Raw genomic sequence first — 55,954 nt, forward strand, 5'->3', positions numbered from 1 at the left:
ACCAGGTCAATCGACCTTGTAGCCCGCATGATCGCCAACGATATGCGGAAGCTCGTGGCCCCGGATATCGCTTCGCTCATCCGGGCTACGCCCCACCGTGCCTCCGTGGCCCTTGAACTTGCCCTCAGCACGGCGCAAAGCGTGTCTGGCGCTACCGTTCGTCTCTATGGAATCTCGTTCAATGACACCAGTCGCTTTCCGCAAGGCTCAATCCGCCGACCTTCCGGCGATCATCGCCCTCCTCGCCAACGACGTCCTGGGGCAGCAGCGCGAGGATGCGAGCTCGCCGCCGAACCCACGCTATGTCGATGCATTCGAAGCCATCCTCGCCGATCCCCACCAATTGTTGGTCGTGGCAACCCTGGACGACGAGGTGATTGGGACCCTTCAACTCAGCTTCATTCCCGGAATCGCACGGCTGGGCGCCTGGCGGGGGCAGATCGAGGCGGTCCGAATTGCCGAGACGCACCGCAGCTCCGGCGTCGGGCAACAGATGTTCGAATGGGTGATCGCGCAATGCAAAGCGAGAGGCTGCGATCTCGTGCAGCTCACCACCGACAAGGCGCGCCCCGACGCACACCGCTTCTATGAGCGACTGGGATTCGTCGGCAGCCATCTCGGCTACAAGCTGATGCTCTAACCCTTCGCCGGCCGGTCAGAGTACGCCTTCTGACCTTCGGCCAGCAAAGCGCACGAACCATCATCAGGCCGTTCGGGGAGCCCTGTTAAGTCGACTGCCATAGGCCAAATAGAGTTTTGAGGTGATTGACGCGAGCACGGCCACGATCAGCACCACTTCGGCCGCCTGCAAGATAACGCCGATGGCCTGAGAAGCTGAAGGTAGCCCGGGCGACGAACCGGCGCCCTTGGGAGCGAGGATCACCCCGTCGACCCCGGCGAATGGAAGAGTTGGGAGCAAGCCAAGGGCGACGGCACAGAATATTTGGTAGGTATGTCCCCTGCTGTCGTCTCGGCGTTGCGCCACTCGGCACCGGGCGCATCTACAGCCAAGGCCGGAAACAGAATGACGATACCCAATATCGCGGTCCCTACAATAAAGCCGGTCACGAGAACCGCAATGAAGCCTCCGACAAGTGCCCAGAATGCCGGACCTTCGTTGCCCGGCGAAATCGGTTGCCCCGGGACCAGCGGCGCACCAAAGATGAAATGCCCGAGCACGAACCAAATCGCGATCGAGAGCCACAGAACCTGGATCGCAACGGCCAGGATGAAGTATCGCCGGACGCGTTGATCGGTCGGGTTGAGCGCATAGCGCGGTGTCACTTCGCCAAGCAAGACGTAACTGTGAACGGCAATCGCAAGCGGAGCCAGCATCAGGCTTTGCGATATGTAAAGACCTTCGGACACCGCAAGGTCAGCCGCGAATGAATAGCCCAGCAACAGTTGGCCCAGTGCCTCGGATACAAGGGTCAGGAGGAACGCCGGTCCAACCACAGGCACCATTTGCGCAATGGCATTCAACGCATCCCGCCAACCGGTCATTGCGATCTTAATAGCGGATGATTGCACGTAAGGTGCCCTACCGGGTCATGTTGCCTCGACGAACGGCTTATTGAAACTGGTCGCAAGCAGATTGTCGAGCCACATCAAGGCAGCGCCCCGGCATACCCACAGCAGCATGCATGCGCGCAGGGACGCGCCCGGTGAGTGGCGCGATCACAACACCTCGATGCGGCGCGGCCGGGCGTTGAGATGCGGCGCGGACTTTGGCAGTCTCGATGAAGATCAGGACGACGCGGGAGCCGACAGGATGTGGCGCTTCATTCTTCCGACACCCTTGCTGGCCGTCATCTGGCTGCTGCTGCCGCTTCCGGCCCAATCGGCGCCCTGCCTGCTCGTCACCTTGACCGGCACCATGAGCGGCCCCGCCCTGCGCAATGGCGTCGCGGGCGCCGGCACACTCGTGCGCTACGGAGACGACAGTGCCGATTGCGGAACGCTGAAGCTGCAGTTCGACGCAGGCCGCGGCACCGAACTGCGGCTGTCGCAACTGGACATCGAACCCGGCCAGATCGACGCCGTCTTCCTCACGCATATGCACTCGGATCACACCGAGGGCCTCGTCGACCTCCTGCTCGCGCGCTGGAACTGGAATTCGGGCGGGGACAAGCTCGATGTCGTCTGCAGCAGCGATGCGCCCTCGCCGCTCGGCTTCACCCTGAGCTGCGGCAAGTTTGTCGCGCATATCGGCGACGCCTTCATTCAGTCCGGCGAAATCGCGCAGCGGGTTTCGGAGGACAAGAGACGGTTGGCTGGCGGACCTACTGAGCTTGTGCATCTCGTCACATTCGAGCCAAAGGACGAGCCACAGGTTATCTGGTCAAAGGGCGAGGTCCGGGTGAGCGCGATCCGCTCGACCCACATCGCGGGCCATGCCTCCTATCGCGTCGACACGCCGGTCGGCAGCGTCGTGATCGGAGGCGATGCCAGCAATGACAGCGCCGCTCCGCCGCGCCCGACTTCGACGTCGGCGCAAGTCGAGAAGCTGGCACAAGGCGCCGACGTGATCGTGCACTCGACCATGCATCCCATCATGGGTCCGGAGCGCGACAGCGGCATGCCGCCGCCCGTGTTCTACCGCCAAAGCCTGGCGCCCGACCTTGGCGCCATGGCACAACGCGTGGGCGCCAAATATCTGATGCTGACCCACCTCGCGCCGCAGGTCGGGGCAACGCATCACGGCCCCTACAAGGTCCCCGGTGGCGCGCTCACCGAAGCGGACTATCGCGCCGCCGCCGAAGCCGGCGGATTTACCGGCACGACGATTGTCGGCTCGGATCTCACCACCTTGCGCCTTCCTCCCAAATAGACCGACGCAGCGCGACAACGAATGAATGTCACGCCCTCGCGCGTCAGTCACGGGTGTTGGCGCAGAGCCGCGTCTACCTGTTGCGGTCACCACCAAGAAGATTCTTGTAGACCTTTCCATCCTTCATGATGACCAGGAAGTTCTTTGCCGGATCTTCGATCAGTTTGATGTTCTCGATCGGATTGCCATCGACCAGCAGAAGGTCGGCCAGCGCGCCTTCCTCCACCACGCCAAGCCTGCCTGGATATGGATTTCGAAGCCCGGACAGACTGAGCAACTCGGCATTCGTCGATGTCGCCATCGCAAGCGCTTCAGCCGGCGTATACCATCGCGTGAGCGTCGTCAGCATGGCGCCTTGCTTGTCAGCGAGCGCCTTCGAGAACAGGACATCCGTGCCGAATGCCGTCTTCAACTTGTACTTCTTCGCGAAGCCGTACACCCTGTCGGTGCCGGCAACGACCTGGCGCATCTTCTCCTGCTCGGCCGGTCCAAGGGCACTGGCGCCCGACAGATCGAGAAAGGGCTGCGTGCTCAGCCAAACTCCCTTGTCCGCCATCAGGCGGGCCGACGCGTCGTCCATCAGGTGACCGTGCTCGATAACCTTGACGCCCGCTGCGATCGATCGCTGGACTGCAACCGACGTATAGGCGTGTACGGCAACGTAAGTGCCCCAGTTCTCGGCGGCCTCGACCGCCGCGCGCAGCTCCGGTTCAGTGAACGTTGACACATCGAGCGGACTGAACGGTGACGCCACCCCGCCGCCCGCCGTGAGCTTGACCTGAGATGCTCCCTGCATGAGCTGCTCGCGCGCGCGGACGCGAACTTCATCCGGGCTGTCCGCGACCATGGCGCCACCTATTCTCTCCATGCGGCTGAGCATGCCGCCGATCGTTCTGGGCAGATCGGACAGCTGCCGGAAATCGCCATGGCCGCCGGTGATGGTGATCATGGCACCGGATGGGTAGATGCGCGGGCCGACGACGAGACCCTCGTCGATCGCCCGCTTGAGGGAAAAGGCCGGTCCGCCCATGTCGCGCACGGTGGTGAAGCCGCGCATGAGCGTGGCCGTTGCCTCCGCGGCCGCAAGGAGATTTGTGTAGCCGACGTCGCCAGCTATCGCGGCCGCCGGCGTCGGGCGCACCAGCATCGCATGCCAATGCGCGTCGATCAGCCCGGGCATCAGCACCCGCCCGTCGCCGGCGATCAGCTGGGCATCGGCCGTGATCGCCGCAGTCGAGATCTTCTCGATCTTGTTGTTCCGGACCAGCACATTGGACGGCCCGGAGAGCGCGCCATTCTTGCCATCAAAAATGCGGACGTTCTGGAACAGCACGCCGGCATCCTGCTGCGCGCGCGCCGGCGGCGAGCCAATCAGGCCCATCACAATCAACGCGACCAGCGCGGAAACGCAGAGGCTTTTGCTCAAACCTGACATGTCCACTCTCCGCCGATAGGGCATCGTTCGAGATCGTCATTGACCTGGCTGTGCGCGGGACCTGATGAAGGCTGATTGCAGGTCCTCGACGGCCTATTGAGCCGCTCTGGCGGCAGGCTGCAAAGCATAGGTCAGCCATCCCACGCCATGAGACAGCAGATCGATCCCCAGCAGCAGACCGAGTACCCACAGCCCGGTTGCCGGAAACCCGGTCAGAATGACGAGGCCTGCCAGGATGCCAAACACTCCGGATGCCAGCATGATCCAGCCGGACTGCTGCCAATGGCCGATGCCGACCAGCACGCGCACGATCCCGGAGACCAAAAGCAGGAGACCGAGGGCATAGGTCAGGAGCAGCGCGCTCGCCACCGGCTGGCTCAGCAGGACGATGCCGCATGCAAGGTAGAGCACCCCGAGCAGAAGCTGCCACACGAATCCGCCCCAGCCCTTGGTCCAGAACGCGTGCAGGATTTCGAACGCGCCGGCGACGATCGCCGTCCAGCCGATGAAGATGGCGCTGATCACGGTGAAAAGCACCACATCTCCCAAGACCAGAAGGCCCGCGGCGATCATCACGAAACCGAGCAGAACGCACACCCAGAGTGGCGGACCAGGCAGGCCGCGCAGCATTGTGGAGCTGTTCTCGTAGGTCGCCATGTCATCCTCCCTGATCCCAAGGCCCGGCGGGGCCCAACGCCCAACATCCAGTCAGGCCGATTGCTCGCCCTCGCTTGTCGCTCCGTCGTCCGGTATTTCTCCCGGCCGGTAATTCGGTAGCCGACCCGCGGGAATGATCGCAAGCAAAGCGAGGCCGGCCATGATCAGCAATCCGATCTTCAACGCCCGCAGGCGCGCATCGGTGTTGACCCGAACGGCTTCCTCGACCTGCTGCGGCGTACCGCTGGTGGCCTCGAGCACGCTGCGCAGCCGGTCATTGCTGACGAAGGTGATGTTGCTCAGATCGACCTGGCTCTGAAGTTCCTTGGTCAGCACCGGACTGGCCGCGATCCTGCCGAGCGCGATCGTGCTCAAGAGACCGACGAGAAGAGCCCCGGCCACCGCGGTGCCAACCGCAGCCGCCAGATTCTGTGCGGTCCCGCGCAAGGACCCGACATCCCCGGCCAATTGCTTGGGCGAGGCAGTCACGAGAACGTTGAACAGCAGCGTCACCAGCGAGCCCTGGCCGATGCCGAACAGCACGAGACCAAACAGAACGGGAATCTCGCTCCAGTCGTTGCGCACGACGAACGCGAGCCATAGCAACGCGACGGTGCAGAGACCAAAGCCGAAGCGTCCGATCTGGCGAGGCGTCAGTTTGTCGTACAGATTGACGATCAGCATCGCCGAGACAAAAACCGTCAGATTGAAGGGCATCATCGCGATCGCCGTCGCGATCGGAGAACGTCCCTGCACGATCTGAATGTAGAGCGGCACCGTAAAGTTCAGGGCAGCCTCGAGCGCCACGACCGCGAATAGCGCGTAGACGGCACACCTCTCCTGCGGCGAGTCGATCACCTCCAACGCCAGCAGCGGCGTCTTCCCTGCGGCTTGCTGCCGATGCGTCCACATCAGGAATGCCTGCCCGAGTACAAAGCCGAGCACGATCAGGATCGGTGCCGGCGACACGCCCAGCAAGTCGAACGGCGCGTTAGCGGCCGCCAGGATCACTCCCCAGCCGTTCAAATTATTGAATCCGAAGCTGATGAAAATGATTGCGCTCGCGGCAAGGGCGACGCCGATCAGATCGATCCGAACATCCGGGCGCCCGCGGTCCGGCCGCAGGCGGAAACTCAGCGCGAAAGCGACCGCCGAGGCCGCGATGAGAATTGCAAACGCGGGGCGCCAGCCGATGTAGGTGCCAAGCAACCCACCGATGACAAATGCCAGCACGCCGGCGGCAGCCCGCGCCGAGCCAAGCGCACCAAGGGCCGTCGCCTGCTGGCGTCCGGCATAATTCTCGGCAATCAGCGCGACCAGCGAGGGCACGATCACCGCGCCCGCAACGCCGCAAAGCGCCTGAGCGGAAATCATGACGGAAGCCGTAGGGCTGAACGTCATCGCGATCTGCGATATCAGGAAAAGCACGACGGCACCGCGAAAGACCTGCACCGCCCCGAACCTTTGGGCGAGCTTCGCGCCAAGCATCACGAACCCGGCCACCAGCATCGAGTAGGCCACGATTCCGGTCGCGACCGTGGTCGGCGGCACTCCGAAGCTCGCCACCATTCCCCCCATCGCAACCGGCAACGACGCGACGTTGAACGACATGATCATCTGACCGAACGCGATCGCGATCATGGGCACCCATGATGCACGCTCTTCCTGCCGAATATCGCCGATCGAGATCGCTTGCGCTGCCATCGTGTCCTCCAACCTGCCCGGCGTTGCGATCGATCGAGCTACAGTTCCACCGATCCTCAGAGCATCTTGTTTCACTCGTCCGGTTGGGACACGAACAGATCCATGCCCAGTCTTTGCGACAGGAACTTCGCGGCGAGCTGCCCTCGCACGCTGTTGCCGGCCGCATCCAGTGGCGGCCCGAAGGTGCCGAAGCCACCTTTTCCCGGAGACACCGCGACGATGCCGCCACCGATGCCGCTCTTGCCGGGCAGACCGATGTCGTACAGCCAGTCACCTGACGTTTCATACAATCCGGCAGTGACCATGACAGCCAGCGCATAGTGGCAGACCGCCGCATCGACCACCCGCTTCCGAGTGACCGGATTGACTCCACCATCAGCCAGCGTCGCGCCCATCACAGCCAGATCCCTGGCGCTCACATTCAGGGAACACTGCCTGGTGTAGAGATCGGTCGCTTGCCTGGCGTCGCAGTAGATCCGGTCGTAGCTCTCCAGCAACCGGGCGATGCTTCGATTGCGAAAATTGGTCTTCGATGCCGAGGCGTAGACCTCCTCGTTGAGCGAGAGCTTGCGGCCCGCGAAACGCGAGAGGCCGTCATGAATGAAGCGCCATTGCTCCTCCGTGCTCGGACCCGGCACGAGGCTTGTGGTCGCGATCGCACCCGCGTTCACCATCGGGTTGGTGCGCCCGGCTCCGTGCTCGATCGCCGCCAGCGAATTGAACGGCAGCCCGGTCGCATTGGCACCCAATTTTGCGCGAGCCTCTTCGGGGCCGATCGCCTCGCACACCAGCGCGAACACGAATGGCTTCGACACACTCATGATCGAGAATTCGTAATCGATATCGCCGGCACCGTAGACGCGTCCGCTGGCACCGGCCACGCAGACGCCGAACAGCTCACTCGGCACTCTGGCCAGCGCCGGGTAGACCTGCGAATTGTTTCCTTCGTTGTTCGACTTGAAGCGCAGATGAGCTTGAGACACGAGCTCCTGCACCATCTCGGGATCGGGCAAGTGCCCCGTCGAGATGAAAGGCCGCTCCGCTTGTTCCGCGATCGAAGGTCGCCACATTGGCTCTCCTTCCGGATTTCGACCCTCATGTTTCAGGTCGTTTGGTCGGCAACCTAAAATAGGCACCAAAAAAACACGGAGTCAACGATCCGCCCCTACAGCATTTGCAATGCTTGTGTTGGTCTAGCGCACTTTACGACAAATGAGCTGAACGCGTTGCGCGTCGCAGAAATACAGCGCTATGCAGGATGTGCCACTTCATCGACCCCTGCGACGTTCCAACACAGCTAAGTCAACAGGGCTGCCCAATCGCCAGTGGCGCAATTGAATCAAAAGAGAAATCGTCTTGCCAGCAACGAGCGATTTGCATCATTGGTGCTCGGGAGTACGATCGTCGCGTGCGGATGTGAGCCTGCCGTTTGTCCGAGCAACACCGGCACGTGGCGATGGTGGAATGACCGCATCACTTGCAGAGTGAGGTTGATCATGGTGGCGCGCGCAAGCGACGGACAGTTTCTGCTGGTAAAGAAGCTTGGTGGGCTGGTTGCTATCGTTCTTGGCTGCTTGTTGACGGCAGTGGGTGTGACGTTCGAATCCACGAGCACAACCGTTGTTGGCGTCCTGTTTCTTGTGCTCGGGGCGGTCCTGCTCACACTCAAGATCATGCGACGAAATCAAGGCGGTCCGTTTGGATAGCCAATCAGATTCGGACATTCGATTGCTTTGAACGGGATCGCTGCGGGTCAACGCTGCGTTTGATTTGCGCGTTCCCGGCCGGCTGTCAGGGCTTCTGATAGATCACGTGACCTGCACGGATGGTCATGCTCACCTTCGCAAGATTGGCGACGTCGCTGAGCGGATCACCGTCGAGCACCACGAGATCGGCGTCTAAACCCTGCTCCACCCTGCCCTTCTTCGCGGCCTTGAAGAACCGTGCCGGATTGGTGGTCAGTGAGGCCAGCACTTGGCGTTCCGACAGCGCGCGGTGCATCAGCTGGAATTCCTGCGTGGTGTCGTACAGCTTGGTGAAGCCGACATCGGTGCCGAACAGCACCGTGCCGCCGTTCTCCGAGAACTGCTTGAGCTGATTGACGGTCGCGGCCACCAGACGGTTGGTGACGTTGGGGTCGAGAACCACCGTCGTGAACAGCGAAAGCGTCGGGATCAGCGCCGTCCCCTGCGCCTTGAACCGCGCCAGCTGGTCATCGGTGTAGCTCCGCTCGCTGGGCGTGGTGTGCGCGAGCACGTCGACGTCGGCTGCGATCACCGTTTCGACGCCGAACTTGTTCTGCGGGTGCGCGAACACCGGCCTGCCCTGCGCATGCGCGACATCGACGGCCGCCTTGGCGATCGCCGGGTCCATGTTGATGACGGGCTTGTCGCCCATGAACGCGCCGGTGAACAGTTTGATGCCGTCCTCGCCCATCGCGAGCCAGTCGCGCGCCCACTTCGCCGCCTCCTCCGGCGTCGCGGCTTCAGGAAGCTGGATTTCGGGCGGCAGGTAGACCGGATGCCCGCCCTTGGGAAACACGTTGCCGGCGAGCAGGATGGTGGGGCCGGCGACCTCACCCGCCGCGATGCGCTTGCGCAGCGGCAGCGTGTTCCGAGGATCGGAGCCGAGATCCCAGACGGTGGTGAAACCCCATCGGGTCAGCATCTCCTGCATGTGCTGCGTCAGCGGTGCGGCCGGTGTCTCGCCGGCGTTGTGCCAGACATGTTCCGTGAAATGCACGTGGCTGTTCCAGAACCCGGCAACGATGGTTTTGCCGCTGCAATCGATCAGGCGCGCATCCGACGGCTGCTTGACGTCACCGGACTTGCCGACTGCGCTGATCACGCCGTCCGTGATCACGATCGCCGCATCCGGCAACGCAGCCGCATCGGCCGATGCGTAAAGCGTGCCGCCGCGCAGCACCACGGTCTCGGCATGTGCCGCCGCAGCGGCGACAGCCGAGCCAATCAGGAAAAGCGCGACGCGTAACCAGATCCCGGTCATGGACAGCCTCTTTGACGGTTGCATGCCGGCAGTGCCCGGCGCGCGGCAACATAGCCGCGGCGCGATGAGCCGCTTTGATCGTTCTTGCTGTCCGCGGCGGATATCGGGAGGCGGCGTCCGCCGTCACTCCTCGGGGGCGTTCTCGATTGGATCGAACCGATCGGCCTCGAGCCCGAGCAGATTCCAGGATTGCAGCATATGCGGCGGCAGCGGCGCTGTTGCATCGATCACACCGCCGCGCGGATGCGGAATCACGATGCGGCGGGCGAGCAGATGCAGCCGGTTCTGCAGGCCGCCCGGCAGCTGCCAGTTCTCCTTGTTGAAATACTTGGGATCGCCGACGATGGCGTGATCGATATGCGCCATGTGGGCGCGCAATTGATGGGTGCGGCCGGTCACCGGCTTGAGCGACACCCAGGCGAGCTTCGTCGCCGAGGTCTCGACCACGGCGTAGTAGGTCACGGCGTGGCTGGCGCCCTCGTCGCCATGCGCCGCGATCCGCATGATGCTGTCCTCCTCGCTCTCCTCCTTGGCGAGATAGGTCGAGATCCGGCCCTGCTTCGGCTTCGGCACGCCGGCGACCAGCGCCCAGTAGATCTTGCGCGCCGAACGATGCCGGAAAGAGCCGGTCAGAGCGGTCGCGGCAAAGCGCGTCTTGGCGATCAGCAGGCAGCCCGAGGTCTCGCGGTCGAGCCGATGCACCAGCCGGGGCTTCTGGCCCTTGGCGTCGCGCATCACCTCCAGCATGTCGTCGACATTGCGCGTGATGCCGGAGCCGCCCTGAACCGCCAGGCCTGCGGGCTTGTTCAGCACCATCACGTCGGCGTCCTCGAACAGGGTCATATCCTTGAGGTCCTGGAGGGTCTTCTTCGCCGCTTCGGACAGGCTGGCGGCCGCCTTCGGCGTATCGAGCCGCAGCGGCGGTATGCGGACGCTCTGCCCTTCTTCCAGCCGGTCCTTGCTGTCCGCACGCTTGCCGTTGACGCGCAACTCGCCCTTCCGAACAATGCGCTGGATATGGGAAAACGACAGGCCGGGGAAACGCGCCTCGAGAAAGCGGTCGACGCGCATGTTGTCCTCGTCCGCCGTCACCACCACGGTCTGCACCTTGGTCGGCAGCGGCGGCGGTTCGGCGACGCTCTTTTCGGGCTCGGGCGACACGAATGGCTTGGGCGCCCGCTGCTTGTCGCCAAGGCGCACCGCTGCCGACTTGCCGCCCGCACGATGCGCCGGCCCCCGCTCGGCCGCCGGGCCGCGATGGGGACGCGCGCCTTTGGCGCGCTCGCTCGCTGGGCGGAGAGGTCTCTTGACGCGGCGGCTCATGGGGTTGCAACTCCGAAGTTAAGCCCGTGGGTAGCGCAAATGCCGCGAATCGTCACGGCGAAATCGGTGTGAATCCGGCGCAACATCGGCCAAGTTCGGCCGCCTGCGGCAATCGAGGGGCCTTGGAATGAGATTGGCACTATCGGCTTTGGCGGCGGCCCTGATGCTGTCAGGGCCGGCGCTCGCCCAAGAGAGCCCTATGCCGGAAGATCTGGCCTGGAAGCTCCTGGAACTCGGCCGCGTCGTCGAGATGCCCAAGACGGCCGCGCTCTACGCACCGATGCAACAGAAGGAGCCCTATCAGGGCGTCAAGGTCGAGCGCGACGTCAAGTACGGTCCCGCCGACCGCCATCTGCTCGACGTGTTCGCGCCCGACCCAGCGGCGGCGGCGCCCCGGCCGGTGCTGATCTACATCCATGGCGGTGGCTTCATTGCCGGTAGCAAGCGCAACCCCGGCAGCCCGTTCTACGACAACGTCATGCTGTGGGCCGCCAAGAGCGGCTTTGTCGGCGTCAATGCCACCTATCGCCTGGCGCCGGCCTTTCCGTGGCCGGCAGGCGCCGAAGACATGGGCGCGATCGTGCAGTGGGTCGCGGAGAACATCGCGAGCCGCGGCGGCGACCCCAGGCGCATCTTCCTGATGGGCCAGTCGGCCGGCGCGATCCATGTCGCGAGCTATGTGTCACACGGCGAATTCCACAAGGTGAAGGGCGGCGGCGTTGCCGGCGCGATCATGGTGTCGGGCATCTACGATCTGACGGCTTCGCCGGCCGGCGATGCCGAGCTCGCCTATTACGGCTCCGATCCCTCGCGCTACGCCGAACGCTCCTCGCTGCAAGGGCTGCTCGCGAGCCCGATCCCGTTCCTGATCACCGCGGCCGAGCTCGATCCGCCGCGCTTCGTCGAGCAGTTCGAACTGTTGAGACAGGCCAGCTGCAAGCGGCCGAGCGGCTGCGCCCGCAGCTTCATGCTGCCGCAGCACAGCCATACGTCGGAGGTCTATGCGATCAACACGCCGGACACGCGGCTGACGGATGAGATTTTGGAGTTCGTGAAGAGCGTGAAGTGACGCGCTAGCGCAATATGAAGTTATGGGCCGTCGCAGCGGGCGCTGCCAAAATATCGAAAACAACCCCATGCAAAGTAGCCGGCGGCGCGCGGCGTTCGACCAAGCAACTTGACACGTCGGGCAACTCAGGGATATATTTCTAATATTCCGAAGTTACAAAAATTGCATATGGCATTTGCGGGCTTCTGCAACTGACGTTCGCACGCCGCAGGCGGAAACGGGAACGCGCGTTATTCGCGGCCGCAGCCTAATCTCGTCTTGCTTTAGCTCCCGCCGCGCTCCTTGCGCAGCCGCTGCCAATAATCCAGCCGCTTGCGGATCTCGCGCTCGAAGCCGCGGTCGGGCGGATCGTAGAAGGTCTGGCGTCCCAGCGCTTCCGGGAAATAGTCCTGGCCGGAGAACGCGTCGGGCGCGTCGTGATCGTATTGATAGCCGGAGCCGTAGCCTTCCGACTTCATCAGCTTGGTCGGCGAATTCAGGATGTGCTTCGGCGGCAGCAGCGAGCCGCCCTGCTTGGCGCTCTGCATCGCGGCGCCGAATGCCGTGTACACCGCGTTCGATTTCGGCGCGGTCGCGAGATAGACCACGGCCTGCGCGATCGCGAGCTCGCCCTCCGGCGAGCCCAGGAAATCATAGGCATCCTTGGCGGCGTTGCAGACCGCCAGCGCCTGCGGATCGGCGAGACCAATGTCCTCGACCGCCATCCGCACCACGCGCCGCGCCAGGAACAGCGGATCCTCGCCGGCATCGAGCATGCGCGCGAGATAATACAATGCCGCATCCGGATCGGAGCCGCGCACCGACTTGTGCAGCGCCGAGATCAGATTGTAGTGACCGTCGGCCGATTTGTCGTAGATCGGCGCGCGGCGTTGCAGGATGGCTTGCAACTGCTCGGCGTTGAACACCTCGCCCTTGCGTGCGGCGCGCCAGACCTCTTCGGCCAATGTCAGCGAGGCGCGGCCGTCACCGTCGGCCATGCGCACCAGCACGGCGCGCGCTTCCGCATCGAGCGGCAGGGCCTTGCCCTCGATCTTCTCGGCATTGGCAAACAGCCGCTCGATCGCAGCGGTATCGAGCGAGTGAAACACCAGCACGCGAGCCCGCGACAGAAGCGCCGCGTTGAGCTCGAACGACGGGTTCTCGGTGGTGGCGCCGACCAGCACCACGGTGCCGTCCTCCATCACCGGCAGGAAGGAGTCCTGCTGCGCGCGGTTGAATCTATGCACCTCGTCGACGAACAGCAGCGTCCCCTTGCCGGTCTCGCGCCGGGCGCGCGCGGCATCGAACGCCTTCTTCAAGTCAGCGACGCCGGAGAACACCGCGGAGATCTGCTCGAAATGCAACTCGGTGGCATCGGCCAGCAGCCGCGCCACGGTGGTCTTGCCGGTGCCGGGCGGTCCCCAGAACACCAGCGAGCCCAGCGTGCGCGTCTCCAGCATGCGGGTCAGCGCGCCGTCGGGGCCGAGGATATGATCCTGGCCGACGACGTCGGCCAGCGTGCGCGGGCGCAACCGGTCCGGCAGCGGGTGTGGCGCGTCCTGCTCCATTCCCGCCGCGGCGAACAGGTTGTTGGCCTCACGCGGTTGCTTCGGGCTCACTTACAGCTCACCTTGGGGCTCATCCGCCGAGCGTCACATTGATCTGCTGGCCGCCGCGCACCAGCGTGATGCGCCAGATCCGCGACCCCGCCTTCGATACCTTGTCGAGGTCGCTGGTGCGCACGATCTTCTCGTTGTTGACGGCAAGAATGATGTCACCCTTCTGGAAGCCCACATTGGCGGCCGTGCCGTCATCGGCGAGCTCGGTGACGACGACGCCCTCCGCGCCGGCGTCGAGATGCAGCTCATCGGCCAGCGCCGGTGAGATGTTGGCGACCTTGGCGCCCTGGAATGGCGAACGCGCGGTCAGCACGATCTCGTCGCGGTTGGTGTCGGGCGCGGTCTCCAGCGGCACGGTGAGCTTCACCGGCTTGCCGGCGCGCTGCACCTCGATCTCCGCGTTGCCGCCGAGCGGACGGGTGGCGAAGCGGTAGTCGAACGCGTTGGGATCGTCGATCGGCGTGCCGTCGATCCCGACGATCAGATCGGACAGTTTGAGCCCGGCCTTCGCCGCCGGGCTGTTCGGCGCGACATTGGCGACCAGCGCGCCGGTCGGCAGCTTCAGCCCGAGCGTCTCCGCGATCTCCGGCGTGACCGCCTGCAGCCGCGCACCGAGCCAGGGCCGCTTGACGGCCTTGCCGCCGCTCTTGGCAGATGCCACCACCACCCGCACCATGTTGGCGGGGATCGCGAAGCCGATGCCCTGCGAGCCACCGGAGCGCGAGAAGATCGCGGTGTTGATGCCGGCGAGCCGGCCGGTCATGTCGACCAGCGCGCCACCCGAATTGCCGGGATTGATCGCCGCATCGGTCTGTATGAAGAATTGATAATCCGTGATCCCGACTTGAGTGCGCGCCAGCGCCGAGATGATGCCGTGCGTCACGGTCTGGCCGACGCCGAACGGATTGCCGATCGCCAGCACGACGTCGCCGACCTGCAGCTGGTCCGAATTGGCGAAGTCGAGCGTCGCGAACTTCTCCTTGTTGGTGCCCTTCAGCCGCAGCACCGCGAGGTCGGTGCGGCTGTCCTTCAGCACGATCTCGGCCTCGTATTCGCGCTTGTCGGCGAGCGAAACCTTCACCTGGTCGGCGCCCTCGATCACGTGATTGTTTGTGACCACAAGGCCGGAGCCGTCGACCATCACGCCGGAGCCGAGCGCGCGCTGCATCTGCTCGGGCTGCTGCCCCGGGACGCCGAAGAAGCGGCGGAAGACCGGATCGTCCAGAAACGGATTGCGGTTCTGCACCGTCTTGGCGGCGTAGACGTTGACCACCGCCGGCTGCACCCGCTGCACGATTGGCGCATAGGACAATTGAAGCTCGGCCTGCGAGGACGGCACGCGACGGTCCTGGGCCGCGGCCGGGGACAGATTCCCCATGAAAGCCAATGTGCACAGAGCGGATATGGCAGCGAAGCGGACAGGTCGGAGCATTCTCACCTCTCGTGGAAACGCCGGAATATAGGCGTGTTCGCCGGGCAATTGAAGGGCGCCCGGCGGGATAACTGGCCCCCGCCGGACCGGTGCAAAACCGCCGGTAGCCGCGTTGAAGCGCGCCGCCAAACTTCTATGATGATTGTCATCTCACTGCGCCGCTCCGCTTGTTGCCCGCGGACAACAAGCGGAACTGCGATGCCAGGCGGCGCTGTCGTGTGTCAGTCACGATCAACTCCTAGGACGTTTCAGTGAGTGAGTGGGGAATTCAAACACAACAGGGGTGCACAATGGGTGCGACAAAAGTTGGTGCAATCGCCATCGGGCTTGCAGGGGCGCTCGCCGCCTCTCCGGCCTATTCGCAATCGGCCGGAGGCGGCAGCGACGCGGAGATCGCGCTGCTGAAGCAGCAGCTGAAGATGCTCGAGCAGAAGCTCGACAAGCTACAGAAGCAGACCAATGCCAATACCGCGACCGCTGCCAGCGCAAACGCCAACGCGAAGGCGGCCGATGCCAAGGCCGCGCGGGTCGCAAGCGCCAACGCAGCGATCCCGGTCAAGGGCCCGGTCGCGCCGTCCGGCGTCGTGGTGACGATGCCGAACAACCGGCCGACGATCTGCACTGCGGATGAACAGAACTGCGTCGCGATCACGAGCCGCGTGCACTGGGATGTCGGCGGCTACGACTATCGTCCGAACACCGCAGGCACCTCGCCGCAGAAGCTCGACAGCGGCGAGAACCTGCGCCGCGCCCGCATCGGCATCATCGGCAAATTCTTCGGCGACTGGAATTACGCGCTGGTCTACGACTTCGGCGGCTCGTCCGACGGCTTCGGCGGTGCGGCACCGGGATCGCTGCCGGGCGGCGGCACCTCCGGCGTCGAGAATGCGTATCTGAGCTACACCGGCTTGAAGCCGTTCGGCGGCAAGATGGCGATCGAAGGCGGCATCATGGACCTGCTCTGGACCATGGACGAGTCGACCAGTTCCAACGACATCCTGTTCATGGAGCGCGCCTCGGCCGGCATCATCGCGCAGAACGTCGCGGCCGGCGACTTCCGTTCCGCCATCGGCACCCGCTGGTGGAACGACCAGCTCTGGCTCGGCGGCTATGCCACCGGACCGACCACCGGCCAGATTCACTCGGCCTCCAGCGTTACCCCGGCGGGATCATCGGAGCAGTATGGCGCGGTGGTCCGCGTCGCCGGCAATCCGATCAGCGGCAAGGACTATTCGGTGCATATCGGCGCCGATGCGGAATGGCTGGTGCAGCCGCCGCGCAATCAGCTGACGCAGGCGCGGACGCTCACGCTGAACGACCGGCCCGAGCTGCGCATCGACCCCACGACGCTGATCTCGACCGGCGCGATCGCCAACGTCTCGGGCGCGCAGGTCTACGGCGTCGAGGCGGCCGCGACCTACGGCCCGTTCATCGCGCAGGGCGAGTACTATTGGTTCAATGTCGACCGCTCTGCGAATACCGGGCTGCCGCCGTTCGGCGCGCCGAGCCTGAAATTCGACGGCGGTTACGCGCAGGTCGGCTACGTGCTGACCGGCGAGAACCACGCCTACAACCCGGCCACGGCTTCCTATGGCGGCATCAAGCCGCACGATCCGTTCTCGCTTGCCGGTGGCGGCATCGGCGCGTGGGAAATCGCGGGCCGTGTCAGCACGATGAACCTCAACGACCAGGTCGGCCAGGCCGTCGGCATCGCGGGCGGACGGCAGACCGTCTACACCGCCGCGCTGAACTGGTACGTCAACAACAATGTCCGCTTCATGCTGAACTACCTGCACGGCGACGTCGCCAAGCAGGCTTCGGCGACCTCGCCTGCGGATGCCGGTTCGAAGTTCGACGCGGTCGCACTGCGTACCCAGGTTGCGTTCTGACGCGACCTGATCAGTCGTCAACAACGGAAGGCCGTGAGCGACATCGCTCCCGGCCCTCTTCATTACAAATTGTCAGGCCGCGCGCTTCTTCTTCACAACGACTTCCGGCGCCGGCGCGCAGGACAACCGTTCCTGATGGCCCTCGCCCCAGGCTTTCAAAATATCGATCACCGGACGCAGGCTCTCGCCGAGTTCGGAGAGCGTGTATTCGACCCGCGGCGGCACCTCGGCGTAGACCTTGCGGGTCACGAGGCCGTCGTCCTCGAGCGCCCGCAGCTGTTTGGTCAGCATGCGCTGGGTGATGCCGGGCATCCGCCGCCGCAGCTCGCCGAAGCGCTGGGTGCCGGCCTGCAGGTGATACAGGATCACGCCCTTCCATTTGCCGTCGATCAGGTCGAGCGCCGCCTCGACCGCGCAGCCCGGCCGACGCGCAAAATTCTTCCGTTTCATCGGTAATTTCCCAATAGTATACAAACAGGGACTAGTTCCCTGATTTTACAGTACTTGCCAAAAGGACGCTAGCGCGACAGTTAGACGGCAGGCAATCGCCCACCACGGAGACCAGGCATGAAGGCCGTCGGATACCAAAAATCGCTGCCGATCGAGGCGGCGGATTCGCTCGTCGATTTCGAGATCGCCAAGCCCGAACCGAAGGGGCGCGACATCCGTGTCGCGGTGAAGGCCATCTCGGCCAACCCGGTCGACTACAAGGTGCGCAAGCGCGCGGCGCCGACCGACGGCAGCTACAAGATCCTCGGCTTCGATGCGGCCGGCGTGATCGACGCGGTCGGGCCCGACGTCTCGCTCTTCAAGCCCGGCGATGAGGTGTTCTACGCGGGCTCGATCCAGCGCCAGGGCACCAATTCGGAATTTCATCTGGTCGACGAGCGCATCGTCGGCAACAAACCTGCATCGTTGTCATTCGCGCAGGCCGCCGCCCTGCCCCTGACCTCGATCACCGCATGGGAGCTGTTGTTCGACCGGCTCGGCGCGGTGCCGGGCAAGAGCCTCGATCCGCGCACGCTGTTGATCACCGGTGGCGCCGGCGGCGTCGGCTCAATCCTGATCCAGCTCGCGCGCCGCCTCACCGGGCTGACGGTGGTTGCGACCGCGACGCGGCCGGAGTCTCAGAAGTGGTGCCGCGATCTCGGCGCGCATGCGGTGATCGATCACTCGCAGCCGATGAAGGAGCAGATCGAGAGCTTCAGGCTGCCGCCGGTCGGCCTCGTCGCCAGCCTCACCTTCACTGACCAGCACTACAAGTCGATCGCCGACTTCATCGCGCCGCAGGGCAAGTTCGGCCTGATCGACGATCCCGCGGAATTCAACGTCGCCGCGTTCAAGGGCAAGGCGGTGTCGGTGCACTGGGAATCGATGTTCACGCGCTCCTCGTTCCAGACACCCGACATGATCGCGCAGCACCATCTGCTCAACGACGTGGCCGACCTGATCGACAAGGGCGTGCTGCGCACCACGCTCGACCAGACCTTCGGCACCATCAACGCTGCCAACCTCAAGCGCGCCCATGCGCTGCTGGAAAGCGGCAAGTCGCGCGGCAAGATCGTACTCGAGGGTTGGTAAGCACAAATGTGTAGGGTGGATTAGCCGGAGGCGTAATCCACCACGCCACGCGCCAGAAACGGCGGGTTACGCTGACGCTAACCCGCCCTACGCACCTTTCGAGATATCCCCACAGGCGGGGCATGGCTTTTGCCAAAGCCAGCATCGCCTGTATGATTTGCGCAACGATCACCCCGTCCCTTAATCCGGCTGTGCGAGACGCGGCCGGAACGGTGGTGACGCCCAAGGGAATGCAAGGGGATGGGAGGAAACCGATGAGTTTGCTCACGGCCGATCCGTCGCGGATCGATCCGGGGTGGATGACGCGGGCGCTGCGCGAAGCCGGTGTGATCGACCAGGCCAGAGTCGTCGAGCTCGTCTGCAAACCGGTCGGCAATGGCCTCGTCGGCGACAGCTATCGATTTCATCTGACCTATGACGGCGATGAGCCGAACGCGCCCGCAAGCGTGGTCGGCAAATTCCCGGCCGCGGATCCCGACAGCCGCCGCTCCGGTTCCGCGCACACGCTCTATGTCCGCGAGGTCGCGTTCTATCGCGAGCTGGCGGCGACCGTCGACATTCACACCCCGCGGCCGATCCTGGCCGAAATCGATCCGGCGACCGACGACTTCACGCTGATCCTGGAAGATCTGGCGCCTGCGCGTCCGGGCGACCAGCTCGCCGGATGCGCGATCGCCGACTGCCTGACAGCGATGCGTGAGGCGGCTGCGCTGCATGCGCCGCGATGGAACGACCCGACGCTCGATGCAGTGCAATGCTTCGTGGTTGCCGCAAGCCGGCGCAGGGATCTTCGCGCAGTGCTGCCCGGCATCATCGGTCACTACAAGGAGCGATATCACGGCGTGATCGAGCCGGAATTCCTCGATCTGATCGACCGGCTTCCGGACGCGATCCCGCGCTACCAGTCCGAACGGTCGGTGCCGCGAACCTTGCAGCATGCGGATTTCCGGCTCGACAACATGCTGTTCGAGGTCCGCGGCAACACCCGTCCGATGGCCACACTCGACTGGCAGACGCTGACGGTGGGGCCCGGCATCGTCGACGTCGCCTATTTCCTGTCGGCCGGCATCGATCCGTCGGAACGGCGGCTTCATGAAGCCGATCTGGTGCGGTTCTATCATTCGGAGCTGATCCGGCGCGGCGTGCGGGACTATGACTGGGATGCTTGCTGGCGGGATTACCGGCGCTACACGCTGCATGGCATCATGATGGGCGTCGTCTCCGCGCTCAGCGTCCAGCGCTCCGAGCGTGGCGACGCGCTGTTCCTGAAAATGACCCGTGGCGCCTGCGCGCAAGCGCTGGACCACAACAGTTTCTCATACTGGCAGGACTGAGGACTATCGAAAGGGATCGGCGTGCTCAACAAACTGGACGACTTCCCCATCCACCAGACGCCGGAGCCGATCGCGGTTCCCTCGACCAGCGACCGCAATGTCTATGACCGCACCTGGTTCAACGGCTACACCGCGGACGGCGGGTATTATTTCGGCATCGGCATCGCGATCTACCCGCACCGCAAGATCCTCGATTGCGCCTTCAGCGTCGTGGAGCGCGGCGGACGGCAGCATTGCTTCTACGGTTCGCGGCGGGCGCCGATCGAGCGCACCGAAATGCAGGTCGGCCCTTTCAGGCTCGAGGTCATCGAGCCGATGCTGCGGACCCGCGTCGTGCTCGACGACAACGCCACGGGGCTTTCCTGCGACCTGACCTTCTCCGCGCGCACGGCCGCGATCCAGGAAGCGCGCCAGACGCTTTGGTCGGGCGACCGCCGCGCGATGGATTCGACCCGGTTCGACCAGTTCGGCCGCTGGAACGGCGTCGTGCGTCACCCCGATGGCGAGATCAAGGTCGACGATCGCACCTGCTACGGCACCAAGGATCGCTCCTGGGGCGTGCGCAATGTCGGCGAACGCGACGTCGGCGGCGCGCCGATGCCGCTGCCGAGCGTGTTCTTCCTCTGGGCGCCGCTGGTCTGGGACGACCACATCTCGCACGCCATCTTCTTCGACGGCACGCATGGCGAGGCGCTGGTCCGCGAGGGCATTACCGCGCCGCTCTACCGAAGCGAGGCGGAGATCCCCGGCGTCGTCGACGGGCGCGACCGCCGCATGGCGACCGCGCGGCACCGGGTCAAATACGTGCCGAACACGCGGCTGGCGCAGTCGGCTGAAATCGACCTGGTCGACATCGACGGTCATACCTCGACCATTGCGCTCGACCCGATCCTGAAATTCCAGATGAAGGGCCTCGGCTACGGTCATCCGCAATGGGGCCAGGGCATGTGGAAGGGCGAGCTCGAGATCGGCGGTGAGTCGTTCGATCCTGCTACGCTCAATCCGCTGGCCCGCGAGAACGTGCACGTGCAACAGGTGGTGCGCGCCCGCCACGGCGACCGGACGGGCATCGGCGTGCTGGAGCAGTTGTGCTTCGGCCCCTTTCGCCCCTCGGGCTTCAGCGAGTTCCTCGACGGGGCCAAAGCCTAGCTCGGCAGAACGCCTTCGACGAAGATCAGCCGGCGGTCCAGCGCGGCCCGCCGGTGCTTGAGTGCCTCGGCGTATTCCGGCGACGCGTACCACTCGCGCAGCCGCGCCATCGACGGGAATTCGACGACGATGATGTTCTTTGGCGGCGGTCCGCCCTCGACCGCTTCGGCGGCGCCGCCGCGCACGAGATAACGCCCGCCATACTGCGCGATCGCCCTGGCGGCGATCGTGCGATAGGCCTCGAAGCCTGCGGCATCCTTCACGTCGACCTCGGAAATCACATAGGCTGACATGGCCGCGCCTCAGGCAATGGTGTTGACGATGCCGCCCTCGGCGCGTAGCGCGGCGCCGTTGGTCGCGGAGGCCTGCTTCGAGCAGACATAGACGACAAGGTTGGCGATCTCCTCGGTGCTGGCAAAGCGTTGCAACAGCGATGTCGGCCGGTGCTGCTTGACGAAGTTGGAGGCCGCCTCCTCGACCGACTGGCCGTTCTGCTTGGCGAGATCCTTGACGAAGGTCTCGACACCCTCTGACATCGTCGGCCCGGGCAGCACGGAGTTGACGGTCACGACGGTGCCGCGGGTCAGCTGCGCGAGCCCGCGTGCGATCGCAAGCTGCGCGGTCTTGGTCGTGCCATAATGGATCATCTCGGTCGGAATGTTGAGGCCGGACTCCGAGGAGATGAAGACGATGCGGCCCCAGTTGCGCTTCAGCATGCCCTGCATGTAGCCGCGCGACAGCCGCACGCCCGACATCACGTTGACCTCGAAGAAGCGGCTCCAGTCCTCGTCGGGAATGTCGAAGAAGCCCTTCGGCTCGAAGATGCCGGCATTGTTGACGAGGATGTCGACCTCGGGCAGCGCCGCGAGCAGCGCCTTGCAACCGGCCGATGTCGAGACGTCGGCAGCGATGCCGCGAACCTTGGCGCCCGGCACCGCCTTGGCGATCGCGGCAACCGCCGCATCGACCTTGGCCTGGCTGCGGCCGTTGACCACGACCTCGGCGCCGGTCTCAGCCAGCCCCCTCGCAATGGCGTTGCCGATGCCCGCGGTCGAGCCGGTCACCAGTGCAGTCTTTCCGGAAAGGTCAATTCTCATGGCTTCATCTCCATTGATGTCGATGGAAATATCGGGCGCGGCATGATGCACCGCAATCGCATCTCACCGATGCGTGAGGAGGTGGAACACACCTCGTCGTCCTGGCGAAAGTCAGGACCCATTACCACCGCAGGTGATTATGAGAAGGATTTGAGCCCCAGCGTCGCGCAACAATTGAGATTTAGGGTAATGGGTCCTGGCTTTCGCCAGGACGACGACGGGGATGGAACGCCGCCACCAAACAAAAACGACGCCCGAAGGCGCCGTTCTCGAAATCTGGCTCGGTAACCGGGCTTACGCCGCCTCGGCTTCCTTGTCCTGGGTCGGACCGGAGTCCTGGCCCTTGGCGTCGACGTCGCGGTCGACGAACTCGATCACGGCCATCGCCGCGTTGTCGCCGTAGCGGAAGCCGGCCTTGATGATGCGGGTGTAGCCGCCCTGGCGATCCTTGTACCGGGTCGCCAGCGTGTCGAACAGCTTCCTGACCTGATCGAGGTCACGCAGCTCGGAGATCGCCTGGCGGCGCAGGGAGAGACCGCCCTTCTTGCCGAGGGTGACGAGCTTCTCGACGATCGGCCGCAGCTCCTTGGCCTTCGGCAGCGTGGTGACGATCTGCTCGTGCTTGATCAGCGCGGCCGCCATGTTGGCGAACATCGCACGCCGGTGCTCGGCGGTGCGGTTGAGCTTCCGATGAACCTTGCCGTGACGCATTGACTTCTTCCTTCTTCAATTCTGCCGCGGTGGTTCAGCGACAAGTTTTGCAGGTGGGCATCCTGCGTTCGCCCTATGACGTCATTCCGGGGCGATGCGCAGCATCGAACCCGGAATCTCGAGATTCCGGGTTCGGCTCTGCGAGCCGCCCCGGAATGACCAAATCAGTAGTGATCCTCGAAGCGCTTGGCGAGCTCGTCGATGTTCTCCGGCGGCCAGCCCGGCACTTCCATGCCGAGGTGCAGACCCATCTGGGCCAGCACTTCCTTGATCTCGTTCAGCGACTTGCGGCCGAAGTTCGGGGTACGGAGCATTTCCGCTTCCGACTTCTGCACGAGGTCGCCGATGTAGACGATGTTGTCGTTCTTCAGGCAGTTCGCCGAACGCACCGACAGCTCGAGCTCGTCGACCTTCTTGAGGAACGCCGGGTTGAACGCGAGATCGGGGATGATCTCCTGCGTAACTTCCTTGCGCGGCTCTTCGAAGTTGACGAACACGTTGAGCTGATCCTGCAGGATGCGCGCAGCATAGGCCACCGCGTCGTCCGGCGTGATCGCGCCGTTGGTCTCGATCGTCATGGTCAGCTTGTCGTAGTCGAGGATCTGGCCCTCGCGGGTGTTCTCGACCTTGTAGGAGACCTTGCGGACCGGCGAGAACAGGCTGTCGACCGGGATCAGACCGATCGGCGCATCCTCAGGCCGGTTGCGCTCGGCGGCGACATAGCCCTTGCCGGTCGTGACCGTGAATTCCATGCGGATCTCGGCGCCGTCGTCCAGCGTGCAGAGCTGCAGGTCGGGGTTGAGCACGGTGACGTCGCCGACGGTCTGAATGTCGCCGGCGGTGACGGCGCCCGGGCCCTGCTTCTTCACGACCATGCGCTTCGGGCCTTCGCCCTGCATCTTGATCGAGATGTCCTTGATGTTGAGGACCATGTCGGTGACGTCTTCACGGACACCGGCGATCGAGGAGAACTCGTGCAGCACGCCGTCGATATGCACCGACTGCACCGCCGCGCCCTGCAGCGAGGACAGCAGGATGCGACGCAGCGCGTTGCCGAGCGTCTGGCCGAAGCCACGCTCGAGCGGCTCGGCGACCACGGTGGCGAACCGGCTCGCGTCCGAGCCCGGCGTCACCTGCAGCTTGTTCGGTCGAATGAGTTCTTGCCAATTTTTCTGGATCGTCACTTGTTCACCCATGTGCCAGTCGTTGGGCCCGTCGTATGGCCGAACCTGGCGTTGGAGATCGCGGAACAGTCCGCGCGGTCAATTCCAAAAACGATCGCAGGGCGGCTAGATGCCGCCCGCGATTTACAGATCAAACGCGCCGACGCTTGCGCGGACGGCAGCCATTGTGCGGGATCGTGGTCACGTCGCGGATCGAGGTGACGGTGAAGCCCGCAGCCTGCAGCGCACGGAGCGCCGACTCACGGCCCGAACCCGGGCCGGCCACTTCAACCTCCAGCGTGCGCATGCCGTGTTCCTGCGCCTTCTTGGAGACGTCTTCGGCCGCGACCTGCGCGGCATAGGGGGTCGACTTGCGCGAGCCCTTGAAGCCCATCGTGCCGGCCGACGACCAGGCGATGGTGTTGCCCTGCGCGTCGGTGATGGTGATGGTCGTGTTGTTGAACGACGAATTCACGTGCGCGATGCCGGAGGCGATGTTCTTGCGTTCGCGGCGACGTACGCGGGTGGCTTCCTTGCCCATTTCAAACCTTTCCTGTGATCTCAACGCCGCCGTAGTGCCAGCGGCTACACCTCAAAACGCAAATGGCGAGCAGCGAATTTCGATTCGCTACCCCCCACCCGCAATTCGCAAAACTTACTTCTTCTTGCCGGCGATCGCCTTGGCCGGCCCCTTGCGCGTGCGCGCATTGGTGTGGGTACGCTGGCCGCGCACCGGCAGACCACGGCGATGACGCAGGCCGCGATAGCAGCCGAGGTCCATCAGCCGCTTGATGTTGATGCCGACCTCACGACGAAGATCGCCCTCGACCAGATAGTCGCGGTCGATGACTTCGCGGATCTGCAAGACCTCCTGGTCGGTCAACTGGTTGACGCGACGGTCGACCGGAATCTTGACCTTCTCGATGATGTCGGCCGCGTTCTTCTGGCCGATACCATGGATGTACTGAAGCGCGATCAGCACGCGCTTGTTGGTAGGAATGTTGACGCCGGCAATACGGGCCACGGACTTCTCTCCTGTCGCCGCTCCATCACGGATGCGGGCTTCTCAAGTTCTTGCTCTCTGCGGGCTTGTGTCCACAAACGCGAACACGACGCCCTTCCCCTCATGTCCTTCGGGGCCCGGCATCGTCATAAAACTATCCAACTTGGATGCGGGGCTTATTAAAGGATTCATGTCGGTTTCGTCAACCGCTCCTAGCGTTTAGCTCGCTTTTTCGTGAGCTTTTTTGCTGCCTTTTTGGCCGCTTTTGCCCCCTTCCGGGCATTCGCGGCACGGGCGGCCTGCTTTGCGGCCTTCTTCACGGTCTTCTTGGCCGGCTGCTTCGCAGCTTTCTTGGTAGTCTTCTTGGCAGCTTTGGCCTTGGAGACCGGCTTTGAGGCCACCTTGGCGGCTTTCCGGGCCGGTTTGGCGGCCTGTTTGGCCGATTCGGCTGCCTTCCTGGTCGCCGTCTTCGCAGTCTTCTTGGCTGTCCTGGAGGCCTTCGAGGCGATCTTGGGCTCCTCGTGCTCCTTCGGTTCCAGCGCGCCGAGCGCGGTCAGGATCCGGTTGATCTCGCGGGTGACGTGCTCGATGGTCATCATCCCATCGACCGTCAGAAGCTTCCGCCGCTCCGAATAATAGTGAATCAGCGGTTCCGTCAGCGAGCGGTACTGCGCCAGGCGCTTGGTCAGCACTTCCGGCGTATCGTCGAGGCGGACTTCCTCGCCGCGCGCGCGGGTTTCCTCGGCACGCTTCTCGACACGTGCGAGCAGCGCGCTTTCGTTGACGCGCAGCTCGACGACGGCGTCAAGCTTGAGGTGCTTTTTCCGGAGCAGCTCGTCCAGGGCCTCCGCCTGCGGCACGGTGCGCGGGAAGCCGTCGAGAATGAAGCCCTTCTTGGCGTCGGGCTCCTCGATCCGGTCGGCGATGATTCCCACCACGACCTCGTCGGGAACCAGGCCGCCATTGGCCATGATCTCCTTGGCCTGCAAGCCAACCGGGGTGCCCGCGGCCGCGGCTGCGCGCAGCATCTCGCCGGTCGAGAGCTGAACGATGCCATGCCGGTGCACGAGCCGCTGCGCCTGGGTTCCCTTGCCCGAGCCCGGCGGCCCCAAAAGGATCAATCTCATATCTGTTTCGCCCCCCGGCTAGGTGGGCGACGTCCGCACACCTGTGTTTTTGAGTTTGAGGCCGCGCCGCAATCAGCGGCGGCGGCCTCCCCTGAGCTTCGACTTCCTGATCAGCCCCTCATACTGATGAGCGAGCAGATAGCCCTGCACCTGCGACACCGTATCCATCGTCACGCTGACGACGATCAGGAGCGAAGTGCCGCCAAAGTAGAACGGGACCGAGGCGTAGGAAATCAGAATTTCAGGAATCAGGCAGACGATCGCGAGATAGATCGCGCCGAGCACCGTGATGCGCGACAGCACGTAGTCGATGTATTCGGCGGTGCGCTCACCGGGCCGGATGCCCGGGATGAAGCCGCCGTGCTTCTTCAGATTGTCCGCGGTCTCGGTCGGGTTGAACACGATCGCGGTGTAGAAGAAGGCGAAGAACACGATCAGCGCGAGATACATCAGCAGGAACAGCGGCCGGCCGTGGCTGAGCTGGGTGGTGAGCCACTGGAACCACTCCGGCCCCTTGCCGGCGTTGAAGTTCGCGACCGTGGTCGGCAGCAGCAGCAGCGACGAGGCGAAGATCGGCGGAATCACGCCCGAGGTGTTGAGCTTGAGCGGCAGATGCGAGGACTGGCCCTCGAACATCTTGTTGCCGACCTGCCGCTTCGGATACTGGATCAGCAGCCGGCGCTGCGCCCGCTCCATGAACACGATGAAGGCGATCACGGCGACCGCCATCACGATGACGATCAGGATCAGGCCGGTCGACATCGCGCCCTGGCGGCCGAGTTCCAGCATGTTGGCGAGCGCCGACGGCAGCTCGGCGACGATGCCGGACAGGATGATCAGCGAGATACCGTTGCCGATGCCGCGCGAGGTGATCTGCTCGCCGAGCCACATCAGGAACATGGTGCCGCCGGTCAGCGTGATCGCGGTCGAGATCCGGAAGAACATGCCGGGGTCGCTGACGACATTGCCGGCGCCTTCGAGGCCGATCGCGATGCCGTAGGACTGGAACAGCGCCAGGATCACCGTCAGATAGCGGGTGTACTGGTTCAGCGTCTTGCGGCCCGCCTCGCCTTCCTTCTTGAGCGCCTCGAGCTGCGGCGACACGGTGGTCAAGAGCTGCACGATGATCGATGCCGAAATGTACGGCATGATGTTCAGTGCGAAGATCGCCATGCGGTGGATGCCGCCGCCGGCGAACATGTTGAACATGCCGAGGATGCCGCCGGACTGGCTGCGGAACACCTGCTCCCAGATGTTGGGATCAATGCCCGGCAGCGGGATGTAGGTGCCCAGCCGATAAACAAGCAGCGCACCCAGGGTGAACCAGATGCGCTTCTTCAGCTCGTCGGCTTTCGCCAGCTGTCCGAAATTGAGGTTTGCGGCAAGTTGTTCGGCTGCTGAGACCATGTTCGGCTTTCTCCCGGAGCCCGCTTCGCCGACGCCCCCAAGGAACCAGTCCTCTCGGGGCCGTCGGCAGACACCGGACATTATCTGGTGCTCGGCCTCGATAAGTCCATCCTTCGATCTGCGGATTGCCCGCGCAGGCCGCGGGCAATGACGCAGATGTTACGCCGCCTCGCCTTCGTCCTTGGCGGGGGCCAGGATCTTGACCGAGCCGCCGGCCTTCTCGACCGCAGCAATCGCCGACTTGGAAGCGCCGTGGGCTTCGATGGTCAGCTTGGTCTTGATCTCGCCACGGCCGAGCAGCCGCAGGCCGTCCTTGGCGCGGCGCAGCACGCCGGCCTTCACCAGCGACTCGACGTTCACCGTCGCGCTCGCATCGACCAGCTTGTTGTCGATCGCTTCCTGCAGACGGTCGAGATTGATCTCGGCGAAGTCGAGCCGGAAGATGTTGTTGAAGCCGCGCTTGGGCAGACGGCGATGCATCGGCATCTGGCCGCCTTCGAAACCCTTGATGCGGACGCCCGAACGCGCGGTCTGGCCCTTGCCGCCGCGGCCCGAGGTCTTGCCCTTGCCGGAACCGATGCCACGGCCGACACGCATGCGCTTCTTGCGCGAGCCGGCGTTGTCGGCGATATCGCTGAGCTTCATCGCCCTTCTCCTTATCTCTGCTTACTCGCCGACGACGCGGACGAGATGCTGAACTTTGCTGATCATGCCGCGAACTTCAGGGGTATCCTGCAGCTCGGCAACCCGGCCGATCTTGTTGAGCTTGAGGCCGATCAGCGTCGAACGCTGCGAGTGATGGCGGCGGATTGCGCTGCCGATCTGCTCGACCTTGATGGTCTTGCTGGCCTGGGCCATGACAGTAACTCCGAATAGCGCTTCGAGAAGCGCGCGTTGTTATTCCGCCACCACTTCGGCGTCGCCGCCGACGCGGCGCGACTGCAGGGTGGAGACCTTGATGTTGCGGCGGGCAGCCACCGAGCGCGGCGAATCCTGATGCTTCAGCGCGTCGAAGGTTGCGCGAACCATGTTGTAGGGATTCGACGAACCGATCGACTTCGCCACCACGTCCTGGATGCCGAGCGTCTCGAACACTGCGCGCATCGGGCCGCCGGCAATGATACCGGTACCCGCCGGAGCGGTACGCAGATAGACGCGGCCGGCGCCGTGACGGCCGGCGACGTCGTGATGCAGCGTGCGGCCTTCGCGCAGCGCGACGCGCGTCAAGTTGCGCTTCGCCGATTCGGTCGCCTTGCGGATCGCTTCCGGAACTTCGCGCGCCTTGCCGTGGCCGAAACCGACCCGGCCCTTCTGATCGCCGATCACGACCAGCGCCGCAAAGCCGAAGCGCTTGCCGCCCTTGACGACCTTCGCCACGCGATTGATGTGGACGAGCTTGTCGACGAACTCGCTGTCGCGCTCTTCGCGATCCCTGCTCCGTTCGCGTCCGCCGCGTTCGCGTTCACCTGCCATGGTGTTTTCCAATCTCTAGGAGGCCTTACGCCTCTATCCTGTAATCGTTCGTAACGTTTAGAAGCTCAACCCGCCTTCGCGCGCCGCATCCGCGAGCGCCTTGACGCGCCCGTGATAGATGTAGGCGCCGCGATCGAACACGACTTCCTTGACACCCTTCTGCGCCGCGCGTTCCGCCAGCAGCTTGCCGACGGCCTTCGCCGCATCGATGTCGGCGCCGGTCTTGCCGGCGTCGCGCAGGTTCTTCTCCAGCGACGAGGCGGACGCGAGCGTCTCGCCCTTCTGGTCGTCGATGACCTGGGCGTAGATGTGCTTGGACGAGCGGAACACCGACAGCCGCGGACGGCCGCCAGCCGAGCGGCGAAGCGCAAGGCGGACGCGCTGCTTGCGCCGGGCATTCGTAACCTTGAGTGACATGACCGGCTCCGTTACTTCTTCTTGCCTTCCTTGCGGAAGATGAATTCGTTGGCGTACTTCACGCCCTTGCCCTTGTAGGGCTCCGGCGGGCGGTAGGCGCGGATCTCGGCGGCGACCTGGCCGACGCGCTGCGGATCGTTGCCGGTGATCATGATCTCGGTCGGCTTCGGCACCGCGATGGTGATGCCTTCCGGGATCGCGTAGACCACGTCGTGGCTGTAGCCGAGCGCGAGCTGCAGGTTCTTGCCCTGCATCGCGGCGCGGTAGCCGACGCCGGTGATCTCGAGCTTCTTCTCGAAGCCCTTGGTGACGCCCTCGACGAGGTTGGCGACCTGCGCGCGCGCGGTGCCGTACATCGCCTGCGCACGGTTGGTCTTGACGCGCGGCGCGACCTTGACCTGGCCGTTCTCGAACTTCACCTCGACGTCGTCATGCACGACGAACTGAAGCTGGCCCTTCGGCCCCTTCACCTTCACCGTCTGGCCCTCGACGCTTGCCGTCACACCCGACGGGATCGCCACCGGCCTTTTGCCGATACGTGACATCGTAAAATCCTTCCTCAGAACACCGTGAAGAGAACTTCGCCGCCCACGTTGGCGTCGCGCGCCTCGTGGTCAGCCATGATTCCCTTCGGCGTCGACAACACCGAAATGCCGAGACCGTTGTTCACGCGCGGCAGGTTCTTCACCGAGGCGTAAACGCGGCGGCCCGGCTTCGACACCCGCTCGATCTCGCGGATGACGGGCGCGCCGTCGAAATACTTCAGCTCGATCTCGAGCTCGCTGCGGCCCGAGGCATGCTCGACGCTGGCGTAGCCGCGGATGTAACCCTCGGACTTCAGCACTTCGAGCACGTTGGCGCGCATCTTCGAGCCCGGGGTCGAAACCTTGGACTTGGAGCGCATCTGCGCGTTGCGGATGCGGGTGATGAGATCGCTGATCGGATCGTGCGTAGACATTGTTCCGACCCTCTCTTACCAGCTCGACTTCACGAGCCCGGGAACCAGGCCCTTGGAGCCGAGTTCACGCAGCGCGATGCGCGAGAGCTTGTTCTTGCGATAGTTCGAGCGCGGACGCCCGGTCAGCTCGCAACGGTTGCGGATGCGCGTCGGCGACGAATTGCGCGGCATCTCGGCAAGCTTCAGCGTCGCCGCGAAGCGCTCTTCCATCGGCTTGGTCTTGTCGGCGATGATCGCCTTCAGCTTCTCACGCTGCGGAGCAGCGTTCTTCGCCATCCGCTTGCGCCGGTTATTCTTCTCGATCGAACTCTTCTTTGCCATGCTTGGCTCCTGGGTATCCGCGTTTGAGTGGCTTTGGCTCAGCTACTCACTGCCGGAACGGGAAATTGAAAGCGGCCAACAAGGCACGCGCCTCGTCGTCGGTCTTGGCGGTGGTGCACACCGTGATGTCCATGCCACGCGCTTCCGAGACCTTGTCGAAGTCGATCTCGGGGAAAATGATGTGCTCCTTGATGCCGAGCGAATAGTTGCCGCGGCCGTCGAAGCTCTTCGGGTTCAGGCCGCGGAAGTCGCGGACGCGGGGCAGCGCCACGTTCACCAGGCGGTCGATGAACTCGTACATATGGGTCTTGCGCAGCGTGACCTTGCAGCCGATCGGCTGGTTCTCACGCAGCTTGAAGGTCGCGATCGCGATCCGCGAATAGGTCACGATCGCCTTCTGACCGGCGATCTGGCTCAGCTCGGCGGCGGCGGTCTCGGCCTTCTTGCGGTCGTTGACGGAATCGCCCACGCCCATGTTGAGCACGACCTTGTCGAGGCGCGGCACCTGCATCACGTTGGCATAACCGAACTTCTCGGTCATCATGCCGCGGATCTTCGTGTCATACTCCGCGCGCAGACGCGGCGTGTAAGCTGTATCAGCCATCGATCTCTGCTCCCGAGCTCTTGGCAACACGAACCTTCTTGCCATCGGCCTGAATCTTGAACCCAATGCGGGTCGGCTTTCCGTCCTTGCCGACATACGCAACGTTGGACAGGTGGATCGGCATCTCCTTGGAGATGATGCCTCCTTCCTGGGTCTGGCTCTGCTTCTGGTGACGCTTCACAATGTTGATGCCGCGAACGAGAGCCTTGTTCTCGTCCGGACGCACCTCGAACACCTCGCCGGTGCGACCCTTGTCGCGGCCGGTGAGCACCATCACCTTGTCGCCCTTGCGGATCTTGGCAGCCATCACAGCACCTCCGGCGCGAGCGAAATGATCTTCATGTGGTTCTTGGCGCGCAGCTCGCGCGGCACCGGCCCGAAGATACGGGTGCCGACCGGCTCGGACTGATTGTTGATCAGCACGGCGGCGTTGCGGTCGAAACGGATGACCGAACCGTCGGCGCGGCGGATGTCCTTGCGGACCCGGACCACGACGGCCTTCATCACGTCGCCCTTCTTCACCTTGCCACGCGGAATGGCTTCCTTGATCGACACAACGATAACGTCGCCCACGGTGGCATAGCGGCGCTTGGAACCCCCAAGAACCTTGATGCACATGACACGGCGTGCGCCTGAATTATCGGCCACGTCGAGGTTGGTCTGCATCTGAATCATTGATGCACCTCGTCCTCTTTCTGCGCTTTAGCGCGCCCAAAATTTCCCTGAATGACTTCGGCCAGGCCGAGGTAATCAGGCCGTTTTCTTGTGTTCGCCCCGGACCACGGTCCAGCGCTTCAGCTTCGAGATCGGCTTCGATTCCTCGATCCAGACCATGTCGCCCGGCTTGAACTGATTGTCCTCGTCGTGCGCGTGGTAGTTCTTGGAACGGCGGATCGTCTTCTTGTAGATCGGGTGGGTGAAGCGGCGGTCAACGCGCACCACCACGGTCTTGGCTTGCTTGTCGCTGACGACCACGCCCTGCAGAGTACGTTTCGGCATAGCTGGCCCCTTACTTCTTCTTCGCGCGCAGCTGCGCGGCGATGGTCTTGATACGAGCGATATCGCGGCGGGCTTCCCGCATCCGCGACGTGTTCTCCAGCTGCCCGGTGGCGCGCTGGAAACGCAGGTTGAAGCGTTCCTTCTTCAGGTTAAGGACCGCGTCGTCCCGCTGGTCGTCGCTCATCGCGCGAATGTCTTCAACTTTCATCTCGGCCATGGCGATTACTCCGCAATGCGCGCAACGAAGCGCGTCTTGATCGGCAGCTTGGCGGCGGCGAGCGACAGCGCCTCCTTGGCGGTCTGCACCGGCACGCCGTCGATCTCGAACATCACACGGCCCGGCTTGATCCGGACCACCCACAATTCCGGCGCGCCCTTGCCGGAGCCCATGCGGACTTCGGCGGGCTTCTTCGACACCGGCACGTCCGGGAACACCCGGATCCAGACGCGGCCGGCGCGCTTCATGTGACGGGTCAGCGCGCGGCGGGCGGCTTCGATCTGACGGGCGGTGACGCGCTCAGGCTCCATCGCCTTCAGGCCGAACTGGCCGAACGCCAACGTCGCGCCAGAGGTCGCAACGCCGTGGATACGGCCCTTATGCGCCTTCCGGAACTTCGTCTTCTTAGGTTGCATCATGGCTTTAAGCCCTCAAATTCCTGCTTTGCCTCAAGCGGCGTCGCGGCGCGAACGCGGCGTGTTGTCGCCCTCGGCCATCTTCTTGTCCTGGGCCATCGGATCGTGCTCGAGGATCTCGCCCTTGAAGATCCAGACCTTGACGCCGCAGGTGCCGAAGGTCGTGAACGCGGTGGCAACGCCGTAGTCGACGTCGGCGCGCAGCGTGTGCAGCGGCACGCGACCTTCGCGGTACCACTCCATGCGCGCGATTTCGGCGCCGCCGAGACGGCCCGAGCAGTTGATGCGGATGCCCTCGGCACCGAGACGCATCGCCGACTGCACGGCGCGCTTCATGGCGCGGCGGAACGCAACGCGGCGCTCGAGCTGCTGGGCGATCGATTCAGCGACCAGGGTCGCGTCGAGCTCCGGCTTGCGGATTTCGACGATGTTGATCACGACGTCCGACGAGGTGATGTCGGCAACCTTCTTGCGCAGCTTGTCGATGTCGGCGCCCTTCTTGCCGATCACGACGCCCGGACGGGCCGAGTGGATCGTCACGCGGCACTTCTTGTGCGGACGCTCGATCACGATACGGGCGACGGCCGCCTGCTTGAGCTCCTTGTGCAGGATCTCGCGGATCTTGACGTCCTCGTGCAGCAGCTTGCCGTATTCCTGCTTGCCGGCGAACCAACGGGAGTCCCAGGTCCGGTTGATGCCGAGACGCAGCCCGATTGGATTGATCTTTTGACCCATCGTCTTCTCCTGCGCCCTAGTTAGGCGCTTGCCTCGGCCTCGACCTGACGAACCACGATGGTCAGGTGCGAGAACGGTTTGAACACACGGCCCGAACGGCCACGGCCGCGCGGAGCAAAACGCTTCATCACGATGCCGTTGCCGACATGCGCCTCGGCAACGACGAGATCGTCGACCTCGAGGTCATGGTTGTTCTCGGCGTTGGCGATCGCCGATTCCAGGCACTTCTTGACGTCGACCGCGATCCGCTTGCGCGAGAACTGCAGGTCTGCGAGCGCAGCCGAAGCCTTGCGGCCGCGGATCAGCTGCGCCACCAGGTTCAGCTTCTGCGGGCTGACGCGCAGCATGCGGGCGACGGCCTTGGCCTCATTGTCCGCGAGGACACGTTCGCGCTTTGGTTTGCTCATCGTCTATTCCTCAAGCCTTCTTGGCTTTCTTGTCGCCCGAGTGGCCGTGGAAGGTACGGGTCGGCGAGAACTCGCCGAACTTGTGACCCACCATTTCCTCGTTGATCGCCACCGGCACATGCTTCTGGCCGTTGTAGACACCGAAGGTCAGGCCGACGAACTGCGGCAGGATGGTGGAGCGACGGCTCCAGATCTTGATGACGTCGTGACGGCCGGACGCGCGCGCGGCATCTGCCTTCTTGAGCAGAGAACCCTCGACGAACGGGCCTTTCCAGACTGAACGAACCATGTCCGGCGTTCCTTACTTCTTCCGCTTGTGGCGGCTGAGGAGAATGAATTTGTTGGTCGACTTGTTGGTGCGGGTCTTCTTGCCCTTGGTCGGCTTGCCCCACGGAGTAACCGGGTGACGACCGCCCGAGGTACGACCTTCACCACCGCCGTGCGGATGGTCGATCGGGTTCATGACGACGCCGCGGTTATGCGGACGCCAGCCGAGCCAGCGGGTACGACCGGCCTTGCCGATCGAGATGTTCATGTGATCCGGGTTCGAGACCGCGCCGATCGTGCCGCGGCAACGGCCGTGCACGAGACGCTGCTCGCCCGAGTTCAGGCGGACGATCACGTAGTCCTGGTCGCGGCCGACGATCTGGGCATAGGTACCGGCGGAGCGCGCCAGCTGGCCGCCCTTGCCGATCTTCAGCTCGATGTTGTGCACGATCGTGCCGACCGGCATGTTGCCGAGCGGCATGACGTTGCCCGGCTTGACGTCGACATAGTTGCCGGCGACGACGGTGTCGCCCGCCGCCAGACGCTGCGGCGCCAGGATGTAGGCCAGCTCACCGTCCTGATACTTGATCAGCGCGATGAACGCGGTGCGGTTCGGATCGTACTCGAGCCGCTCCACCACCGCCGGCATGTCCACCTTGTCGCGGCGGAAGTCGACGGTGCGGTAGGCCTTCTTGTGGCCGCCGCCGCGGAAACGCACGGTGATGCGACCGGTGTTGTTGCGACCGCCGTTGCCGAGCTTGCCCTCGGTCAGGGTCTTCACCGGCTTGCCCTTGTAGAGCGCCGAACGATCGACCATGACCAGCTGGCGCTGGCCCGGCGTCGTGGGATTGTAGGTTTTCAATGCCATCGTCGTTGCGCCTTATAGTCCGGTAGTCACGTCGATGCGGTGGCCCTCTTCAAGGGTCACGATCGCGCGCTTGGTGTCCGACTGCGAGCCGAGATTGCCGCGGAACACCTTGGTCTTGCCCTTGCGGACGAGGGTGTTGACGCTCTTCACCTTGACGTCGAACAGCTTCTCGACCGCTTCCTTGATCTGCGGCTTGGTCGCCTTGCCGGCGACCTTGAACAGCACCTTGTTGTGCTCGGAGGCGAGCGTCGCCTTTTCCGTCACGACCGGCGAGATGATGACGTCGTAGTGGCGCGGATCGATGTTCTTCATTTGAAGCGCGCCTCCAGCGCATCAACCGCAGCCTTGGTCAGCACCAGCTTGTGGCGGCGGAGAATGTCGTAGACGTTGATGCCCTGGATCGGCAGCACGTCGATGTTCGGGATGTTGCGGGCCGCGGTCGCGAAACCGTTGTGCAGCTCGGCGCCGTCGATGATCAGCGCATTGGTCAGGCCGAGGCCGGAGAAGTGACCGATCAGAGCCTTGGTCTTGGCCGCCTCGAGCTGCGCATTGTCGATCACGATCAGCCCGCCGTCCTTGGCCTTGGCCGACAGCGCATGCTTCAGCGCGAGCGCGCGCACCTTCTTCGGCAGGTCGGTCGCATGGGAGCGAACAACCGGACCGAAGGCACGGCCACCGCCGCGGAACTGCGGCACGCGGGCCGAGCCGTGACGGGCGCCGCCGGTGCCCTTCTGCTTGTACATCTTCTTGCCGGTGCGCCAAATCTCGGCGCGACCCTTCGCCTTGTGGGTGCCGGCCTGGCGCTTGTTGAGCTGCCACTGCACGCAACGCTGGATGATATCCTTGCGCGGCTCGAGAGACCGAAGATCTCGTCCGACAGCTGGACCGAACCAGCTTCCTTGCCTTCAAGGGTGGTGACTTTCAGTTCCATCTCACACACCCTCCTTCTCGGTCACAGCCTCGGCAGCTTCGCCGCCGGCAACCTTGAACTTGCCGGGCTTCGGGGCTTCCTTCGGCAGCGGCTTCTTGACCGCGTCGCGCACCGAGATCCAGCCGCCCTTGGAGCCGGGAACGGCGCCTTCGACGAGGATCAGGCCGCGCTCGACGTCGGTCGAAACCACGCGCAGATTGAGCGTGGTGATGCGGTCGACGCCCATGTGACCGGGCATCTTCTTGTTCTTGAAGGTCTTGCCGGGGTCCTGACGGCCACCGGTCGAACCGATCGAGCGGTGCGAGACCGAGACGCCGTGGGTGGCGCGCAGACCGCCGAAATTCCAGCGCTTCATGCCGCCGGCGAAACCCTTACCGATCGAGGTGCCGGTCACGTCGACAAACTGGCCGACCACGAAATGGTCCGCCTGGATCTCCGCCCCGACCGGGATCAGCGCGTCCTCGGACACGCGGAACTCGGCAACCTTGCGCTTCGGCTCGACCTTGGCGACCGCGAACTGGCCGCGTTCGGCCTTCGGCATGTACACCGTCTTGCGGGCGCCCGAGCCGAGCTGAAGAGCGACATAGCCGTTCTTCTCGGTCGTGCGGTGGCCCAGCACCTGGCAGTTGCCCAACTTCAGCACGGTCACAGGGATATGCTCGCCGGTCTCCGTAAAGACCCGCGTCATCCCGACCTTCTGTGCGATCACTCCGGAGCGCATCGGCGTGCTTCCTGTCTTTCTGTCCGCAAGCGGCGGACGTAAAAATCCAAAACCTTAGAGCTTGATCTCGACGTCGACACCGGCGGCCAGATCGAGCTTCATCAGCGCATCGACGGTCTGCGGGGTCGGGTCGACAATGTCGAGGAGGCGCTTGTGGGTGCGCATCTCGAATTGCTCGCGGCTCTTCTTGTCAACGTGCGGCGAACGGTTGACGGTGAACTTCTCGATGCGGGTCGGCAGCGGAATCGGTCCGCGAACCTGCGCACCGGTGCGCTTCGCCGTGTTCACGATCTCACGGGTCGACGTATCGAGGATTCGATGGTCGAACGCCTTGAGACGGATGCGAATGTTTTGGCCGTTCATTGCCGTATCTCTTTCTTCGTCGCTCGATTAGCGAATAGCGAGTGGTGAGCGGCGGGTGGGCGAACCCACCCGCTGCAAACTGACTGATCCACCCTTACTCGATGATGGCGGCGACGACGCCGGCGCCGACGGTGCGGCCGCCTTCGCGGATCGCGAAGCGCAGCTTTTCTTCCATCGCGATCGGCACGATCAGGTGCACTTCCATCGCGATGTTGTCGCCCGGCATCACCATCTCGGTGCCTTCGGGCAGGTGCACAACGCCGGTCACGTCGGTGGTGCGGAAGTAGAACTGCGGACGGTAGTTGGTGAAGAACGGGGTGTGACGACCGCCCTCTTCCTTGGTGAGGATGTAAGCCTCAGCCTTGAACTTGGTGTGCGGCTTGACCGAACCGGGCTTGCACAGCACCTGGCCACGCTCGACTTCCTCGCGCTTGGTGCCGCGGAGCAGCGCACCGATGTTGTCGCCGGCCTGGCCCTGATCGAGCAGCTTGCGGAACATTTCGACGCCGGTGACGATAGTCTTCTGGGTGGCGCGGATACCGACGATCTCGATTTCCTCGCCGACCTTGACAATGCCACGCTCGACACGGCCGGTGACGACGGTGCCGCGGCCCGAGATCGAGAACACGTCTTCAACCGGCATCAGGAACGGCTGGTCGATCGGACGCTCCGGCTGCGGAATGTAGGCGTCAACCTGCTTCATCAGCTCGAGGATGGCGTCGTGGCCGAGGGCCTTGTCCTTGTCTTCGAGGGCGGCGAGCGCCGAACCCTTGATGATCGGAATATCGTCGCCCGGGAACTCGTACTTCGAGAGCAGTTCGCGAACCTCCATCTCGACCAGCTCGAGCAGTTCCGGATCGTCGACCATGTCGCACTTGTTCAGGAACACGACGAGCGCGGGCACGCCGACCTGGCGGGCGAGCAGGATGTGCTCACGGGTCTGCGGCATCGGGCCGTCAGCGGCCGACACGACCAGGATCGCGCCGTCCATCTGGGCGGCACCGGTGATCATGTTCTTCACGTAGTCGGCGTGACCGGGGCAGTCGACGTGGGCGTAGTGGCGGTTCTGCGTCTCGTACTCGACATGTGCGGTCGAGATCGTGATGCCGCGGGCCTTCTCTTCCGGCGCCTTGTCGATCTGGTCGTAGGCGGTGAACGTCGCGCCGCCGGTTTCTGCAAGCACCTTGGTGATCGCTGCGGTCAGCGAGGTCTTGCCATGGTCGACGTGACCAATGGTGCCGATGTTGCAGTGGGGCTTGTTACGCTCGAATTTTGCTTTGGCCATTTGACTCTCCGTTCAGTCGTCAGTTGCTAACCAACGACAATCAAGCAAACTTTTTCTGGACTTCAGCCGACACGTTCGCCGGTGCTTCGGCGTAGTGATCGAACTGCATTGTGAAGGTCGCGCGACCCTGGCTCATCGAGCGCAGGTTGTTCACGTAACCGAACATGTTCATGAGCGGCACCATCGCATTGATGACGTTGGCGTTGCCGCGCATGTCTTGACCCTGGATCTGGCCGCGCCGCGAATTCAGGTCGCCGATGACCGAACCGGTGTAGTCTTCCGGGGTCACCACCTCGACCTTCATGATCGGCTCGAGCAGAACGGACTTGCCCTTCGTCAGCGCCTCGCGGAACGCGGCCCGCGACGCGATTTCGAACGCCAGCGCCGACGAGTCGACGTCGTGATACTTGCCGTCGACCAGCTGCACCTTGACGTCCACCACCGGGAAGCCGGCAACGACGCCGGAGCCCATCACGCTGTTGAGGCCCTTTTCGACGCCGGGGATGTATTCCTTCGGCACCGCACCGCCGACGATCTTCGATTCGAACTCATAGCCCTTGCCGGGCTCGTTCGGCTCGACGACGATCGACACTTCGGCGAACTGACCGGTACCGCCGGTCTGCTTCTTGTGCGTGTACTTGACTTCGGCCTTCTTGGTCACGCGCTCGCGGAACGCCACCTGCGGCGCGCCGATGTTGGCGTCGACCTTGTAGGTGCGCCTGAGGATGTCGACCTTGATGTCGAGATGGAGTTCGCCCATGCCCTTGAGAATGGTCTGGCCGGACTCCTGGTCGGTCGACACGCGGAACGACGGATCCTCCGCGGCGAGCTTCGCCAGCGCCACGCCCAGCTTTTCCTGGTCGGCCTTCGACTTCGGCTCGATCGCGATCTCGATCACCGGCTCCGGGAATTCCATCTTCTCGAGGATGACCGGCTTGTCGGGATCGCACAGCGTGTCACCGGTGCGCGCTTCCTTCAGACCAGCCAGCGCGACGATGTCGCCGGCATAGGCTTCCTTGATGTCTTCGCGGTTGTTCGCATGCATCAGCAGCATGCGGCCGATCCGCTCCTTCTTCTCGCGGGTCGAGTTCACCACGCCGGTGCCCGACTGCAGGACGCCGGAATAAATGCGGCAGAACGTGATGGTGCCGACGAAAGGATCGTCCATGATCTTGAACGCGAGCAGCGCCAGCGGCTCCTTGTCGTCCGCCTTGCGCACGACTTCGTTGCCGTCATCATCGATGCCCTTGATCGCGGGCACGTCGACCGGGGACGGCAGGTAGTCGACCACGGCGTCGAGCAGCGGCTGCACGCCCTTGTTCTTGAACGCGGAGCCGCAGAGCACCGGATAGAACGCGCCGGTCAGCACCGCCTTGCGGATCAGACGCTTCAGGGTCGCCTCGTCCGGCTCCTTGCCGTCGAGGAAGGCAGCCAGAGCATCGTCGTCGAGCTCGACCGCGGCTTCCACCATCTTCTCGCGATATTCCTTGGCCTGCTCGACCATATCTTCCGGGATATCGACGTAGTCGAACTTGGCGCCGAGCGATTCATCGTTCCAGACGATGCCCTTCATGACGACCAGGTCGACGAGACCCTTGAAGTTGTTCTCGGCACCGATCGGGAGCTGGATCGCGATCGGCTTGGCGCCGAGGCGGTCGACGATGTCGGACAGGCACTTGAAGAAGTCGGCGCCGGTCTTGTCCATCTTGTTGGCGAAGACGATGCGCGGAACCTTGTACTTGTCGCCCTGGCGCCAGACGGTCTCGGTCTGCGGCTCGACGCCCTGGTTGGAGTCGAGAACGCAAACGGCGCCGTCGAGCACGCGCAGCGAACGCTCGACTTCAATGGTGAAGTCGACGTGGCCGGGAGTGTCGATGATGTTCAGGCGCTTGCCGTTCCAGAACGCAGTGGTCGCAGCCGAGGTGATCGTGATGCCACGCTCCTGCTCCTGCTCCATCCAGTCCATCGTCGCGGCACCTTCGTGCACTTCGCCGATCTTGTGGCTCTTGCCGGTGTAATAGAGGATGCGCTCGGTGGTCGTGGTCTTGCCGGCATCGATATGCGCCATGATACCGAAGTTGCGGTAGTTCTCTATGGCATGAACGCGAGGCATAGGCTGTTCCTTAAATTCCGTGTTTCGCCGTTACCAGCGATAGTGCGAGAAGGCACGGTTGGCTTCCGCCATCCGGTGCACGTCTTCACGCTTCTTGACGGCGTTGCCGCGGTTGTTCGAGGCGTCGAGCAGCTCCGCCGACAGACGCTCCGTCATGGTCTTCTCGTTGCGATCGCGGGCGGCCGAGATCAGCCAGCGGATGCCGAGCGCCTGACGGCGCACCGTGCGGACTTCCACCGGCACCTGGTAGGTCGCACCACCGACGCGGCGGGACCGAACCTCGATGGTCGGCATCACGTTCTCGAGCGCCTGCTCGAACACGCCGAGCGGGGGCTGCTTGGTCTTGGCCTCGATCATGCCGAGCGCACCGTAGACGATGTTTTCGGCGACCGACTTCTTCCCGGCGTACATCACCGAGTTCATGAACTTCGTAATGATGATGTTCCCGAACTTCGGATCCGGAAGAACTTCACGCTTCTCAGCAGAATGGCGACGCGACATCTGATCGTTTCCCGCTTACTTCGGACGCTTCGCGCCGTACTTCGAACGACGCTGCTTACGGTTCTTGACGCCCTGGGTATCCAGCACGCCACGGAGGATGTGGTAGCGCACGCCGGGCAAGTCCTTGACGCGGCCGCCGCGGATCATGACCACCGAGTGCTCCTGCAGGTTATGGCCTTCACCCGGGATGTAGCCGATCACCTCGAAACCGTTGGTCAGGCGCACCTTGGCGACCTTACGAAGCGCCGAGTTCGGCTTCTTCGGGGTCGTGGTGTAGACGCGCGTGCACACGCCGCGCTTCTGCGGCGACTGCTGCAGCGCCGGCACCTTCTTGCGCGACTTCTGCACTTCACGTGGTTTTGCGATCAGCTGGTTGATCGTCGGCATGCAGCCTTCACCCTTTAGTTCGCGCGAAAACCTTGAATGGCTCCGCAAATTTCTTCTCAGGACTAGCCGTCCCGTACGGCCCGCTCGACGCGGAACAAGCACCCGCGCAAAGCGAAATCGCGCCAACCACTCATCACTGAGCGGAAAGCGCATCGACGCCACAGAGGACCGCGATCCCGAACCGTTCAGCGTTCGCTGTCCGGTCCGCCACCGAGGTCATGCATCCGAATTCACTCTCAAGAGGACGCGCTCAAGAGAACCAAAATCGTCCTGGCATTGCCTAGCTATCATCGACAGCGTTTGAGCGGCATTCGTCGAGGTTGGTGCCCGTCCGGCGCCTGAAAAAGGGCCTTTGGGTGTTCCGTTCCGACGCTGGCGTAGCTCACCGCCTGTCGTTAAGTGAGCGCCTTGTATAATCGAGAGATAGTGAAGTCAAGCAAAACGACAAGCAAAGAAACGCCTCTGGCGCTTGCAGATTTCGCATTTCGCGCCACTCGCCGGGCGTCGAAATACGACAGCGTCTGCGACTCCCCTCATCCGAATCCGAATCTCCGGTACGCCAGTGGAATCGTATTATACCCGGGTAAAATATGATTAGAAACAATTCTCCCCAACTTGGACCCGAAGGCGAATTTCGAAACTAAGCCTTTATTTGCCATTCGCAGCGCAAAAATTGCGGTCTACGGCCACGGAAAACGTCATGCGGTACACCGACATCGCGATCATCGGCGGAGGTCTTGCGGGCTCGACCGCGGCCGCAATGCTCGGCCGTGCCGGGATACCGACCGTCCTGATCGACCCCCATCAGGCCTATCCATTCGACTTCCGCGTCGAAAAGATCGGCGGCGACCTCCAGCTCGCGCGATTGGCCCGGACCGGCCTTGCCGAATCCGTGCTGCGCTCGGCGACGCTGGACGGCGAGAACTGGATCGCGCGATTCGGCCACCTGCTCGACCGGCAGCCGAGCCGGCAATACGGCATCATGTACGACGCGCTGATCACGGCGATTCGAGCCGAGATCGCCGCGCCGGCCGAATTCATCCGCGACAAGGTCGTGAACGTCGCCGCCAGCTCGGAGCGGCAGCGGCTCGTGCTCTCGGGCGGCGAGGAAATCTCGGCGCGCCTCGTGGTGCTCGCCAACGGCCTGAATGTCGGGCTGCGCCGGATGCTCGGCATCGAGCGGCTGGTGACCAGCTTCTGCCACTCGATCTCGCTCGGCTTCGACTTCGTCCCCGTCGGCCGCCCCGCCTTCCCGTTCGCGGCCATGACCTATTTCTCGGAGCGGCCGAGTGACCGCATCCCCTACATCACGCTGTTTCCGGTCGAAAACCGGATGCGCGCCAACCTATTCACCTACCGCCCGGCCGACGATCCGTGGCTGCGCGCGATGCGGCGCAATCCGGTCGAGACGCTGAATGCAGCGCTGCCGCGGCTGCGCCGGCTCACCGGCGAATTCGACGTCGCCGGCGACATCAAGATCAGGCCCGCCGACGTCTATGTCAGCACCGGCTATCGGCAGGCCGGCGTCGTGCTGGTCGGCGACGCCTTCGCCAGCACCTGCCCCGTCACCGGCACCGGGACCGACAAGGTGTTCACCGACGTGTCCCAGCTCTGCAACGTCCATATCCCGAACTGGCTTGCGACCGACGGCATGGGCGAGGAGAAGATCACGGCGTTCTACAACGATCCGGTCAAGACGGAATGCGACGCTTGGTCGAACGCCAAGGCGTTCAACTTCCGTGAGGTGTCGATCGGCAGCGGGCCCTATTGGCAAGCCCAGCGCTGGGCGCGCTTCTTCGCTTATCTCGGCCGCGGCTCGCTGCGCCGGCTGCAGCGCCCGCAGGCGGCGTCGGCGGCACGGCCGGCCAGTCACTTCCGGCAACGTCCGCACGCCACGGACAGGGCGTAACCATCGGACGTCATGAGCAACGGGGCGGATATCACGCCTCCTCGTCGTCGTCCTCATCCTCGTCGTCTTCATCATCGTCCGCGTCGTCGTCATCCTCGTCGTCCGCGTCGTGATGCTTGTGCCCCTGATCGTCCCACAGCTTGCGGTAAACGCCGTTCTTGGCCAGCAGTTCCTCGTGCGAGCCGCGTTCGATCGCCTGGCCGCCTGAGATCACGATGATCTCGTCCATCTCGACCACCGAGGTCAGACGGTGCGTCGACCAGATCATGGTGCGGCCCTCGGCGACCTTGAGCAGCGTGCGGTTGATCGCCGCCTCCGTGGTCTGGTCGAGCGCCGAGGTGGCCTCGTCGAGCAGCAGCACCGACGGGTTGCGGATGATCGCGCGCGCGATCGCGATGCGCTGGCGCTGGCCGCCGGACAGGGTATCGCCGCGCTCGCCGACCGGCGTGTCGTAACGCTGCGGCAGGCTCATGATGTAGCGATGGATCTCGGCTTTCTTCGCAGCGTCCTCGACCTCCGCGTCGGTGGCCCCTTCCTTGCCGAGCCGGATGTTCTCGCGGATCGACATGTTGAACAGCATGTTCTCCTGGAACACTACCGCCATGCTGGCGCGCAGCGACTCGCGCGTCACCCGGCGGATGTCGACGCCGTCGATGGCGACGCGGCCCTCGTCAGGCACGTAGAGCCGCAGGATCAGGTTGATCAGCGTGCTCTTGCCGGAGCCGCTGGGACCGACGATCGCAATGCTCTTGCCGGCATTGAGCTTGAGGCTGAGATTGTCGAGCACCGGCGTCTGCGCCCCCTCATACTGGAAGGTGACCCGGTCGAAGGAGATGTCGTTGGTGATGCGCGGCAGGTCCGGCGCGCCGGGACGGTCGGCGCCACGGGTCGGCTCGTCGAGCAGCTCCTGGATGTGCCGCACTGCCGCAGCGGACTGGATCGACACCGGGATGAAATGCATGAGATGGGCGATGTTGTACGACACCTCCCAGAATGCGCTCTCGAAGGTCACGAAGGTGCCGACCGTGATCTGCCCCTTGGTGGCGAGATAGGCGCCGATCGCCAACACCACGAGGTGGAGCAGCAGCACCGAAATGGTGACGGTGCGCTCCACCATGGTCGACAGGAACATGGCTGACGCGGCCTTGGCGCGGACGTCGCGGTTGCGCAGCGTGAACCAGCCGAGCGCACGGCGCTGCAGATTGAACGCCTTGACCACCGCCTGGGCCGCGACGTTCTCCTGCACCATGCCGAGCAGCGCGGCTTCGTTCTGCTTCTGCTCGTAATTGGCCAGCACCGCCTTCGGCGTCAGGATGCGCGGCCCGATCAGCGTGATCGGAAACACCAGCAGGGCGACCACGGCAAGCTGCCAGTTCAGGAACAGCATCAGGATGATGCCGGCGACCAGTTCCAGGCCAGGCAGCGCCGCGCTGTTGGCGAAGGTCTTGACCGAACCCTCGAAGGCCGACAGATCGATCGAGAAACGCGATAGGATCTCGCCGCGTTTGGTGCGCGCGAAATAGGCCGACGGCAGGTTCTGGACGTGGTCGAAGATGCGGGTCCGGACGTCGGCGATGATGCCGGCGCCAAGCCGCGCATCCCAGCGCTCGTACCAGACCGCGATGATCGAGGTGACGATGCCGGCGACCGCGAGCACGCCGAGGATCTTGTAAAGGGCCTGGAAATCCTCCTCGCCGAGCGCGTCGTCGATCAGGAATTTCAGGCTGAGCGGCATGATGACGTTGAACAACGTCTCGACCAGCACGCCGATGGCGACGCAAGCAAGCGGCTTCTTGTAGTTGGTCAGGATCGGCTTGACGAAGCCATAGATCGTGGAGAGCGCGCCGGCGGCTTCCTTGGCGGTGAAGACGACGAGGTCCTCGTCATCATCGTCATCGAGCTCGAACTCGTCGTCCTCCTCCTCATCATCTTCGTCGTCGGCGGGCGCGGCGGCCGGCTTGATGGAGGCCGGCTTGGCGGAGGCCGTCGCCGCCGGCGAACCGGCCGTGGCCGCAGACTTCTTCTTCAGCTCGGGATCGTCGGCTGCCGATCGATTCGGATCGTCTGATACAGGAGGTCTTGGCGCCATGAAACCAACCGATGCTCCACGGCCGGCATGACCGCAAATCGAAACCGCAGCGGCGAACGCTGCCGGTATAATCCTATGCGATCACAATGAATTCGGCAAAGCGTTTGCAACGGCGCGGCGCGCGATCCGTGGATTCGGGATCACGGCAACGCCGCGTTGCCGCTAGTCGTCGAAATCGGCCTCGACCTTGTCGAAGAAGGAATAGCGCAAGCTGTCGGAGTCGGCGTACCACTGCCCCGGCCCCTTGTTGGCGGCAAGCGTCAACGTCCACAGCGCATCGGTGCAGTCGCGGCGGTGCATCGACAGGTCGAAGCCGTTGCCGAAGAACAATTCCGACCATTCCCACCAGGTGCCGAGCTTCTTTACGCCGCGCAGCAGGTCGTAGCGATCGATCACCGCCGGCGCCATGTCCGAGGTCACCGACGCGAACACGACGCCGGTCTTGACCACGCGGTTGAGCTCGCGCACCCCGCGCACCACCTGCTTCTCGCCGAGATGGCACAGCGAGGTCTCGAACACGAAATCGAACTCATTGTCCTTGAACGGCATGTCGGCGATCGAGCCGAGCTTGTTGTACTTCTTGAGCGCCTTCGGCGTCTTGCCGTGGATGTAGCGGTTGTTCTCGATGCCCCAGGCGTCGATGCCGCGCTCGCGCAGCGCGCCGACCAGCTCGCCGCTGGCGGAGCCGGCGATCAGGAGCTTGTAGCCCTTCACCCTGCCCCACACCGTCTTGATCAGGTCGGTCAGATAGGCCGGGTCGGTGAAATTGCGCCAGACTTCGCTGTAGGGGCCGGCGCCGCGATAATTCTCGAAATAGTTGCGGTCGATCTTGTCGGACAGCGCGCCTTCGTCCTGCGCGCGGGCGCGGCGCAGCCGCATCATCTCGGTGACGATGATGTCGGTCGCGGCATCGGAGGAATCCAGCAACCCGTTCAGCGTCGAATCGAACAGATAGTCGCCGACCACCACGATGCCGGGGTGCTCCTTCGGATCGGGGCGGTGGTTGGTCATGACATCGCGCACCGGCAGGCCGCCCGGCAGCGCGTTGACCGACGACAGCCAGCGATGGGTCTTGCCCTCGAGGAAATGCGCACGCGCATCGCCGAGCGAGGCCGGCAGCGACTTCAGCGCGGCGTCGATCAGCTCCTCGTCGCTGAGATTGGCGAAGGCGAGCGCGTCGGAGCCGGCGATCAGCCAGTTCAGCACGCCGTGCTTGCCGACATCGTGGCGCGCGCCCTCATTGTAGACGCAGCAGCCGCCGAACGCTTCCGACATGAACCAGGCGCCCGGGATCTTCTCGCCCCAGAACGGCTCATCGAACAGGATAGAGACGCGCAGATAGTGCGCCGGCCGATCGAAATAGGCGACGTGCTTGACCATCGACTTGCGCAGCTGCTCGCCGTCCCAGCGCATGGTCGCGAGCCAGGAGTGCGGTAGGCAGACCAGCACGAGGTCGAAGTCGCGCGTCTCCGGCCCCTTGCCGTTCATCATGTTGAGCTGATAGCGGCCGGTTGCGGTCTTGCCGACCTTGAGTACGCGATGGTTGAGCTGGATGTCGGCACTGACCTCCGAGCGCAGGCAATCGATCAGCTGCTCGTTGCCGTTCTGGATCGAATACAGGCCGATATAGCCGTCGACGTCCATCACGTAGTTCTTCAGCGCGTTGAGGCCGTTGGTGTTGTGGCTCTCGGTCGCGAGGTCGGAGCGCGCCATCACCTTGAAGAACCGCTTGGCGGTCACGTCCTCGACCTCTTCGTCGAGGATCTGCTCGGCGGTCTTGTAGGCCCAGGGATGTTCGTTGTCGTGGGCGCCGACGCCCTCGTAATACTCGATCGGCGACACCAGCTCGCTGCAACGCTTGCGGAACGCCTCGATCGCGGCCGCGGTCTTCGCGCCGTATTTGCGGCGCATGCCGGGAACGTCGGCCAGCAGTTCGCCGTCGAGCTGCACCTGCTCGGCATCCATCGGGATCGTCTGCAGGCCGAAATGCTGGATCAGCTCGCGCAGCGGGTCAGGCCCGGTCATCGAGTAGTCGTAGATCTCGGCGACGCCGGCCTCGTACATCGCAGGCGCGGTGTCGAATTTGCGCGTGACGATCTTGCCCCCGAGACGGTTCGACGCCTCGAAGATGGTGATGCGGCAGAGGTCGCCGAGTTTGCGCTTCAGATACCAGGCGCTCATCAGCCCCCCGGGGCCGCCGCCTACAATCGCCAAGTCGAGCATATCGATTCCGTCGTCTCCGGCACGAGCCAAACAGCCGGTCTAAGTCACCCTAGCAAAGGCACTTTTTTGCCTGAAGGGAAGATGAACAAACTGCGTCCCTGCACCGCAGCAAGGGAAGAAAGCAACAAAAAGGCCGGCAGAACGCCGGCCTTCTCGCTGACTACCGTAGTCTTGCGGATGCCTATTCCGCGGGCGGCAGCGCCAGCGGCTCCGCTTCCGGAGCCGTCGGCACGATCGCCGCCTGCTGCTTCTCGCGCTCGTCGAGGATCAGCTTGTCGCGCTTGACCGCAACTTCGCGGATCCGCGCCATCGAGGCGCCGGTGCCGGCCGGGATCAGGCGGCCGACAATGACGTTCTCCTTGAGACCTTCGAGCGGGTCCACCTTGCCGTTGACGGCAGCTTCCGTGAGCACGCGTGTGGTCTCCTGGAACGACGCCGCCGAGAAGAAGGAGCGGGTCTGCAAGCTCGCCTTGGTGATGCCGAGCAGAACCGGCGTCCCCGTGGCGGGCTTCTTGCCCTCCTCCTTGGTCTTGGTGTTGAGCGCGTCGAACTCGATCTTGTCGACCTGCTCGCCCGAGATCATGTCGGTGTCGCCCTGGTCGGTGACTTCGACCTTCTGCAGCATCTGACGGACAATCACCTCGATGTGCTTGTCGTTGATCAGAACGCCCTGCAACCGGTAGACCTCCTGGATTTCGTTGACCAGATAGGCAGCGAGTTCCTCGATGCCCTTGATCGCCAGGATGTCGTGCGGCGCCGGATTGCCTTCGACGATGAAATCGCCCTTTTCGACGATGTCGCCGTCCTGAAGGTGGATGTGCTTGCCCTTCGGGATCAGGTACTCGCGCGGCTCCTCGGTCTTGTCCATCGGCTCGATCGAGATGCGGCGCTTGTTCTTGTAGTCGCGGCCGAAGCGGATCGTTCCCGCGGTCTCCGCGATGATCGCCGCATCCTTCGGCTTGCGAGCCTCGAACAGTTCCGCCACCCGCGGCAGACCGCCGGTGATGTCACGCGTCTTGGCGCTCTCGGTCGAGATACGCGCCAGGATGTCGCCGGACATCACCTTCGCGCCGGTATCGACCGACAGAATGGCGTCGACCGAAAGCATGTAGCGGGCGTCGCCGCCACGCGCGAGCTTCAGCACCTTGCCGTCCTTGCCCTTGACCACGATGGCTGGGCGCAGGTCCGAACCGCCGCGCGTCGTGCGCCAGTCGATGACCACGCGCTTGGCGATACCGGTCGATTCGTCGAGCGTTTCCGAGATCGACTGGCCTTCGACCAGATCCTCGAAACCGATCGTACCCTCGACTTCGGTGAGCACCGGGCGGGTATAGGGATCCCACTCCGCGATGCGCTGGCCGCGCTTGACGGTGTCGCCTTCGTCGACGTGCATCTTCGAACCGTACTGAATACGGTGGGTTGCACGCTCGGTGCCGTCGGCATCGACGATCGCAACGACCATGTTGCGCACCATCGCGACCAGATTGCCTTCGCTGTTGCGGGCGATGGCCTTGTTCCTGATCACGATCTTGCCGTCGAAGTTCGATTCGACGAACGACTGCTCGTTGAGCTGGGCGGCGCCGCCGATGTGGAACGTGCGCATCGTCAGCTGCGTGCCGGGTTCACCGATCGACTGCGCCGCGATGACGCCGACGGCCTCACCGTGGTTGACCGGGGTACCGCGGGCCAGATCGCGGCCGTAGCACTTGGCGCAGATGCCGTTGATCAGCTCGCAGGTCAGTGCCGAGCGGATCTTCACTTCCTGGATGCCGGCCTGCTGGATCGCGTCGACATGGGTCTCCTCCATCAACGTGTCGCGCTTGACGACAACCTCGTTGGTGGCGGGATCGCGCACGTCATCGCAGGCCGTACGGCCCAGGATGCGCGAGCCGAGCGAGGCAACGACCGTGCCGGCATCGACGATGGCGCGCATCTTGATGCCGAGCTTGGTGCCGCAATCAGTCTGCGTGATGATGCAGTCCTGCGCGACGTCGACCAGACGGCGGGTCAGGTAGCCGGAGTTCGCGGTCTTCAACGCGGTGTCCGCGAGGCCCTTGCGGGCGCCGTGGGTCGAGTTGAAGTACTCGAGCACCGACAGACCTTCCTTGAAGTTGGAAATGATCGGCGTCTCGATGATCTCGCCCGACGGCTTGGCCATCAGGCCGCGCATGCCGGCGAGCTGGCGCATCTGCGCCGGCGAACCACGCGCACCGGAGTGTGCCATCATGTAGATGGAGTTCACTTCGGCTTCCGCTCCGCTCGCCGTCTTCTTGACGGACGAGATCTCCTTCATCATCGCCTTGGCGACTTCTTCACCGGCCTTCGACCAGGCGTCGACGACCTTGTTGTACTTCTCGCCGTGGGTGATCAGACCGTCATTGTACTGCTGCTCGAAATCCTTCGCCAGCGTACGGGTCGCGTCGACGATCTTCCACTTCGACGCCGGCACGACCATGTCGTCCTTGCCGAACGAAATGCCCGCCTTGAAGGCGTTGTAGAAGCCGAGCGCCATGATGCGGTCGCAGAAGATCACCGTCTCCTTTTGACCACAGTGACGGTAGACCTGGTCGATCACGCCGGAGATCTCGCGCTTGGTCATCAGCTTGTTGATGATGTCGTACGAGATCTTGGTGCTCTTCGGCAGCAGGTTGCCGAGCATGACGCGGCCCGCGGTGGTTTCGATCCACCGCTTGGACATCTTGCCTTCCTCGTCGAGGCCTTCCCACCGGTACTTGATCTTGGTGTGGAGGTGGATGACCTTCGAATGCAGGGCGTGCTCGAGCTCGGCCATGTCGCCGAAGATCTTGCCCTCGCCGGGCAGGCCTTCGCGCATGATCGAGACGTAGTAGAGACCGAGCACGATGTCCTGCGACGGCACGATGATCGGCTGGCCGTTCGCGGGATGCAGGATGTTGTTGGTCGACATCATCAGGACGCGCGCTTCCAGCTGCGCTTCGAGCGACAGCGGAACGTGCACGGCCATCTGGTCGCCGTCGAAGTCGGCGTTGAAGGCGGCGCAGACCAGCGGATGCAGCTGGATCGCCTTGCCCTCGATCAGCACCGGCTCGAACGCCTGGATGCCGAGCCGATGCAGCGTCGGCGCGCGGTTGAGCAGCACCGGATGCTCGCGGATCACCTCATCGAGGATATCCCAGACCTCCGGACGCTCCTTCTCGACCAGCTTCTTGGCCTGCTTCACCGTGGTGGACAGACCCTTGGCGTCGAGCCGCGAGTAGATGAACGGCTTGAACAGCTCGAGCGCCATCTTCTTCGGCAGGCCGCACTGATGCAGGCGCAGCTCGGGACCGACCACGATCACCGAACGGCCCGAATAGTCGACGCGCTTGCCGAGCAGGTTCTGACGGAACCGGCCCTGCTTGCCCTTCAGCATGTCGGCGAGCGACTTCAGCGGGCGCTTGTTGGCGCCGGTGATGACGCGGCCGCGGCGGCCGTTGTCGAACAGCGCGTCGACGGCCTCCTGCAGCATGCGCTTTTCGTTGCGGATGATGATGTCGGGCGCACGCAGCTCCATCAGCCGCTTCAAGCGGTTGTTGCGGTTGATGACGCGGCGATAGAGGTCGTTGAGGTCCGAGGTCGCGAACCGGCCGCCGTCGAGCGGCACCAGCGGGCGCAGGTCCGGCGGAATGACCGGCACCACCGTCATGATCATCCATTCCGGCTTGTTGCCGGAGACGCGGAAGGCCTCGACGATCTTCAGACGCTTGGCGAGCTTCTTGTGCTTGATGTCGGAGTCGGTCTCCGCCATGTCGGCGCGCAGCGTCGCCTCGAGCTTTTCGAGCTCGAGCCCCTTGAGCAGCTCGCGGATTGCTTCCGCGCCGATCATGGCGGTGAAGCTGTCCTGGCCGTACTCGTCCTGCGCCTTCAGATACTCGTCTTCCGACAGCAGCTGACGGTCCTTCAGCGCGGTCAGACCCGGCTCGAGAACGACGTAGTATTCAAAGTACAGGATCCGCTCGAGATCCTTCAGCGTCATGTCGAGCAGCAGGCCGATGCGCGACGGCAGCGACTTCAGGAACCAGATGTGGGCGACCGGCGCCGCCAGCTCGATATGGCCCATGCGCTCGCGCCGGACGCGCGACAGCGTCACCTCGACCGAGCACTTCTCGCAGATGATGCCCTTGTACTTCATCCGCTTGTACTTGCCGCACAGGCACTCGTAGTCCTTGATCGGCCCGAAGATGCGCGCGCAGAACAGGCCGTCACGCTCCGGCTTGAAGGTGCGGTAGTTGATGGTCTCCGGCTTCTTGATCTCGCCGTACGACCAGGACAGAATCTTCTCCGGAGACGCGATCGAAATCCGGATCTGGTCGAAGACCTGAGCCGGCGTCGTCGGATTGAAAAGATTCATAATCTCTTGATTCATGGTCTTCTCCTCGCGTGCCGATCGTCACCGGCAGCAAATTCGAAACGTTTATTCAACGCGCGCCCCACTCAACGTCCGAGCGGAGCGCGAAGGCCCGGCGCTTTCACGCCGGGCGTAAATCAACGCGTTACTCGGCCGCTTCCGACGTCGACGCCGGTCCCACCTTGGAATTGTGCAGGTCGACGTTGAGGCCGAGCGAGCGCATTTCCTTGACCAGCACGTTGAACGATTCCGGAATACCGGCCTCGAAGGTGTCGTCGCCGCGCACGATCGCCTCGTACACCTTGGTACGGCCGGCGACGTCGTCCGACTTCACGGTCAGCATCTCCTGCAGCGTGTAGGCGGCCCCGTAGGCTTCCAGCGCCCAGACCTCCATTTCGCCGAAGCGCTGGCCGCCGAACTGCGCCTTGCCGCCCAGCGGCTGCTGGGTGACGAGCGAGTACGGACCGATCGAACGCGCGTGGATCTTGTCGTCCACGAGATGGTGCAGCTTGAGCATGTAGATGTAGCCCATCGTCACCTTGCGATCGAACTGGTCGCCGGTGCGGCCGTCATAGACGGTCGACTGGCCGGAGGCGTCGAAGCCCGCGAGCTTCAGCATCTCCTCGATGTCGGCTTCCTTGGCGCCGTCGAACACCGGCGTTGCGATCGGCACGCCGTGGCTCAGATTGCGGCCGAGTTCGACCAACTCGTTGTCGTTCAGCGACTTGATGGTTTCATCCTCGCCATAGATCTTCTTCAGGGTCTCGCGCAGCGGCTTGAGGTCCTGCTTCTGATAGTAGGCGTCGATGGTCTGGCCGATGCGCTTGCCGAGGCCGGCGCAGGCCCAACCGAGATGGGTCTCAAGGATCTGACCGACGTTCATGCGCGAAGGCACGCCGAGCGGATTGAGCACGATGTCGGCATGCGTACCGTCCTCGAGGAACGGCATGTCCTCGATCGGCACGATCTTCGACACCACGCCCTTGTTGCCGTGACGGCCGGCCATCTTGTCGCCGGGCTGGATCTTGCGCTTCACCGCAACGAAGACCTTGACCATCTTCATCACGCCGGGCGGCAGTTCGTCACCGCGCTGCAGCTTCTCGACCTTGTCGAGGAAGCGCTGCTCGAGGCCCTTCTTCGACTCGTCGTACTGCTTCCGCATGGCCTCGATCTCGGCCATCAGCTTGTCGTTCGGCGAGGCGAACAGCCACCACTGCGACTTCGGATACTCGTCGAGCACCGCACGGGTGATCTTGGTATCCTTCTTGAAGCCCTTCGGGCCGGCGATGCCCTGGCGGTTCTCCAGCAGCTCGGCGAGGCGGTTGTAGACGTTGCGGTCCAGAATCGCCTGCTCGTCGTCGCGGTCCTTGGCCAGACGCTCGATCTCTTCCCGCTCGATCGCCAGCGCACGCTCGTCCTTGTCGACGCCGTGGCGGTTGAACACGCGGACTTCCACGATCGTGCCCTGCACGCCCGGAGGCACGCGCAGCGAGGTATCGCGGACGTCGGAGGCCTTCTCGCCGAAGATGGCGCGGAGCAGCTTCTCTTCCGGCGTCATCGGGCTCTCGCCCTTCGGCGTGATCTTGCCGACCAGGATGTCGCCGGCGCGAACTTCCGCACCGATGTAGACGATACCGGCTTCGTCGAGGTTCTTCAGCGCTTCTTCCGAGACGTTCGGAATGTCGCGGGTGATTTCCTCCGGACCGAGCTTGGTGTCGCGGGCCATCACTTCGAATTCTTCGATATGGATCGAAGTGAAGACGTCGTCCTTCACGATCCGCTCGGAGAGCAGGATCGAGTCTTCGAAGTTGTAGCCGTTCCAGGGCATGAACGCGACCAGCACGTTGCGGCCGAGCGCAAGCTCACCGAGATCGGTCGACGGACCGTCAGCGATGATGTCGCCCTTCTTGACGATGTCGCCGACCTTCACCAGCGGACGCTGGTTGATGCAGGTCGACTGGTTGGAACGCTGGTACTTCATCAGCCGGTAGATATCGACGCCCGACTTGGTCGGATCGAGATCCTCGGTGGCGCGGATCACGACGCGGGTGGCGTCGATCTGGTCGATCACGCCCGAACGGCGCGCGGCGATCGCCGCGCCCGAGTCACGGGCGACCACGCCTTCCATGCCGGTGCCGACGAACGGCGCCTCGGCGCGAACCAGCGGCACCGCCTGGCGCTGCATGTTCGAGCCCATCAGCGCGCGGTTGGCGTCGTCGTTCTCGAGGAACGGGATCAGCGCCGCGGCGACCGAAACCAGCTGCTTCGGCGACACGTCCATGTAGTCAACCTTGTCCGGCGTCACCGGCAGCACTTCGCCGGCATGACGGCAGACCACCAGGTCGTCCGTGAAGCGGCCCTTGGCATCGAGCGGCACGTTGGCCTGCGCGACGCGGTAGCGGCCCTCTTCCATCGCCGACAGATAGACCACCTCGTCGGTGACGCGGCTGTCCTTGATCTTGCGATAGGGCGTCTCGACGAAGCCGTACTTGTTGACGCGCGCGAACGTCGCCAGCGAGTTGATCAGACCGATGTTCGGACCTTCCGGCGTTTCGATCGGGCAGATACGGCCGTAATGCGTCGGATGCACGTCGCGGACTTCGAAGCCGGCACGCTCGCGGGTCAGACCGCCCGGGCCAAGCGCCGACAGGCGCCGCTTGTGGGTGATCTCCGACAGCGGGTTGGTCTGGTCCATGAACTGCGACAGCTGCGAGGAACCGAAGAACTCGCGCACCGCGGCGGCCGCGGGCTTGGCGTTGATCAGGTCCTGCGGCATCACGGTGTCGATATCGACACTCGACATACGCTCCTTGATGGCGCGCTCCATGCGGAGCAGGCCGATCCGGTACTGGTTCTCCATCAGCTCGCCGACCGAGCGCACCCGGCGGTTGCCGAGGTGGTCGATGTCGTCGATCTCGCCCTTGCCGTCGCGCAGGTCGACCAGCGTCTTGATGACGGCCAGAATGTCTTCCTTGCGCAGCGTGCGATGGGTGTCGGGCGCATCGAGCTCGAGGCGCATGTTCATCTTGACGCGGCCGACCGCGGAGAGGTCGTAGCGCTCGGCATCGAAGAACAGCGACTGGAACATCGCCTGCGCCGAATCCAGCGTCGGCGGCTCGCCCGGACGCATCACGCGGTAGATGTCGAACAGCGCGTCCTCACGCGTCATGTTCTTGTCGGCCGACAGCGTGTTGCGGATGTAGGCGCCGACATTGACGTGGTCGATGTCGAGCAGCGGCAGGTCCTTGTAGCCCTGCTCGTTCAGCACCTTGAGCGACTTCTCGGTGATCTCCTCGCCGGCTTCGGCGTAGATTTCACCGGTCTTCGGGTTGACGAGATCCTCAGCGAGATAGTTGCCGACGAGCTCCTCGTCCGACATGCGGAGCGCCTTCAGACCCTTTTCCTGCATCTGGCGCGCGCTGCGCACGGTCAGCTTCTTGCCGGCCTCGAGCACCACCTTGCCGGTGTCGGCGTCGATCAGGTCGTTGATGGTCGAGTAGCCACGGAAGCGGTTGGCGTCGAACGGCACGCGCCAGCCTTCCTTGGTCCGCTTGTAGGTGATCTTCTTGTAGAAGGTCGACAGGATCTGCTCGCCGTCGAGACCGAGCGCGTACATCAGCGAGGTCACGGGCAGCTTGCGGCGGCGATCGATGCGCGCGAACACGATGTCCTTGGCGTCGAACTCGATGTCGAGCCAGGAACCGCGATACGGAATCACGCGCGCGGCAAACAGCAGCTTGCCGGACGAATGGGTCTTGCCCTTGTCGTGGTCGAAGAACACGCCGGGCGAACGGTGCATCTGCGAGACGATGACGCGCTCGGTGCCGTTGACGACGAAGGTGCCGTTCATCGTCATGAGCGGGATATCG

The 55,954-nt window shown here is 63.8% G+C and carries 54 protein-coding genes and 1 pseudogene (1 of these 55 cut by a window edge); 8 read left to right on the forward strand and 47 right to left on the reverse strand.

The window, feature by feature from the left end:
- Window positions 1-181: 181 nt before the first annotated feature.
- Window positions 182-640 carry an N-acetyltransferase family protein gene (locus ACVIGA_RS03495; RefSeq protein WP_456665310.1) on the forward strand — a complete coding sequence of 153 codons (459 nt, stop codon included), beginning with the start codon at window positions 182-184 and terminating at the stop codon, window positions 638-640.
- A gap of 239 nt (window positions 641-879) precedes the next feature.
- Here ACVIGA_RS03495 and ACVIGA_RS03500 read toward each other — a convergent pair whose 3' ends face one another.
- Window positions 880-1,530, reverse strand: coding sequence for a hypothetical protein (locus ACVIGA_RS03500; protein WP_456665311.1), 651 nt, complete (start codon window positions 1,528-1,530; stop codon window positions 880-882).
- Window positions 1,531-1,573: 43 nt separating this feature from the next.
- On the opposite strand from ACVIGA_RS03500, the gene ACVIGA_RS03505 reads away from it, so the two are divergent.
- Window positions 1,574-2,830, forward strand: coding sequence for an MBL fold metallo-hydrolase (locus ACVIGA_RS03505; protein ID WP_456665312.1), 1,257 nt, complete (start codon window positions 1,574-1,576; stop codon window positions 2,828-2,830).
- A gap of 73 nt (window positions 2,831-2,903) precedes the next feature.
- Here the strand turns inward: ACVIGA_RS03505 and ACVIGA_RS03510 are convergent, their stop codons facing one another.
- From ACVIGA_RS03510 to ACVIGA_RS03535, 6 genes are all read right to left on the reverse strand, one after another.
- The gene (locus tag ACVIGA_RS03510) at window positions 2,904-4,211 is read right to left on the reverse strand and encodes an amidohydrolase family protein (RefSeq protein ID WP_456670729.1); all 1,308 of its coding nucleotides are present in this window, start codon (window positions 4,209-4,211) and stop codon (window positions 2,904-2,906) included.
- Between the two features lie 147 nt (window positions 4,212-4,358).
- Window positions 4,359-4,922, reverse strand: a complete 564-nt coding sequence (locus ACVIGA_RS03515; RefSeq protein WP_456665313.1) for an HdeD family acid-resistance protein — start codon at window positions 4,920-4,922, stop codon at window positions 4,359-4,361.
- Window positions 4,923-4,973: 51 nt separating this feature from the next.
- Window positions 4,974-6,626: an MFS transporter gene (locus tag ACVIGA_RS03520; RefSeq protein ID WP_456665314.1), complete on the reverse strand. Its 1,653-nt coding sequence runs from the start codon at window positions 6,624-6,626 to the stop codon at window positions 4,974-4,976.
- Between the two features lie 71 nt (window positions 6,627-6,697).
- Window positions 6,698-7,696 carry a glutaminase A gene (glsA, locus tag ACVIGA_RS03525; RefSeq protein WP_456670730.1) on the reverse strand — a complete coding sequence of 333 codons (999 nt, stop codon included), beginning with the start codon at window positions 7,694-7,696 and terminating at the stop codon, window positions 6,698-6,700.
- A 721-nt stretch (window positions 7,697-8,417) separates the two neighbouring features.
- The gene (locus ACVIGA_RS03530) at window positions 8,418-9,632 is read right to left on the reverse strand and encodes an amidohydrolase family protein (RefSeq protein ID WP_456665315.1); all 1,215 of its coding nucleotides are present in this window, start codon (window positions 9,630-9,632) and stop codon (window positions 8,418-8,420) included.
- 123 nt (window positions 9,633-9,755) lie between these two features.
- Window positions 9,756-10,955, reverse strand: a complete 1,200-nt coding sequence (locus ACVIGA_RS03535; protein ID WP_456665316.1) for an RluA family pseudouridine synthase — start codon at window positions 10,953-10,955, stop codon at window positions 9,756-9,758.
- 127 nt (window positions 10,956-11,082) lie between these two features.
- On the opposite strand from ACVIGA_RS03535, the gene ACVIGA_RS03540 reads away from it, so the two are divergent.
- Window positions 11,083-12,024, forward strand: a complete 942-nt coding sequence (locus ACVIGA_RS03540; protein WP_456665317.1) for an alpha/beta hydrolase — start codon at window positions 11,083-11,085, stop codon at window positions 12,022-12,024.
- A 263-nt stretch (window positions 12,025-12,287) separates the two neighbouring features.
- On the opposite strand, the gene ACVIGA_RS03545 is transcribed toward ACVIGA_RS03540, so the two are convergent.
- Together ACVIGA_RS03545 and ACVIGA_RS03550 are read right to left on the reverse strand one after the other, a co-directional pair.
- A complete protein-coding gene (locus tag ACVIGA_RS03545) occupies window positions 12,288-13,622 on the reverse strand; it encodes a replication-associated recombination protein A (RefSeq protein ID WP_456665318.1) in 1,335 nt (444 codons plus the stop codon).
- 19 nt (window positions 13,623-13,641) lie between these two features.
- On the reverse strand, window positions 13,642-15,000 hold the full coding sequence (locus ACVIGA_RS03550) for a DegQ family serine endoprotease (RefSeq protein ID WP_456665319.1): 1,359 nt from the start codon (window positions 14,998-15,000) through the stop codon (window positions 13,642-13,644).
- A 344-nt stretch (window positions 15,001-15,344) separates the two neighbouring features.
- On the opposite strand from ACVIGA_RS03550, the gene ACVIGA_RS03555 reads away from it, so the two are divergent.
- On the forward strand, window positions 15,345-16,943 hold the full coding sequence (locus ACVIGA_RS03555) for an OprO/OprP family phosphate-selective porin (RefSeq protein WP_456665320.1): 1,599 nt from the start codon (window positions 15,345-15,347) through the stop codon (window positions 16,941-16,943).
- Window positions 16,944-17,015: 72 nt separating this feature from the next.
- Here ACVIGA_RS03555 and ACVIGA_RS03560 read toward each other — a convergent pair whose 3' ends face one another.
- Window positions 17,016-17,393: a winged helix-turn-helix transcriptional regulator gene (locus ACVIGA_RS03560; RefSeq protein WP_375775240.1), complete on the reverse strand. Its 378-nt coding sequence runs from the start codon at window positions 17,391-17,393 to the stop codon at window positions 17,016-17,018.
- A 117-nt stretch (window positions 17,394-17,510) separates the two neighbouring features.
- Between ACVIGA_RS03560 and ACVIGA_RS03565 the strand changes: the two genes are divergently transcribed.
- From ACVIGA_RS03565 to ACVIGA_RS03575, 3 genes are all read left to right on the forward strand, one after another.
- Entirely contained in the window at window positions 17,511-18,524 is a 1,014-nt protein-coding gene (locus tag ACVIGA_RS03565; protein WP_456665321.1) for a zinc-binding alcohol dehydrogenase family protein, read from the forward strand.
- 254 nt (window positions 18,525-18,778) lie between these two features.
- A complete protein-coding gene (locus tag ACVIGA_RS03570) occupies window positions 18,779-19,858 on the forward strand; it encodes a phosphotransferase (RefSeq protein ID WP_456665322.1) in 1,080 nt (359 codons plus the stop codon).
- A gap of 21 nt (window positions 19,859-19,879) precedes the next feature.
- Window positions 19,880-21,007: a hypothetical protein gene (locus ACVIGA_RS03575; protein ID WP_456665323.1), complete on the forward strand. Its 1,128-nt coding sequence runs from the start codon at window positions 19,880-19,882 to the stop codon at window positions 21,005-21,007.
- Here the strand turns inward: ACVIGA_RS03575 and ACVIGA_RS03580 are convergent.
- The 33 genes and pseudogenes from ACVIGA_RS03580 to rpsL all read right to left on the reverse strand — a co-directional run bounded on the left by ACVIGA_RS03580 (window position 21,004) and on the right by rpsL (window position 41,498).
- The gene (locus ACVIGA_RS03580) at window positions 21,004-21,300 is read right to left on the reverse strand and encodes a DUF1330 domain-containing protein (RefSeq protein WP_375775244.1); all 297 of its coding nucleotides are present in this window, start codon (window positions 21,298-21,300) and stop codon (window positions 21,004-21,006) included. The two genes, ACVIGA_RS03575 and ACVIGA_RS03580, sit on opposite strands and share 4 nt — an antisense overlap.
- A 9-nt stretch (window positions 21,301-21,309) precedes the next feature.
- The gene (locus ACVIGA_RS03585; RefSeq protein ID WP_456665324.1) at window positions 21,310-22,104 is read right to left on the reverse strand and encodes an SDR family NAD(P)-dependent oxidoreductase; all 795 of its coding nucleotides are present in this window, start codon (window positions 22,102-22,104) and stop codon (window positions 21,310-21,312) included.
- A 294-nt stretch (window positions 22,105-22,398) separates the two neighbouring features.
- Window positions 22,399-22,815: a 50S ribosomal protein L17 gene (gene rplQ / locus ACVIGA_RS03590; protein WP_223967346.1), complete on the reverse strand. Its 417-nt coding sequence runs from the start codon at window positions 22,813-22,815 to the stop codon at window positions 22,399-22,401.
- A gap of 164 nt (window positions 22,816-22,979) precedes the next feature.
- Complete coding sequence (locus tag ACVIGA_RS03595) at window positions 22,980-24,011, reverse strand: DNA-directed RNA polymerase subunit alpha (RefSeq protein ID WP_223967345.1); 1,032 nt, start codon at window positions 24,009-24,011, stop codon at window positions 22,980-22,982.
- Window positions 24,012-24,129: 118 nt separating this feature from the next.
- A complete protein-coding gene (gene rpsK, locus ACVIGA_RS03600) occupies window positions 24,130-24,519 on the reverse strand; it encodes a 30S ribosomal protein S11 (protein WP_006021048.1) in 390 nt (129 codons plus the stop codon).
- A gap of 114 nt (window positions 24,520-24,633) precedes the next feature.
- Window positions 24,634-25,002 carry a 30S ribosomal protein S13 gene (gene rpsM / locus ACVIGA_RS03605; protein ID WP_050420404.1) on the reverse strand — a complete coding sequence of 123 codons (369 nt, stop codon included), beginning with the start codon at window positions 25,000-25,002 and terminating at the stop codon, window positions 24,634-24,636.
- Window positions 25,003-25,193: 191 nt separating this feature from the next.
- On the reverse strand, window positions 25,194-26,108 hold the full coding sequence (locus ACVIGA_RS03610; protein WP_456665325.1) for an adenylate kinase: 915 nt from the start codon (window positions 26,106-26,108) through the stop codon (window positions 25,194-25,196).
- Between the two features lie 72 nt (window positions 26,109-26,180).
- On the reverse strand, window positions 26,181-27,515 hold the full coding sequence (gene secY, locus ACVIGA_RS03615) for a preprotein translocase subunit SecY (RefSeq protein WP_021081647.1): 1,335 nt from the start codon (window positions 27,513-27,515) through the stop codon (window positions 26,181-26,183).
- A gap of 159 nt (window positions 27,516-27,674) precedes the next feature.
- Entirely contained in the window at window positions 27,675-28,160 is a 486-nt protein-coding gene (gene rplO / locus ACVIGA_RS03620) for a 50S ribosomal protein L15 (protein ID WP_176530648.1), read from the reverse strand.
- 21 nt (window positions 28,161-28,181) lie between these two features.
- A complete protein-coding gene (gene rpmD / locus ACVIGA_RS03625) occupies window positions 28,182-28,373 on the reverse strand; it encodes a 50S ribosomal protein L30 (protein WP_092114985.1) in 192 nt (63 codons plus the stop codon).
- Window positions 28,374-28,412: 39 nt separating this feature from the next.
- The gene (gene rpsE / locus ACVIGA_RS03630; protein ID WP_097675080.1) at window positions 28,413-28,988 is read right to left on the reverse strand and encodes a 30S ribosomal protein S5; all 576 of its coding nucleotides are present in this window, start codon (window positions 28,986-28,988) and stop codon (window positions 28,413-28,415) included.
- Between the two features lie 57 nt (window positions 28,989-29,045).
- Window positions 29,046-29,405: a 50S ribosomal protein L18 gene (gene rplR / locus ACVIGA_RS03635; RefSeq protein WP_029081760.1), complete on the reverse strand. Its 360-nt coding sequence runs from the start codon at window positions 29,403-29,405 to the stop codon at window positions 29,046-29,048.
- A gap of 11 nt (window positions 29,406-29,416) precedes the next feature.
- The gene (gene rplF / locus ACVIGA_RS03640; RefSeq protein ID WP_375775248.1) at window positions 29,417-29,950 is read right to left on the reverse strand and encodes a 50S ribosomal protein L6; all 534 of its coding nucleotides are present in this window, start codon (window positions 29,948-29,950) and stop codon (window positions 29,417-29,419) included.
- Window positions 29,951-29,964: 14 nt separating this feature from the next.
- Window positions 29,965-30,363: a 30S ribosomal protein S8 gene (gene rpsH, locus ACVIGA_RS03645; protein WP_223967342.1), complete on the reverse strand. Its 399-nt coding sequence runs from the start codon at window positions 30,361-30,363 to the stop codon at window positions 29,965-29,967.
- 15 nt (window positions 30,364-30,378) lie between these two features.
- Window positions 30,379-30,684 carry a 30S ribosomal protein S14 gene (gene rpsN, locus ACVIGA_RS03650; RefSeq protein WP_029081762.1) on the reverse strand — a complete coding sequence of 102 codons (306 nt, stop codon included), beginning with the start codon at window positions 30,682-30,684 and terminating at the stop codon, window positions 30,379-30,381.
- Between the two features lie 46 nt (window positions 30,685-30,730).
- The gene (gene rplE, locus ACVIGA_RS03655; RefSeq protein ID WP_223967341.1) at window positions 30,731-31,288 is read right to left on the reverse strand and encodes a 50S ribosomal protein L5; all 558 of its coding nucleotides are present in this window, start codon (window positions 31,286-31,288) and stop codon (window positions 30,731-30,733) included.
- Window positions 31,281-31,595 (reverse strand): 50S ribosomal protein L24, encoded by a 315-nt coding sequence (gene rplX, locus ACVIGA_RS03660; RefSeq protein WP_456665326.1) that lies wholly within the window; start codon window positions 31,593-31,595, stop codon window positions 31,281-31,283. The genes rplE and rplX overlap by 8 nt, the downstream gene beginning before the upstream one ends.
- Window positions 31,595-31,963 carry a 50S ribosomal protein L14 gene (gene rplN, locus ACVIGA_RS03665; protein WP_011473865.1) on the reverse strand — a complete coding sequence of 123 codons (369 nt, stop codon included), beginning with the start codon at window positions 31,961-31,963 and terminating at the stop codon, window positions 31,595-31,597. The genes rplX and rplN overlap by 1 nt, the downstream gene beginning before the upstream one ends.
- Before the next feature lie 75 nt (window positions 31,964-32,038).
- A complete protein-coding gene (rpsQ, locus tag ACVIGA_RS03670; protein WP_092114991.1) occupies window positions 32,039-32,287 on the reverse strand; it encodes a 30S ribosomal protein S17 in 249 nt (82 codons plus the stop codon).
- Window positions 32,288-32,297: 10 nt separating this feature from the next.
- Window positions 32,298-32,504, reverse strand: coding sequence for a 50S ribosomal protein L29 (gene rpmC / locus ACVIGA_RS03675; RefSeq protein WP_212309665.1), 207 nt, complete (start codon window positions 32,502-32,504; stop codon window positions 32,298-32,300).
- A 5-nt stretch (window positions 32,505-32,509) separates the two neighbouring features.
- Window positions 32,510-32,923, reverse strand: a complete 414-nt coding sequence (rplP, locus tag ACVIGA_RS03680) for a 50S ribosomal protein L16 (protein ID WP_016843752.1) — start codon at window positions 32,921-32,923, stop codon at window positions 32,510-32,512.
- Between the two features lie 30 nt (window positions 32,924-32,953).
- Window positions 32,954-33,655: a 30S ribosomal protein S3 gene (gene rpsC / locus ACVIGA_RS03685; protein ID WP_018272135.1), complete on the reverse strand. Its 702-nt coding sequence runs from the start codon at window positions 33,653-33,655 to the stop codon at window positions 32,954-32,956.
- Window positions 33,656-33,675: 20 nt separating this feature from the next.
- Entirely contained in the window at window positions 33,676-34,062 is a 387-nt protein-coding gene (gene rplV, locus ACVIGA_RS03690; RefSeq protein WP_223967338.1) for a 50S ribosomal protein L22, read from the reverse strand.
- A 10-nt stretch (window positions 34,063-34,072) separates the two neighbouring features.
- The gene (rpsS, locus tag ACVIGA_RS03695) at window positions 34,073-34,351 is read right to left on the reverse strand and encodes a 30S ribosomal protein S19 (RefSeq protein ID WP_018272137.1); all 279 of its coding nucleotides are present in this window, start codon (window positions 34,349-34,351) and stop codon (window positions 34,073-34,075) included.
- Between the two features lie 12 nt (window positions 34,352-34,363).
- Window positions 34,364-35,197, reverse strand: coding sequence for a 50S ribosomal protein L2 (rplB, locus tag ACVIGA_RS03700; protein WP_021081655.1), 834 nt, complete (start codon window positions 35,195-35,197; stop codon window positions 34,364-34,366).
- A 12-nt stretch (window positions 35,198-35,209) separates the two neighbouring features.
- The gene (locus tag ACVIGA_RS03705; RefSeq protein WP_016843746.1) at window positions 35,210-35,509 is read right to left on the reverse strand and encodes a 50S ribosomal protein L23; all 300 of its coding nucleotides are present in this window, start codon (window positions 35,507-35,509) and stop codon (window positions 35,210-35,212) included.
- Window positions 35,506-36,128, reverse strand: a pseudogene (gene rplD, locus ACVIGA_RS03710) (50S ribosomal protein L4). The gene ACVIGA_RS03705 and the pseudogene rplD overlap by 4 nt, the downstream one beginning before the upstream one ends.
- Before the next feature lies 1 nt (window position 36,129).
- On the reverse strand, window positions 36,130-36,849 hold the full coding sequence (gene rplC / locus ACVIGA_RS03715; protein ID WP_456665327.1) for a 50S ribosomal protein L3: 720 nt from the start codon (window positions 36,847-36,849) through the stop codon (window positions 36,130-36,132).
- 54 nt (window positions 36,850-36,903) lie between these two features.
- Window positions 36,904-37,212, reverse strand: coding sequence for a 30S ribosomal protein S10 (rpsJ, locus tag ACVIGA_RS03720; protein WP_002712302.1), 309 nt, complete (start codon window positions 37,210-37,212; stop codon window positions 36,904-36,906).
- Between the two features lie 94 nt (window positions 37,213-37,306).
- Window positions 37,307-38,497 (reverse strand): elongation factor Tu, encoded by a 1,191-nt coding sequence (gene tuf / locus ACVIGA_RS03725; protein ID WP_223967335.1) that lies wholly within the window; start codon window positions 38,495-38,497, stop codon window positions 37,307-37,309.
- A 40-nt stretch (window positions 38,498-38,537) separates the two neighbouring features.
- Window positions 38,538-40,610: an elongation factor G gene (fusA, locus tag ACVIGA_RS03730; protein WP_223967334.1), complete on the reverse strand. Its 2,073-nt coding sequence runs from the start codon at window positions 40,608-40,610 to the stop codon at window positions 38,538-38,540.
- Window positions 40,611-40,640: 30 nt separating this feature from the next.
- Window positions 40,641-41,111: a 30S ribosomal protein S7 gene (rpsG, locus tag ACVIGA_RS03735; RefSeq protein ID WP_456665328.1), complete on the reverse strand. Its 471-nt coding sequence runs from the start codon at window positions 41,109-41,111 to the stop codon at window positions 40,641-40,643.
- A 15-nt stretch (window positions 41,112-41,126) separates the two neighbouring features.
- Window positions 41,127-41,498, reverse strand: coding sequence for a 30S ribosomal protein S12 (gene rpsL, locus ACVIGA_RS03740; protein WP_028168167.1), 372 nt, complete (start codon window positions 41,496-41,498; stop codon window positions 41,127-41,129).
- Between the two features lie 700 nt (window positions 41,499-42,198).
- Between rpsL and ACVIGA_RS03745 the strand changes: the two genes are divergently transcribed.
- Window positions 42,199-43,407, forward strand: a complete 1,209-nt coding sequence (locus tag ACVIGA_RS03745; protein ID WP_456665329.1) for an FAD-dependent oxidoreductase — start codon at window positions 42,199-42,201, stop codon at window positions 43,405-43,407.
- 31 nt (window positions 43,408-43,438) lie between these two features.
- On the opposite strand, the gene ACVIGA_RS03750 is transcribed toward ACVIGA_RS03745, so the two are convergent.
- The 4 genes from ACVIGA_RS03750 to rpoB all read right to left on the reverse strand — a co-directional run.
- Complete coding sequence (locus ACVIGA_RS03750) at window positions 43,439-45,496, reverse strand: ABC transporter ATP-binding protein (RefSeq protein WP_456665330.1); 2,058 nt, start codon at window positions 45,494-45,496, stop codon at window positions 43,439-43,441.
- Window positions 45,497-45,658: 162 nt separating this feature from the next.
- A complete protein-coding gene (locus tag ACVIGA_RS03755; protein ID WP_456665331.1) occupies window positions 45,659-47,719 on the reverse strand; it encodes an FAD-dependent oxidoreductase in 2,061 nt (686 codons plus the stop codon).
- A gap of 181 nt (window positions 47,720-47,900) precedes the next feature.
- Window positions 47,901-52,103: a DNA-directed RNA polymerase subunit beta' gene (gene rpoC / locus ACVIGA_RS03760; RefSeq protein WP_456665332.1), complete on the reverse strand. Its 4,203-nt coding sequence runs from the start codon at window positions 52,101-52,103 to the stop codon at window positions 47,901-47,903.
- Between the two features lie 127 nt (window positions 52,104-52,230).
- Window positions 52,231-55,954, reverse strand: the 3' portion of a protein-coding gene (rpoB, locus tag ACVIGA_RS03765; protein ID WP_223967329.1) for a DNA-directed RNA polymerase subunit beta. The gene runs 395 nt beyond the window's last position; only the last 3,724 of its 4,119 coding nucleotides appear in the window; the start codon falls outside the window, past its right edge — the gene reads right to left on this strand; it ends in the stop codon at window positions 52,231-52,233.

Source organism: Bradyrhizobium sp. USDA 3240 (assembly GCF_054063295.1).

What these genes read in the sequence shown, in the direction of transcription:
- ACVIGA_RS03745 (WP_456665329.1), top strand. Translation starts at nt 42,199, where the DNA reads ATGCGGTACACCGACATCGCGATCATCGGCGGAGGTCTTGCGGGCTCG.
- ACVIGA_RS03510 (WP_456670729.1), bottom strand. Translation starts at nt 4,211, where the DNA reads ATGGGCCTGATTGGCTCGCCGCCGGCGCGCGCGCAGCAGGATGCCGGC.
- ACVIGA_RS03580 (WP_375775244.1), bottom strand. Translation starts at nt 21,300, where the DNA reads ATGTCAGCCTATGTGATTTCCGAGGTCGACGTGAAGGATGCCGCAGGC.
- rpmC (WP_212309665.1), bottom strand. Translation starts at nt 32,504, where the DNA reads ATGGCCGAGATGAAAGTTGAAGACATTCGCGCGATGAGCGACGACCAG.
- ACVIGA_RS03560 (WP_375775240.1), bottom strand. Translation starts at nt 17,393, where the DNA reads ATGAAACGGAAGAATTTTGCGCGTCGGCCGGGCTGCGCGGTCGAGGCG.
- ACVIGA_RS03585 (WP_456665324.1), bottom strand. Translation starts at nt 22,104, where the DNA reads ATGAGAATTGACCTTTCCGGAAAGACTGCACTGGTGACCGGCTCGACC.
- rplE (WP_223967341.1), bottom strand. Translation starts at nt 31,288, where the DNA reads ATGGCTGATACAGCTTACACGCCGCGTCTGCGCGCGGAGTATGACACG.
- ACVIGA_RS03610 (WP_456665325.1), bottom strand. Translation starts at nt 26,108, where the DNA reads ATGAGATTGATCCTTTTGGGGCCGCCGGGCTCGGGCAAGGGAACCCAG.
- rplC (WP_456665327.1), bottom strand. Translation starts at nt 36,849, where the DNA reads ATGCGCTCCGGAGTGATCGCACAGAAGGTCGGGATGACGCGGGTCTTT.
- rpsC (WP_018272135.1), bottom strand. Translation starts at nt 33,655, where the DNA reads ATGGGTCAAAAGATCAATCCAATCGGGCTGCGTCTCGGCATCAACCGG.
- rplN (WP_011473865.1), bottom strand. Translation starts at nt 31,963, where the DNA reads ATGATTCAGATGCAGACCAACCTCGACGTGGCCGATAATTCAGGCGCA.
- ACVIGA_RS03750 (WP_456665330.1), bottom strand. Translation starts at nt 45,496, where the DNA reads ATGGCGCCAAGACCTCCTGTATCAGACGATCCGAATCGATCGGCAGCC.
- rplX (WP_456665326.1), bottom strand. Translation starts at nt 31,595, where the DNA reads ATGGCTGCCAAGATCCGCAAGGGCGACAAGGTGATGGTGCTCACCGGC.
- rpsG (WP_456665328.1), bottom strand. Translation starts at nt 41,111, where the DNA reads ATGTCGCGTCGCCATTCTGCTGAGAAGCGTGAAGTTCTTCCGGATCCG.
- rpsE (WP_097675080.1), bottom strand. Translation starts at nt 28,988, where the DNA reads ATGGCAGGTGAACGCGAACGCGGCGGACGCGAACGGAGCAGGGATCGC.
- ACVIGA_RS03550 (WP_456665319.1), bottom strand. Translation starts at nt 15,000, where the DNA reads ATGGGGAATCTGTCCCCGGCCGCGGCCCAGGACCGTCGCGTGCCGTCC.
- ACVIGA_RS03535 (WP_456665316.1), bottom strand. Translation starts at nt 10,955, where the DNA reads ATGAGCCGCCGCGTCAAGAGACCTCTCCGCCCAGCGAGCGAGCGCGCC.
- glsA (WP_456670730.1), bottom strand. Translation starts at nt 7,696, where the DNA reads ATGTGGCGACCTTCGATCGCGGAACAAGCGGAGCGGCCTTTCATCTCG.
- ACVIGA_RS03565 (WP_456665321.1), top strand. Translation starts at nt 17,511, where the DNA reads ATGAAGGCCGTCGGATACCAAAAATCGCTGCCGATCGAGGCGGCGGAT.
- ACVIGA_RS03555 (WP_456665320.1), top strand. Translation starts at nt 15,345, where the DNA reads ATGGGTGCGACAAAAGTTGGTGCAATCGCCATCGGGCTTGCAGGGGCG.
- rpsQ (WP_092114991.1), bottom strand. Translation starts at nt 32,287, where the DNA reads ATGCCGAAACGTACTCTGCAGGGCGTGGTCGTCAGCGACAAGCAAGCC.
- secY (WP_021081647.1), bottom strand. Translation starts at nt 27,515, where the DNA reads ATGGTCTCAGCAGCCGAACAACTTGCCGCAAACCTCAATTTCGGACAG.
- rpsH (WP_223967342.1), bottom strand. Translation starts at nt 30,363, where the DNA reads ATGTCTACGCACGATCCGATCAGCGATCTCATCACCCGCATCCGCAAC.
- ACVIGA_RS03570 (WP_456665322.1), top strand. Translation starts at nt 18,779, where the DNA reads ATGAGTTTGCTCACGGCCGATCCGTCGCGGATCGATCCGGGGTGGATG.
- rplP (WP_016843752.1), bottom strand. Translation starts at nt 32,923, where the DNA reads ATGATGCAACCTAAGAAGACGAAGTTCCGGAAGGCGCATAAGGGCCGT.
- tuf (WP_223967335.1), bottom strand. Translation starts at nt 38,497, where the DNA reads ATGGCCAAAGCAAAATTCGAGCGTAACAAGCCCCACTGCAACATCGGC.
- rplV (WP_223967338.1), bottom strand. Translation starts at nt 34,062, where the DNA reads ATGAGCAAACCAAAGCGCGAACGTGTCCTCGCGGACAATGAGGCCAAG.
- rpmD (WP_092114985.1), bottom strand. Translation starts at nt 28,373, where the DNA reads ATGGCCCAGGCCAGCAAGACCATCAAGGTCGAGCAGATCGGCAGCGCA.
- rpoC (WP_456665332.1), bottom strand. Translation starts at nt 52,103, where the DNA reads ATGAATCAAGAGATTATGAATCTTTTCAATCCGACGACGCCGGCTCAG.
- ACVIGA_RS03530 (WP_456665315.1), bottom strand. Translation starts at nt 9,632, where the DNA reads ATGACCGGGATCTGGTTACGCGTCGCGCTTTTCCTGATTGGCTCGGCT.
- rpsS (WP_018272137.1), bottom strand. Translation starts at nt 34,351, where the DNA reads ATGGTTCGTTCAGTCTGGAAAGGCCCGTTCGTCGAGGGTTCTCTGCTC.
- ACVIGA_RS03705 (WP_016843746.1), bottom strand. Translation starts at nt 35,509, where the DNA reads ATGAAGAACATCGATCCGCGCCACTACGACGTCATCATCTCGCCGGTC.
- rplO (WP_176530648.1), bottom strand. Translation starts at nt 28,160, where the DNA reads ATGAAGCTCAGCGATATCGCCGACAACGCCGGCTCGCGCAAGAAGCGC.
- ACVIGA_RS03515 (WP_456665313.1), bottom strand. Translation starts at nt 4,922, where the DNA reads ATGGCGACCTACGAGAACAGCTCCACAATGCTGCGCGGCCTGCCTGGT.
- rplQ (WP_223967346.1), bottom strand. Translation starts at nt 22,815, where the DNA reads ATGCGTCACGGCAAGGTTCATCGGAAGCTCAACCGCACCGCCGAGCAC.
- rplB (WP_021081655.1), bottom strand. Translation starts at nt 35,197, where the DNA reads ATGGCATTGAAAACCTACAATCCCACGACGCCGGGCCAGCGCCAGCTG.
- rpsJ (WP_002712302.1), bottom strand. Translation starts at nt 37,212, where the DNA reads ATGAACGGCCAAAACATTCGCATCCGTCTCAAGGCGTTCGACCATCGA.
- ACVIGA_RS03755 (WP_456665331.1), bottom strand. Translation starts at nt 47,719, where the DNA reads ATGCTCGACTTGGCGATTGTAGGCGGCGGCCCCGGGGGGCTGATGAGC.
- ACVIGA_RS03595 (WP_223967345.1), bottom strand. Translation starts at nt 24,011, where the DNA reads ATGGGTGAACAAGTGACGATCCAGAAAAATTGGCAAGAACTCATTCGA.
- rpsN (WP_029081762.1), bottom strand. Translation starts at nt 30,684, where the DNA reads ATGGCAAAGAAGAGTTCGATCGAGAAGAATAACCGGCGCAAGCGGATG.
- rplR (WP_029081760.1), bottom strand. Translation starts at nt 29,405, where the DNA reads ATGTCACTCAAGGTTACGAATGCCCGGCGCAAGCAGCGCGTCCGCCTT.
- rplF (WP_375775248.1), bottom strand. Translation starts at nt 29,950, where the DNA reads ATGTCACGTATCGGCAAAAGGCCGGTGGCGATCCCGTCGGGTGTGACG.
- rpsL (WP_028168167.1), bottom strand. Translation starts at nt 41,498, where the DNA reads ATGCCGACGATCAACCAGCTGATCGCAAAACCACGTGAAGTGCAGAAG.
- ACVIGA_RS03520 (WP_456665314.1), bottom strand. Translation starts at nt 6,626, where the DNA reads ATGGCAGCGCAAGCGATCTCGATCGGCGATATTCGGCAGGAAGAGCGT.
- rpsK (WP_006021048.1), bottom strand. Translation starts at nt 24,519, where the DNA reads ATGGGCAAGGAAGCCACCCGCGTACGTCGCCGCGAACGCAAGAACATC.
- ACVIGA_RS03540 (WP_456665317.1), top strand. Translation starts at nt 11,083, where the DNA reads ATGAGATTGGCACTATCGGCTTTGGCGGCGGCCCTGATGCTGTCAGGG.
- ACVIGA_RS03495 (WP_456665310.1), top strand. Translation starts at nt 182, where the DNA reads ATGACACCAGTCGCTTTCCGCAAGGCTCAATCCGCCGACCTTCCGGCG.
- fusA (WP_223967334.1), bottom strand. Translation starts at nt 40,610, where the DNA reads ATGCCTCGCGTTCATGCCATAGAGAACTACCGCAACTTCGGTATCATG.